42 protein-coding genes (1 of these 42 running past the window's edge) are annotated in these 40,909 nt (G+C 68.0%); 23 read left to right on the top strand and 19 right to left on the bottom strand.

The window, feature by feature from the left end; translation table 11 throughout:
• The 3 genes from AC07U0_RS12230 to rodA form a co-directional block, all read left to right on the top strand.
• The coding region (locus AC07U0_RS12230; protein WP_494720271.1) for a rod shape-determining protein MreD at positions 1–599 on the top strand (599 nt) is incomplete at its 5' end.
• Entirely contained in the window at positions 596–2,653 is a 2,058-nt protein-coding gene (gene mrdA, locus AC07U0_RS12225) for a penicillin-binding protein 2 (protein ID WP_494720270.1), read from the top strand. The genes AC07U0_RS12230 and mrdA, both read left to right, overlap by 4 nt.
• Positions 2,650–3,807 carry a rod shape-determining protein RodA gene (gene rodA, locus AC07U0_RS12220; RefSeq protein WP_494720269.1) on the top strand — a complete coding sequence of 386 codons (1,158 nt, stop codon included), beginning with the start codon at positions 2,650–2,652 and terminating at the stop codon, positions 3,805–3,807. The genes mrdA and rodA overlap by 4 nt, the downstream gene beginning before the upstream one ends.
• Here the strand turns inward: rodA and AC07U0_RS12215 are convergent.
• From AC07U0_RS12215 to AC07U0_RS12205, 3 genes are read right to left on the bottom strand one after another with little or no spacing between them, the layout of a single operon-like run.
• Positions 3,804–4,253 (bottom strand): hypothetical protein, encoded by a 450-nt coding sequence (locus AC07U0_RS12215; RefSeq protein ID WP_494720268.1) that lies wholly within the window; start codon positions 4,251–4,253, stop codon positions 3,804–3,806. The genes rodA and AC07U0_RS12215 overlap by 4 nt on opposite strands.
• Positions 4,254–4,262: 9 nt before the next feature.
• Entirely contained in the window at positions 4,263–5,237 is a 975-nt protein-coding gene (gene pip / locus AC07U0_RS12210) for a prolyl aminopeptidase (protein WP_494720267.1), read from the bottom strand.
• 30 nt (positions 5,238–5,267) lie between these two features.
• On the bottom strand, positions 5,268–5,645 hold the full coding sequence (locus tag AC07U0_RS12205; protein ID WP_494720266.1) for a DUF423 domain-containing protein: 378 nt from the start codon (positions 5,643–5,645) through the stop codon (positions 5,268–5,270).
• A gap of 47 nt (positions 5,646–5,692) precedes the next feature.
• Here AC07U0_RS12205 and AC07U0_RS12200 point away from each other — a divergent pair, with 47 nt between their 5' ends.
• Complete coding sequence (locus AC07U0_RS12200; RefSeq protein WP_494720265.1) at positions 5,693–6,901, top strand: MFS transporter; 1,209 nt, start codon at positions 5,693–5,695, stop codon at positions 6,899–6,901.
• Positions 6,902–6,911: 10 nt separating this feature from the next.
• Here the strand turns inward: AC07U0_RS12200 and AC07U0_RS12195 are convergent, their stop codons facing one another.
• From AC07U0_RS12195 to AC07U0_RS12185, 3 genes are all read right to left on the bottom strand, one after another.
• Positions 6,912–7,511: a hypothetical protein gene (locus tag AC07U0_RS12195; RefSeq protein ID WP_494720264.1), complete on the bottom strand. Its 600-nt coding sequence runs from the start codon at positions 7,509–7,511 to the stop codon at positions 6,912–6,914.
• Positions 7,512–7,652: 141 nt separating this feature from the next.
• The gene (locus AC07U0_RS12190; protein ID WP_494720263.1) at positions 7,653–10,334 is read right to left on the bottom strand and encodes a tipN; all 2,682 of its coding nucleotides are present in this window, start codon (positions 10,332–10,334) and stop codon (positions 7,653–7,655) included.
• Between the two features lie 113 nt (positions 10,335–10,447).
• Positions 10,448–10,630 carry a hypothetical protein gene (locus AC07U0_RS12185; RefSeq protein WP_494720262.1) on the bottom strand — a complete coding sequence of 61 codons (183 nt, stop codon included), beginning with the start codon at positions 10,628–10,630 and terminating at the stop codon, positions 10,448–10,450.
• Positions 10,631–10,820: 190 nt separating this feature from the next.
• Between AC07U0_RS12185 and AC07U0_RS12180 the strand changes: the two genes are divergently transcribed.
• On the top strand, positions 10,821–12,311 hold the full coding sequence (locus tag AC07U0_RS12180; protein ID WP_494720261.1) for a phospholipase D-like domain-containing protein: 1,491 nt from the start codon (positions 10,821–10,823) through the stop codon (positions 12,309–12,311).
• On the opposite strand, the gene AC07U0_RS12175 is transcribed toward AC07U0_RS12180, so the two are convergent.
• From AC07U0_RS12175 to folD, 5 genes are all read right to left on the bottom strand, one after another.
• The gene (locus AC07U0_RS12175; RefSeq protein WP_494720260.1) at positions 12,308–13,045 is read right to left on the bottom strand and encodes an endonuclease/exonuclease/phosphatase family protein; all 738 of its coding nucleotides are present in this window, start codon (positions 13,043–13,045) and stop codon (positions 12,308–12,310) included. The two genes, AC07U0_RS12180 and AC07U0_RS12175, sit on opposite strands and share 4 nt — an antisense overlap.
• 80 nt (positions 13,046–13,125) lie before the next feature.
• The gene (locus AC07U0_RS12170) at positions 13,126–13,818 is read right to left on the bottom strand and encodes a TPM domain-containing protein (RefSeq protein WP_494720259.1); all 693 of its coding nucleotides are present in this window, start codon (positions 13,816–13,818) and stop codon (positions 13,126–13,128) included.
• Positions 13,812–14,612, bottom strand: coding sequence for a TPM domain-containing protein (locus tag AC07U0_RS12165; RefSeq protein WP_494720258.1), 801 nt, complete (start codon positions 14,610–14,612; stop codon positions 13,812–13,814). Before AC07U0_RS12165 ends, AC07U0_RS12170 begins: the two co-directional genes overlap by 7 nt.
• A 20-nt stretch (positions 14,613–14,632) precedes the next feature.
• On the bottom strand, positions 14,633–15,304 hold the full coding sequence (locus AC07U0_RS12160) for a LemA family protein (RefSeq protein ID WP_494720257.1): 672 nt from the start codon (positions 15,302–15,304) through the stop codon (positions 14,633–14,635).
• Between the two features lie 69 nt (positions 15,305–15,373).
• Positions 15,374–16,297: a bifunctional methylenetetrahydrofolate dehydrogenase/methenyltetrahydrofolate cyclohydrolase FolD gene (gene folD, locus AC07U0_RS12155; protein ID WP_494720256.1), complete on the bottom strand. Its 924-nt coding sequence runs from the start codon at positions 16,295–16,297 to the stop codon at positions 15,374–15,376.
• 95 nt (positions 16,298–16,392) lie between these two features.
• Here folD and AC07U0_RS12150 point away from each other — a divergent pair, with 95 nt between their 5' ends.
• Positions 16,393–18,252 carry a PPC domain-containing protein gene (locus AC07U0_RS12150; protein ID WP_494720255.1) on the top strand — a complete coding sequence of 620 codons (1,860 nt, stop codon included), beginning with the start codon at positions 16,393–16,395 and terminating at the stop codon, positions 18,250–18,252.
• A 3-nt stretch (positions 18,253–18,255) separates the two neighbouring features.
• On the opposite strand, the gene AC07U0_RS12145 is transcribed toward AC07U0_RS12150, so the two are convergent.
• Together AC07U0_RS12145 and AC07U0_RS12140 are read right to left on the bottom strand one after the other, a co-directional pair.
• Entirely contained in the window at positions 18,256–20,160 is a 1,905-nt protein-coding gene (locus AC07U0_RS12145; RefSeq protein WP_494720254.1) for a hypothetical protein, read from the bottom strand.
• A gap of 122 nt (positions 20,161–20,282) precedes the next feature.
• Positions 20,283–21,467 carry a glycoside hydrolase family 88/105 protein gene (locus AC07U0_RS12140; protein WP_494720253.1) on the bottom strand — a complete coding sequence of 395 codons (1,185 nt, stop codon included), beginning with the start codon at positions 21,465–21,467 and terminating at the stop codon, positions 20,283–20,285.
• Between the two features lie 151 nt (positions 21,468–21,618).
• Here AC07U0_RS12140 and AC07U0_RS12135 point away from each other — a divergent pair, with 151 nt between their 5' ends.
• Both AC07U0_RS12135 and AC07U0_RS12130 read left to right on the top strand, forming a co-directional pair.
• Positions 21,619–24,531 carry a TonB-dependent receptor gene (locus AC07U0_RS12135; protein WP_494720252.1) on the top strand — a complete coding sequence of 971 codons (2,913 nt, stop codon included), beginning with the start codon at positions 21,619–21,621 and terminating at the stop codon, positions 24,529–24,531.
• A gap of 60 nt (positions 24,532–24,591) precedes the next feature.
• Positions 24,592–25,857, top strand: coding sequence for an alginate lyase family protein (locus tag AC07U0_RS12130; protein ID WP_494720251.1), 1,266 nt, complete (start codon positions 24,592–24,594; stop codon positions 25,855–25,857).
• 7 nt (positions 25,858–25,864) lie between these two features.
• Here AC07U0_RS12130 and AC07U0_RS12125 read toward each other — a convergent pair whose 3' ends face one another.
• On the bottom strand, positions 25,865–26,632 hold the full coding sequence (locus tag AC07U0_RS12125) for a FadR/GntR family transcriptional regulator (RefSeq protein ID WP_494720250.1): 768 nt from the start codon (positions 26,630–26,632) through the stop codon (positions 25,865–25,867).
• Positions 26,633–26,784: 152 nt separating this feature from the next.
• On the opposite strand from AC07U0_RS12125, the gene manD reads away from it, so the two are divergent.
• The 4 genes from manD (at position 26,785) to AC07U0_RS12105 (ending at position 30,054) form a co-directional block, all read left to right on the top strand.
• Complete coding sequence (gene manD, locus AC07U0_RS12120; RefSeq protein WP_494720289.1) at positions 26,785–27,999, top strand: D-mannonate dehydratase ManD; 1,215 nt, start codon at positions 26,785–26,787, stop codon at positions 27,997–27,999.
• Entirely contained in the window at positions 27,993–28,901 is a 909-nt protein-coding gene (locus AC07U0_RS12115) for a DUF4861 family protein (protein ID WP_494720249.1), read from the top strand. Before manD ends, AC07U0_RS12115 begins: the two co-directional genes overlap by 7 nt.
• An 84-nt stretch (positions 28,902–28,985) precedes the next feature.
• The gene (locus tag AC07U0_RS12110) at positions 28,986–29,462 is read left to right on the top strand and encodes a MarR family winged helix-turn-helix transcriptional regulator (protein WP_494720248.1); all 477 of its coding nucleotides are present in this window, start codon (positions 28,986–28,988) and stop codon (positions 29,460–29,462) included.
• A gap of 13 nt (positions 29,463–29,475) precedes the next feature.
• Positions 29,476–30,054 (top strand): 2'-5' RNA ligase family protein, encoded by a 579-nt coding sequence (locus tag AC07U0_RS12105; RefSeq protein WP_494720247.1) that lies wholly within the window; start codon positions 29,476–29,478, stop codon positions 30,052–30,054.
• Here the strand turns inward: AC07U0_RS12105 and AC07U0_RS12100 are convergent.
• Positions 30,051–30,698, bottom strand: coding sequence for a glutathione S-transferase family protein (locus tag AC07U0_RS12100; RefSeq protein WP_494720246.1), 648 nt, complete (start codon positions 30,696–30,698; stop codon positions 30,051–30,053). The two genes, AC07U0_RS12105 and AC07U0_RS12100, sit on opposite strands and share 4 nt — an antisense overlap.
• A gap of 12 nt (positions 30,699–30,710) precedes the next feature.
• A complete protein-coding gene (locus AC07U0_RS12095; RefSeq protein WP_494720245.1) occupies positions 30,711–31,169 on the bottom strand; it encodes a VOC family protein in 459 nt (152 codons plus the stop codon).
• A 708-nt stretch (positions 31,170–31,877) separates the two neighbouring features.
• Here AC07U0_RS12095 and AC07U0_RS12090 point away from each other — a divergent pair.
• Complete coding sequence (locus tag AC07U0_RS12090) at positions 31,878–32,225, top strand: arsenate reductase (protein WP_494720244.1); 348 nt, start codon at positions 31,878–31,880, stop codon at positions 32,223–32,225.
• A gap of 3 nt (positions 32,226–32,228) precedes the next feature.
• Here AC07U0_RS12090 and AC07U0_RS12085 read toward each other — a convergent pair whose 3' ends face one another.
• Complete coding sequence (locus tag AC07U0_RS12085; RefSeq protein ID WP_494720243.1) at positions 32,229–32,468, bottom strand: hypothetical protein; 240 nt, start codon at positions 32,466–32,468, stop codon at positions 32,229–32,231.
• Between the two features lie 21 nt (positions 32,469–32,489).
• A complete protein-coding gene (locus tag AC07U0_RS12080; protein WP_494720242.1) occupies positions 32,490–32,987 on the bottom strand; it encodes a DUF2306 domain-containing protein in 498 nt (165 codons plus the stop codon).
• Between the two features lie 213 nt (positions 32,988–33,200).
• Here AC07U0_RS12080 and AC07U0_RS12075 point away from each other — a divergent pair, with 213 nt between their 5' ends.
• The 3 genes from AC07U0_RS12075 to AC07U0_RS12065 are packed head-to-tail and all read left to right on the top strand — an operon-like array spanning position 33,201 to position 34,488.
• Positions 33,201–33,608: a hypothetical protein gene (locus AC07U0_RS12075; protein WP_494720241.1), complete on the top strand. Its 408-nt coding sequence runs from the start codon at positions 33,201–33,203 to the stop codon at positions 33,606–33,608.
• Between the two features lie 36 nt (positions 33,609–33,644).
• Complete coding sequence (locus AC07U0_RS12070; protein WP_494720240.1) at positions 33,645–34,181, top strand: RNA polymerase sigma factor; 537 nt, start codon at positions 33,645–33,647, stop codon at positions 34,179–34,181.
• On the top strand, positions 34,171–34,488 hold the full coding sequence (locus tag AC07U0_RS12065) for a hypothetical protein (protein WP_494720239.1): 318 nt from the start codon (positions 34,171–34,173) through the stop codon (positions 34,486–34,488). The genes AC07U0_RS12070 and AC07U0_RS12065 overlap by 11 nt, the downstream gene beginning before the upstream one ends.
• A 3-nt stretch (positions 34,489–34,491) precedes the next feature.
• Here the strand turns inward: AC07U0_RS12065 and AC07U0_RS12060 are convergent, their stop codons facing one another.
• Entirely contained in the window at positions 34,492–35,307 is an 816-nt protein-coding gene (locus AC07U0_RS12060) for an endonuclease/exonuclease/phosphatase family protein (protein ID WP_494720238.1), read from the bottom strand.
• Positions 35,308–35,465: 158 nt separating this feature from the next.
• Here AC07U0_RS12060 and AC07U0_RS12055 point away from each other — a divergent pair, with 158 nt between their 5' ends.
• The 7 genes from AC07U0_RS12055 to der all read left to right on the top strand — a co-directional run.
• Positions 35,466–35,876 carry a DUF6249 domain-containing protein gene (locus AC07U0_RS12055; protein WP_494720237.1) on the top strand — a complete coding sequence of 137 codons (411 nt, stop codon included), beginning with the start codon at positions 35,466–35,468 and terminating at the stop codon, positions 35,874–35,876.
• A gap of 28 nt (positions 35,877–35,904) precedes the next feature.
• On the top strand, positions 35,905–36,462 hold the full coding sequence (locus AC07U0_RS12050) for an RNA polymerase sigma factor (RefSeq protein ID WP_494720236.1): 558 nt from the start codon (positions 35,905–35,907) through the stop codon (positions 36,460–36,462).
• Positions 36,452–36,871: a hypothetical protein gene (locus AC07U0_RS12045; protein WP_494720235.1), complete on the top strand. Its 420-nt coding sequence runs from the start codon at positions 36,452–36,454 to the stop codon at positions 36,869–36,871. The genes AC07U0_RS12050 and AC07U0_RS12045 overlap by 11 nt, the downstream gene beginning before the upstream one ends.
• Positions 36,872–36,876: 5 nt before the next feature.
• Positions 36,877–37,713, top strand: a complete 837-nt coding sequence (panB, locus tag AC07U0_RS12040) for a 3-methyl-2-oxobutanoate hydroxymethyltransferase (RefSeq protein WP_494720234.1) — start codon at positions 36,877–36,879, stop codon at positions 37,711–37,713.
• Between the two features lie 90 nt (positions 37,714–37,803).
• Entirely contained in the window at positions 37,804–38,568 is a 765-nt protein-coding gene (locus AC07U0_RS12035) for a tetratricopeptide repeat protein (RefSeq protein ID WP_494720233.1), read from the top strand.
• Positions 38,569–38,594: 26 nt separating this feature from the next.
• On the top strand, positions 38,595–40,022 hold the full coding sequence (locus tag AC07U0_RS12030) for a PQQ-binding-like beta-propeller repeat protein (protein ID WP_494720232.1): 1,428 nt from the start codon (positions 38,595–38,597) through the stop codon (positions 40,020–40,022).
• 81 nt (positions 40,023–40,103) lie between these two features.
• Positions 40,104–40,909, top strand: the 5' portion of a protein-coding gene (gene der / locus AC07U0_RS12025; RefSeq protein WP_494720231.1) for a ribosome biogenesis GTPase Der. The gene runs 808 nt beyond the window's last position; the window shows 806 of its 1,614 coding nt (coding positions 1–806); its start codon is at positions 40,104–40,106; its stop codon lies off the right edge, out of view.

Genomic DNA, 40,909 nt, shown 5'->3' with positions numbered 1-40,909 from the left:
CCCGCGCCCCGTCCGACCGCGCCGGCCGCCGCGCCACCGCCTGCCACCACCCCGCCGCCGACCACGCCGGGAGGCGCGCTGTGAAACGGCCCGCCGCGGTCCGTGTCGTCGGCCCTGTGGAGTGGATCCTCTACCCCTCGTTGGCCGTCATCGCCGCCACCCTCCTGTTCGCCGTTCCGGTCGAGCTGTTCGGGTTCAAACTGCCCGAGCCTGTCCTGCCGATGATGCTGGCCTTCGCCTGGCCTCTGGTGCGGCCGTCGATGATCGCGCCGGTGGCCCTGTTCTTCGTCGGCCTGTTCGTCGATCTGCTGTGGGGCGGGATGCTGGGCGTCTGGCCGCTGGCCCTGCTGGCCGTCTATGGGGTGGTGCTGCTGTCGCGCAACCTGCTGGCCGGACAGGAGACCCAGGTGCTGTTCGTCTGGTACGGCTGCTGCACCCTGCTGGCCTTCTTCCTGACCTATCTGATCGTCAGTCTGGACGCCATGAACGCGCCGAGCATCCTGGCGCTGCTGGGCCAGATGATCCCGACCTTGCTCCTGTTTCCCGTCGCCAACTGGATGATCCAGCGCTTCGATGACGGCGACACCCGTTTCCGATGAGCAGCGAACCCTCGATCTTCTTTTCGGACGTCAATGAGCGGCAGGGCTCGTTCCTGCGGCGGACGTTCGTCGTCGGCGGGCTGACGGCGTTGGGCATCGGCGCCCTGGGTGCGCGGCTGGGTCAGCTGCAGGTCGTGCAGGCCAAGGAATACGCGACCCTCGCGACCAACAACCAGTTCAACTTCCGCCTGGTGCCGCCGCCGCGCGGACGCATCCTGGATCGCAACGGCGTGGTCATCGCCGGAAACCGGCCGAGCTTCCGCGTCCTGGTCGTGCGCGATGAGACCAAGGACCTGGACCAGACGCTGGATCTGCTGGGCCGGCTACTGCCCGACACGGTGGACCGCCGCCGGACCATCATCCGCGAGGTCAACGCCGCGCGCCCGTCCTCGCCAGTGCCGGTCAAGAGCGACCTGAGCTGGGAAGAGTTCGCCAAGGTCAATCTGTACGCCCCTGAACTGCCCGGGGTGATGGCCGACATGAACGAGGCGCGCTTCTATCCGTACGGCGGCGCCTTCGCCCACGTCATCGGCTATGTGGCCAAGGTCACGGATCGCGACATCGAGGCGATCAAGAAGCGTGGCGAGAGCCCGCCCGAGATCCTCTACAACCCCGGCTTCCGCATCGGTCGTTCGGGCGTGGAAAAGGCGCTGGACGCCGATCTGCGCGGCGAGGCCGGCGGCACCCGGGTCGAGGTGGACGCCCATGGCCGCGTCGTGGCCACCGACGTCGGCGGCTCCAAGCCTGCGGTCAACGGCAAGGACGTGGTCCTGACCCTGGATTTCGACGTCCAGAACCGGGCGCTGGAAGTGTTCGGCGAGGAAAGCGGCGGCTGCGTCGCCATGGACGTGCGCAACGGCGACATCCTGTGCATGGTCTCGGCGCCTTCGTTCGACCCGAACCTGTTCGTCGGGGGCGTGCCGGGGCCGATCTATCGCGCCCTGTCCGACTATGAGCGCAAGCCGTTGCTGGACAAGGCGATCGGCGGCGTCTTCCACCCGGGCTCGACCTTCAAGCTGACGACGTCGCTGGCGCTGCTGGAGGCCGGGGTTGATCCGACCGAGCGGGTGACCTGCACCGGCGGTTATCGGTACGGCAACCGGGTGTTCCGCTGCTGGGAGCATCGCGGCCACGGCCCGCAGAACATGCACGACGCCATCAAGAACTCGTGCGACGTCTATTTCTATCACATGTGCAACCGCGCCGGGGTCGACAAGATCCAGGACACGGCCAAGAAGATCGGCTTCATGCAGACCTACGACATCGGGGTCGGCAACCAGAAGACGGGCTCCATCCCCAGCCAGGCGTGGAAGGCCAACTACAACAAGAACAATCCGAATCCGGAATCGCGGGTGTGGTTCCCGGGCGAGACCCTGTCGGTGGCGATCGGGCAGGGGGACGTCAACGTCACCGCCCTGCAGCTGGCGGTCATGACCTCGCGCTTCGCCAATGCGCGCAAGGCCCTGGTGCCGCGGCTGATCAAGTCGGTCGGCGGCGTGGACCGACCCTCGGGCGCGGAAGTGCCCGACCTGCCGTTCTCGCGCGAGCACCTCGAGATCGTGCGTCAGGGGATGGTTGCGGTGGCCAATGACGTGTCCGGCGGCGCCTATCGCCAGTCGCAGCTCGGCCTCGGCGACATCCAGATGGCCGGCAAGACCGGGACGGCCCAGGTGCGCAGCTATGGCACCGGGTCGCGCAAGTCCAACGTCTGGGCGCTGAAGGACCACAACCTGTTCGTGGCCTTCGCTCCGGTCGATGAGCCGCGCTACGCCGTCGCCCTGATCGTCGAGCACGGGGGCAAGGGCGGGGCCACGGCCGCCGCGCCGCGTGCGCGCGAGATCATGCGCACCATCCTGCTCAAGGATCCCGAGATGCGGGCCCGGATCACGCGGCCGCCGCCGCCCGAAGCGGTCGGTCCCGAACCCGCCGCCGAGGCGGACTTCGGCGCGGCGCCCGAGCCCGAGATCATCGACAACGCCCCTGCGCAGGCTCCCGCGCCGGCGCCCGCGGCCCTCGCGCCGTCCGGGCCGCGACCCTATCAGGCTCCGCAATGACCGCTTCCGCCCTGACCCGTCCCGGCGAGCGCGACCGGATATCGACCAAGATCGGCGAGATCGACTGGCGTTTCGTCGCCCTGCTGTGCGTCGTCGCCAGCGCCGGCGGGGCCATGCTGTTCTCGGTCGCCGGCGGCTCGTGGGAGCCCTGGGCCGCGAAACACATGATCCGCTTCGCCGGTCTGGTCGTCGTGATGCTGGCCCTGTCGATGGTCAATCTGAGGATCTGGTTCGGCGCCTCCTACATCGTCTATGGCTTGGCGCTGCTGCTGCTGATGGCCGTCGAGGTGCCGGGGCTGGGCGTGACGGTCATGGGCGCGACGCGCTGGCTGAACCTGGGCTTCACCCGGCTGCAACCGTCCGAAATCATGAAGATCGGCGTCGTTCTGGCCCTGGCGCGCTGGTATCACGGCGCCTCGGCCCAGGATGCGAAGTTCAGCTGGAAGCTGATCTTCCCCGTCGGCATCATCGGCCTGCCGTTCCTTCTGGTCGCGCACCAGCCTGACCTGGGCACCGCCATGCTGATCGGCCTGACGGGCGCGGCGATGATGTTCATGGCCGGTCTGGACTGGCGGGTCATCGCCGCCGCCGCCGCTGCGGCCGTGGCAGGCGTCGTGCCCTACATCATGTTCGGAATGCACGACTATCAGCGCAACCGGATCCTGACCTTCCTCAATCCCGAGGGCGATCCCAGCGGCAACGGCTATCACATCGTCCAGTCCAAGATCGCGCTCGGCTCCGGCGGCCTGCTGGGCAAGGGCTTTGGCCTGGGCAGCCAGAGCCAGCTTGAGTTCCTGCCCGAGAAGCAGACCGACTTCATCTTCGCGGCGGTGTCCGAGGAGTTCGGCTTCGTCGGCTCGATCACCCTGCTGCTCTGCTACGCCGGCATCATCCTGATCGCCCTGCGCATCGCCTCGCTGTCGCACAGCCATTTCGGGCGGATGGCGTCGGCGGGAGTGACCTCGACCTTCGCCCTGTACGTCCTGATCAACGGGGCGATGGTGATGGGTCTGGCGCCTGTCGTGGGCGTGCCGATGCCGCTGCTGTCGTACGGCGGCACCGTGATGCTGACGGTGATGATCGGCTTCGGCCTGGTCATGGCGACCCGGGTCCACCGCTACGCCGAACTGCCCAAGGGACATGGGCTGATCTAGAGCTTCGCGCGGGCGGCCTTGAGCTTCGCCACGAGCGCTCCGCGCGCCTTGCCCTGCGCGGCGGTCAGGGCCTTCGCCTCGGCCTCAAGAGCGGCGCGGCGGTTGTCGAGGGTCGCGGTCTCGGCGGCCTGATCCCGGTCGAGGGCTTCGAGATCGGCTTCCAGCGTCTTCACGGCCTCTCGCGTCTTGCTGGAGACGGGCCTGACCTTCGGCTTGGCGGCTTTCGAGATCTTGCCGACATCGATGGACAGACCGCGCTGGATGACCTCGCCGGGCGCCGCGAGCGCGGCATCGTAGTCCGGTCCGGAGGTGAGCTCCGACGCCAGGCCGTCTTTGAAGATGTCGCGCTCTATGCCCCAGGCGGCGAGGGCCTTGGGGCGGGATGGAGCGGCGACGGTGAAGGCATGGAAGCCGTCGGCCCAGGTGAAGACCTTCAGCTTCGCCATCCACGGCTCCTAGAGGGTCGACGCCCAGTCGGTTGCGCGGATCAGGCTGTCGACGATGCCGGGCTCGGAAGAGGCGTGACCGGCGTCGGGGACGATGTCGAGCTTCGCCTCGGGCCAGGCGCGGTGCAGCGACCAGGCGCCCGAGATTGGCGTGACCACGTCGAAGCGGCCTTGGGCGATCCAGCAGGGGATGTGGCGGATGCGGCCGATGTTCTCGATCAGCCAGTTCTCCGACGGGAAGAAGCCGCCGTTGACGAAGTACCAGCATTCGATGCGGGCGAAGGCCAGGGCGAAGTCGGGCTCGGCGAACTTGTCCGGGCGGGCCGAGGGGCCCTCGACGCTGACGGTCTCGCCTTCCCAGCTGGACCAGGCGACGGCGCAGGCCTCGCGCTCGACCTTGTCGTCGCCGGTGAGGCGTTTGTAGTAGGCGCTCATCAGGTCGCCGCGCTCGGCTTCCGGGATTGGAGCCACGAACCGCTCCCAGGCGTCCGGGAAGATCATCGAGGCGCCGTCCTGGTAGAACCAGTGCAGCTCCTTCTTCGTCAGCAGGAAGATGCCGCGCAAGATCAGGCTTTCGACCCGTTCCGGGTGGGTGATGGCGTAGGCCATCGACAGGGTGGAGCCCCAAGAGCCGCCGAACACCGACCACTTCTCGATGCCACAGCGCTCGCGCAGGCGCTCGATGTCCTCGATCAGGGTCCAGGTCGTGTTGTCTTCAAGCGAGGCATTGGGGCGCGACCGGCCGCAGCCACGCTGGTCGAACAGGACGATGCGGTATTTGGCCGGGTCGAAGTAGCGGCGCATACCCGGATTGACCGCCCCGCCGGGGCCGCCGTGCAGGACTACGACCGGCTTGCCCTGCGGATTGCCGCATTCCTCGTAGTAGATTTCGTGCTCGGTTCCCGTGCTCATCCAGCCTGAGGCGAAGGGCTCGATCTCCGGGTAGAGGTCGCGTCGGGGAGCGTCGGGGATCGTGAAGGCCATCGGTGGAAAAACGCTTTCGGTTCTACGATTTCAGGCGTTGGAAGACGTATTCCGCAATGCGGCAAAGGCGAGCAAAAGCCAACCCGCAATCATCAGCACACCGCCGATCGGGGCGACGGCGCCCATGGCCGACATACTGAGCAGGGCGATGAAGGCAAGCGCCAGGCAGAAGACCAGACCGCCGGTTGCGGCCAGCCAGCCGCCGATCACCGCCAGCTTCTCTCCCCAGATCGCGCAGGCGACGGCGAGGACGGCGTGGACCAGCTGGTAGTGGGCGCCGGTGGTGAGCAGGGTCTTGACCGCCGGGCCGGCGCCGTGGGCGGCGAAGGCGCCGACCAGCACAGCCATGGCCCCGTTGAAGGCGGCGAAGACGACGAGGTTGCGATCGCGCTCAAGATTCTGGGTCATGACCCCACGCTAGACCACAGGCGGCCCGACGTCTGCTATCGGAGCGCATGAATTCCGCCGCTGAGTCTCTGCCGCCACCGCTGCCCGGATCCGCCTGGCGGATGGGGCTTCAGTATGTGCTGCTGTTCGGGGCCAACGGGGTCAGCCTGCCGTTCGCCGGGCTGTGGTTCCACGCTCACGGGCTGGACGGGGCCGAGATCGGCGCCCTGTTTGCCGCGCCGATGCTGGGGCGGCTGGTGACGGGTCCGGCGATCGCCCTGTGGGCCGACGGCTTCCGATACCGCAGGACGGCCATCGCCTTCCTGGCCCTGATCTCGGCGGCGGCTTATGCGGCGACGGGTCTGGTCGAGGGCTTCTGGCTGTGGGCGCCCTTGTGGTTCGTGGCGGCGACGGCATTCGGCTCGATAATCCCCTTGAGCGACGTCATGACCCTGAGGCTGGCGCGGCGGGCGGGCTTCACCTTCTCCGTGCCGCGCGGCTTCGGCTCGGCCTCCTTCGTCGGGGCCAATGTGTTGATGGGGGCGCTGCTGGTGAGGGCGCCGGTCGATGTGGTGCTGGTCTGGTGTGTCGTCGCCGGGATCGCCATGGCCGTCTGCGCCCGCTGGATCCTGCCCGCCGAGCCGGTTCAGGACACGCCGGTCGGAGAGGCAGAACCCGTCAAAGGCTGGTCCCGGTTCGCGGGGATGGGGCGGTTGCTCGGGAACGGGACCTTCATGACCGCCATCTTCGCGGTCGGCTGCGTTCAGGCGGCCCACGCCTTCTATTATGGCTTCTCGGCCATCGCCTGGAAGGCGCAGGGCATTCCCGAGAACATGACCGGCCTCCTCTGGGCCGCCTCGGTCGTGGTCGAGATCGGCTTCATGTGGTGGGGCGAGCCCTGGCGGCGCAAGCGGGGGATCGGACCGCTGACTGTGCTGGCGGTGGGGGCTGGGGCGGCGATGCTGCGCTGGACGGCCCTGGCCTTCGCGCCGCCCCTGTGGCTGTTGTGGCCGCTTCAGACCCTGCACGCCCTGAGCTTCGCCGCCACCTATCTGGCCGGGGTACAGCTGGTCGAACGGCTGAGCCCGCCGGGAAGTCAGACGGTGGCCCAGACCCTGAGTTCGGTGCTGTCGGCGGGGGTGTTGATCGGACTGGCGACCCTGGCGGCGGGTCCGCTGTACGACGCCTTCGGGGTGAAGGGCTATCTGGCCATGACGGCGATGGCCGCGGTCGGGGCCGTGGCGGCGTTCAGTCTGGCGCGGCGGCTGAAGGCCTGATCAGGCGGAGCTAGTGCGGACGGGCGCGGGGCAGGGGGGCGAGGCTGCGGGCCATGGCGGCGGCGGCGGCCTTGACGCCCTTCTGGACCGCCTCGGCGGGGACATCGACGGGCGCGCGCAGCAGGCCGATGGCCGGGACGTCCGCATCGTCCGGCAGGGCCGTCAGGATGCTGTAGAGCAGGAAGCTGCCGACATCGTCCTCGCCTTCGGAGCTGGCGTCGGCGCTCAGACCTGCGGCGTTCAGGGCGCGGACCATATCGGCGACCGGGGCCGTGGCGCGGGCCATGGCGGGGCCGGTGTGGGTCAGTTTGGCGCCCCCTGACAGGGCGCGGTTCTCGGCACGCATCTGCACGCGGAAGCCGCCGGCCTTGTGCGTGCGCCCCACCAGCAGGATGGCGCGGCACGAGGGATCGCGCAGGCTGTGGCTCAGCGTCGCGACCAGCTGTTCAGGATCTTCGGCGGGAATGGCGACGGTGCGGGCGCCGCTGGGATTCCAGGGCTGGCCCGACAGGTCCTCGACCGGATCCCAGGCCGTGTCGTCAGCGTCCCATGCGCAGATGACGATGGCGGGCCGGCGGTCGGGCGTTTTCTCGGCGACGGTGTCGAGCATGGACCCTACTGGAGCGTGTGACGAAGTCGTGACAGGCAGGCCGCAGGTGTCGGCATGCGGACGATTTCGTCAAGTCTTAATGCGCCGGTTTCCGGACACACTTCGTGCAAGATCGTCGTCGTTCGCCTGCCGGGCGAAACCTTAGCCGAGGTCGCCGACGGCGGCGTCCAGCAGCATGAAGGCGCGGCCCGCATCGGTCGCCAGCGAGGACAGGACGCCCGGCGCGTCGCCGGAACGGGCGGCCCCGGCCAGCTTCTGGGCATAGGCGCGAACGTAGCGTTCGGCGTCGGATTTGAGCTCGGGGTCGCTCATCACGCGGCGCGAGACGCTCCGGACGGCGGCTGGGGCGACGCGGCGGACGATCTGGCGCGCCCGGTCCGGATCGCGGCCGGCAAAGGCCTCGGCGGCCTCTTCCACGCGAGAACGCGGCAGAAGGGCGTTGGGATCGACGCCCATGCGGCGGATGGCGGCGGTGATCCGGTCCGACATGGCGTCGGCGTCCGACGGCATGATCGGCTGGTCGAGATCCATCGGCTCGGCCGGCGGCTGGCTGGAGCCGTCATTGACCAGATCGGCCCAGTCGAGGGCCGGGGCCTGGGAGGACGGCGGCGGAGCAGAGCGGCGCGTGGCCTCTTCGGTCGGCTCCAGGCGCAGGCGGCCGCGCAGGCCGAAGCCACGTTCCTCGGCCTGGGCCGCACGGGCCTCCGGCGCAGGCGCCGGCTCGCGACGGCGGGTGGAGTTCGGCTCGCCGGAGACCACGCCCATCAGGCGCACGGCCTCGGTCAGCATGTCGTAGTTGCGGCGGACGCGCTCCTGGAAGCCGACGTCGAGCGCCTCGGTGTCCTCGGCGGCCTTGCGCGAGGCGGCGGCCAGGGCGGCCAGACCTTCCTCGACGGTGGCGCGGACGTCCTCGGCGCGGGCGCGGGCCTCGTCAGGCAGGCGGGCGGCGCGCTCGTCGAGGTCGGTGATCGAGGCGTCGACCTCGCCCAGAGCCTTGATCATGCGGTCCATGGTGCGTTCGAGCTTCTCGATCGCATTGACGCCGGCCTGATCGACCATGGCGGCGGTTTCATTGACGATGCGGCGGGCGCCCTCGATGCGGCTGTCGGCGGCATGGTCGGCCTTCTGGGCGGCGTCGAACAGGGCCTCGCCGAGGCGGTCGGCGCGAATCTGGGCCTGGGAGGCGGCGTCGGCGGCGGCGATGCGGCTGTCCTCGGCGGTGGCGGTCAGGGCTGCCAGTGCGCGGCGGGTTTCCTCGACCAAGGTGTCGCGGGCCTCGGCGGCCAGGGCCTCGAACCGGTCCAGCGAGACCTTGGTGGCGGCGTCGAAGCCGTCGGCCTCGCGCTGGGACATGTCGACGAGAGCGCGGAACTGGTCGGTGGCGGCCTCGACCAGATCCTTGATCGACTCGGCCGATTTGACCGAAGTCTCGCCGAGGTCGCCGTGGGCGGTGCGGGCGGCGTCGAGCTGTTCGGTCAGCTGGGCGCGCTGGCTCTCGACCTGGGCGGAGAAGTCCTCCTGGTCGGTGCGCAGGGCGTAGGCGGCGGTGACCAGGGCGGCGCGCTGCTGGCCAAGGCCTTCCTCGACCGACTGGATCTGTTCGGCGACGCCGGCGCCGGTGTTCTCGAGACGCAGGGTCTGGCGGGCCAGGTCGTCGGCGGCCAGACGGGCGGCGTCCTGGGCCTCGCCGGCGGCGGCGGCCAGATCGGCGGCGCGGGCGGCCAGGGCGGCCTCGGCCTCACGCAGCTGGGTCTGGGCCAGGTCGGAGGCGTCGACGATCATGCGCGACTGGCGCTCGACGGCGTCCAGCACCCCGGCGGACTGGGTGTCGAGCTGCAGGCCGAGGGTCTGCATGCCCTCGCGCTCGCGGCCCAGCTGTTCGGACAGGCGGCGCGCGGTGCGGCCGGCGTTTTCGGCGGCTTCGTTGAGGCGGTTGGTCTCCTGCACGAGGACCTCGCGCAGCAGGGCCATGTCGTTGCGGGCGCGCTCGGCGGCCAGCGCGGCCTGGTCGATGTCGTTGCGCAGGGTCAGCAGGACCTGACCCGTCTGCTGGGCCGCAAGTGCGGTTGGGGCGACCAGGGCCTCGGCCAGACCGCGCGCGCGACGGGTCTCGGCGGCCAGGTTCGCGCCCTGACGGACGGCGTGGGCCAGCATGACGGCGAGACCGGCAGGGGCCAGGGCGATCAGGGCGTAGAGGGCCAGACGCAGGGGATCGAGCGCAGCGGCGCCCGAACCGACCTCGAAGGCGGCCCAGGAGGCGACGCCGCCGACCCACAGCGCTGAGGCGACCCCGGCCAGAAGATAGGCGTAACGGCCCGAAGGCGCGGCCTCGAACAGGCGCGTCATGGTCGCGGCGGTCGTCGGGGTTTCCGTGTCCGTTTCGGTGCGCGGCGCGGGCGGAGCGGCGACGGTGGCCGGCGGGGCCTCGGCGCTCTCGGCGAAGGGGGCGGGCGCAAAATCGGGGGTGACGACGGCTTCGGGAGCCGCGGCGGGCTCGGGCGCGAAATCGGGCAGGGGCGGCAGGGGCTCCTCGGTGACGCGAGCACGGGCGGCCAGGGTCTCGGCGCGGGCGGCGGCGCGCAGCTCGGCCTGACGCTGCTCTTCCAGCAGGCGACGGCGGCGGCGTTCGGAGATGGGGCGGTCGATCACCAGCGGGGCTTCGGCCTCGACGGGAACTTCCTCGGCAAAGAGGGCCTCATCCTGCATCTGCGTCTGATCGTCGGCGGCCGCTTCGGGCTCAACCGGGGCTTCGCCGGGCGTCGTCGCGGGGTCCTCGATCGCGGGTTCGGGGAGATTGAGCGGCGGCCGTTGGCGGGATTTCATCAGGCGTAGGTCTCGGTCTGGCGGCCTGGGGGCCGGGCGCGGCGCAGCAGGCCACGCAACCCTAACGGCTCAGGACGCGTCCGCAAAGACGAGTCGTCTCATAGACCCGTGATTCAGCAGTGTTCGGACGGAGACGCGATCATGCTGTTGCGAGGCTGGGCCTGCGGGCAATCGACGACGCGGTGGACTTCACGTTCCGGGGCGCTGGGGCGGTGCAGATCGACGCCGAACTGCGACAGGGCGGCGGCGGCCAACAGGGCGATGAAACCGGCGATCAGATCGATCAAAGCCTGCATCTCACCCTCCCGTCTCTCGCGTCCAAAACCAGCGACGCTTCTATGCTCCCAAAACCGTGTTCAGACAAGCTGGCCGCGGGACGCCATTGACCAATCATCGGCGAGCGTGGAACGGAAGACACAGGCGTAGCCTTACAGCGGGACGCCTGCGCGCAACGACGCTGTCACGCGAATCCTTCAGACAGGACGAATGGTCGCATCGGACGACACATATCCCGACAGTCTGCTGGCCCCGGGCCGGACCGTGTGGCGCGTGGAGCAGGCCGACCGGTTCTCGGTCCTGATGGAAAACGAGACCTATTTCGACGCCCTGGCCTCGGCGATCTCCAAGGCCCAGCGGTCGATCGTGCTGCTGGGCTGGCAGTTCGACCCACGCACCCGGCTGGACCCACAAAGTCGCGCCGGCGACCGCCAGGCCGAGATCGGACACCAGCTGCGCATGCTGGTCCGGTCAAAGCCCGAGCTGGACGTGCGGCTGCTGATCTGGAAATCGCCGCTGCTGATCGCGGCGTCGCAGGGCTTCTATCCGCACAAGGCCCAGCGCTGGTTCAGGAAGCGAATGGTGGAGTTCCGGCTCGATTCGCCCGGGCCGATCGGCGCCTGCCATCACCAGAAGGTGGTGATCATCGACGACAAAATCGCCTTCTGCGGCGGGGGCGATGTCTCGGTGGACCGCTGGGATTCGCCCGAGCATCTGGACCATGATCCGCGCCGCTGTATGCCGTCGGGCCTGATCAGCGCGCCGCGTCACGAAACCATGGCGGTAATGGACGGGGCCGCGGCCCGGGCCCTGGGCGATCTGGCGCGCGAGCGCTGGTTCCGCGCCACCTGGGAGCGGACCGTTCCTGACGAGGTCGACGGCGATCCCTGGCCCGACAATGTGCCCGTCACCATGACCCAGGTCCCGGTCGGCATCGCGCGCAGCGAGCCGAAATGGGGCGGGCGGGGCGAGGTGCGTGAGAACGAGGCCCTGCACCTGGAATCGATCCAGAAAGCCAGGAAGCTGATCTATCTGGAGAACCAGTATTTCACCTCACCGGCCATCGCCGCCTGTCTGGCCCAGCGGCTGGCGGAAGAGGACGGGCCCGAAGTGGTGCTGGTCTCGACCGGCAACAGCCCGAGCTGGTTCGACAAGATGACTATGGACACGGCCCGGTCGGAGGTCCTGTTCCGGCTGGAGGCCGCCGACAGATACGACCGCTTCCATGCCTTCGCCCCGCATACGCCCGACGGTGACCGGATCATTGTCCACGCCAAGGTCTCGATCATCGACGACCGGCTGCTGCGGATCGGTTCGACCAATCTGAACAACCGGTCGATGGGGCTGGACACCGAGTGCGACATCGCCGCCGAGCCGGTCGATCAGGCGGGACGCGACGCCATCCGGCGCTATCGTCACCACAGCATCGGCCATTTCATCGGGGTCTCGCCCAAGGATTTCGCGGCCGCCGAGGCGGTGCTGGGTTCGACCGGCAAGGCGATCCGGACCTTCGACACCGGACGGATGGAGCTGCTGGGCGCGACGCCGCCGTCGCGGCTCGAGCGGTTCATCGCCGAATGGCAGCTGGGCGACCCCTCGTCGTCCGACAACGCCTGGCGGCCGTGGAAGCGGCGCAATCCCTCGCAGCGGATCGCGGGCGGCAACTTCAGCCAACTGCGCGAGCGTCCCGACGAGGACTAGGCGTCGATCTCGAAGTCGATGACCAGCGGCAGGTGGTCCGAAGCCACGCGCGCCAGCGGCGAGAAGGGCGCCTTCACCCCCGTGATGCGGATGTGCGGGCTGACGAAGGCGTGGTCGATGCGGATCGCCGGGAAGGCGGAGGGGAAGGTCTTCACCGTCTGCTTGAGGCCCAGCTTGCGCTGGCAGTCGCTGAAACCGTTGCGGCACAGGGTCTGGTAGGGGCGGGTGATCGAGGTGGCGTTGAAGTCGCCGGTCAGGATGGTCGGCCCGGTGCAGTCGGGATGGCCCAGCCAGTCCTTGCCCATCAGGGCCGCCGCCTGAAGCCTCTGCTCGCGCGGCACGAGGCCCAGATGGGTGTTGATGACGTTGACCTCGACGCCGTCGAAGTCGATGGCCGCCCAGACGGCGCCGCGCGGCTCCAGCCCCGGAATGCCGCGTATGGTCGGCAGGCCGCCCTTCCGGATCAGCCGCTCGGGCCGGTGGGTCAGCAGGGCGTCGCCATATTCTTCGGCCTCGATCAGCATGGCGGCGTTGAAGTGGAAGCTCATGTCGAGGCCGGCGGCGATGGCCTCGGCCTGATCGACGTTTCCGGTGCGGGCGCGGCCGACGTCGAGCTCCTGCAGGCAGACGATGTCGGGCTCGTGCTCGGCGATGACACCCACGATGCGGGCGATATCGAGCCGCTTGTCGGTGCCGACGCAGCGGTGGACGTTATAGGTCAGAAGACGGGGCATACGGTCCAGCGACGATGACGCGGGCGAAGAGCTAGGCCAATTCGAACGCGATTGCGACCCTCGCGAGGCGGCTCCCGGATCTAGATTTCGACAAGCCGGTTCGGCAGTTCGTCGGGATTGTTCGCCCTCGGAGGAAAGTGGGCGGCGAGGACGTCGCCGGTCAGGCCGATGGCCGTCTCGAAGCCGTCGGCGGCGCGGCCGACCCGCAGCGAACGGGTCAGGGCGTCCACGGCCTTGGCCCAGACCTCGGCATCGACTTTCGAGTGGATGGCCTCATCGGCGACGATCTCGACCTGACGGTCCGAGAGCGCGGCGAAGATCAGGACGCCGGTGCGGTTCTGGGTCGTGTGCAGGCCATGGGCGAGGAACTGCTGCAGGGCGGCGCGGCGCACCCGGGCCCGGCGCACGCGGCGCGGGGTGACCGCCCGCAGAACGGCGGGAATGCAGGTGATCAGGAAGACGACCACGAAGACCGCCGCCTGGATGACGGCGTAGGCGGCGAGGGTCTTGCCGATGGTGACATTGCGGGCGGCCAGATGGGCGGCCTCCCAGCTGTCGCCGAGGCCCGGGAACCAGGCCGGATCGAAATTGAAGGGGATCAGCAGCATGGGCAGGATCAGGGCCGCGACCGCCGCCCAGCCCAGACTCACATCGCGATAGGAGGAGACCTGCCGCGCGAAGACGCAGAAAATCTCGCCGGATGTGCGGCGCTCGGCCATGGCGATGGCCGCAGCGATCCGGGCCTGATCGTCGGGGGTAAAGACCTTCACCATCCGCCTGAGGCTCCCCCGCCGCCGAAACTGCCGCCGCCGCCGGAGAAGCCGCCGCCGCCGCCACCGAACCCACCGCCGAAGCCGCCGCCGGAACTGCGTCCGCTGTTGGCCCTGCTCATGGCGTCCAGGGCGCTCCACAGGATGATCGGCCCGACGCCGCCGCCACGACGCCGTCGGCCGCCGCCCCGCGAGGCGCGCATCATGCCGACCAGAATGAACAGGAAGACGAGGGCGACGAGGATGATCGGCCCGATCGGGACATCGGCCTTCTGGGGCCTGGCCGCCGCCGCGCGGGCCTGGGCGTCGGCCGGATCGAGCATCAGCTGGGCGATGACGGCGTCCGTCCCCTGGACGATGCCGCGCTGGAAGCCGCCGGTCCGGAAGGCCGGCAGGATCTCGTTCTGGATGATCTGGGCCGACATGGCGTCGGTCAGGACCGGCTCGAGCCCATAGCCGACCTCGATCCGTACACGGCGCTCGTTGGGCGCGATGATCAGCAGCGCGCCGGTGTCGTGTTCCTTGCTCCCGATCCCCCAGGCCCGGCCGAGCCGGTAGCCATAGTCCTCAATCTCATAGCCCTGCAGGCTTTCGAGGGTGACCACGACCAGCTGGTCGCCGGTGTCGGCCTCCAGCTTCTCCAGCTTGGCGACCAGGGCGGCCTCGGTGTCGGGCTCCAGCAGATGGGCCTGATCGACCACGCGGCCGGACAGGCTGGGGAAGGTGGGCTGCGATTGGGCGGCGCAGGGAAGCGCGGCCGCCAGCCAGAAGGCCAGCAGCAGCCACACCGTCTTCACGGGGGAGGGGATCAGCGCTCTCACCGCGCGGGCGCGGAACCCGGGGTGACGGCCGGGGCGTTCCCGCCGGGCGTGGCGGCAGGAACGTTCGGACCGACGTTGAAGGTCACGGTTGGGGCGTTCTGGGCCTCTGCCGAGGCGGTGAACAGCTGCATCGGCTTGGAGCCAGACTGGAAGGTCTTGGCCCAGATCACCGTCGGGAAGGTGCGCAGCGAGGTGTTATAGTCGCGCACCGCCTCGTTGTAGTCGCGCCGCGAGATGGTGATGCGGTTCTCGGTGCCCTCCAGCTGGGACTGCAGCTGGACGAAATTCTGGTTCGACTGGATGTTCGGATAGGCCTCGACCGTGGCCAGAAGCCGCGACAGGGCGCCGGTCAGCTGGCCCTGGGCCGCCTGATAGGTCTGGAAGGCCGCTGGGTCGCTGAGGGTCTCGGGCGAGATCTGGACCGAGGTGGCCTTGGCCCGGGCGTTGATGACCTCGGTGAGGGTGGTGCGTTCGGCGATGGCCGCGCCCTGCACCGTGGCGACGAGGTTCGGGATCAGATCGGCGCGGCGCTGGTACTGGCTCTGGACGTCGGCCCAGGCGGCTTCGGCCCGCTCCTGCTTGGTCGGAATGGTGTTGTACCCGCAGCCCGCGACGGCAGGCGCAAGGACCGCCACGACGGCGATGCTGCGAACGGGGAAGCGAACCATAGCGTGTATCCTCGACCGGTCCGCTCTTCTGGCGGGCGAGTCGGACTATCAGCGGTCAGGCGTTACGCTTCAAGCGTCAAGAGATACCGGCGTAACGCTATTTGCTCGGCAGGCCGCGACATAGGTGTTGGCCAGCAGACACGCGATGGTCATGGGACCGACGCCGCCGGGAACAGGCGTGATGGCGCCCGCCACGGCGGCCGCCTCGGCGAAGGCGACGTCGCCGACGACACGGGTCTTGCCCTCGGCCGTCTTGACCGGATCGGCGGAGGGGACGCGATTGATGCCCACGTCGATGATCGTCGCGCCGGGCTTGATCCAGTCGCCCTTGATCATCTCGGGCCGGCCGACGGCGGCGACCAGGATGTCGGCCTCGCGACAGATGGCGGGCAGGTCGCGGCTGCGCGAATGGGCGATGGTGACGGTGCAGTTCTGGGCCAGCAGCAGCTGGGCCATCGGCTTGCCGACGATGTTGGAGCGGCCGACGATGACGGCGTTCAGCCCCGACAGGTCGCCCAGCGTATCCTTCAGCAGCATGACTGAGCCGAGCGGGGTGCACGGCACCATGCCCGGCAGGCCGACGGCGAGGCGTCCGGCGTTGACGACGTGGAAGCCGTCGACGTCCTTGTCCGGGTCAATGGCGTCCAGCACCACGGTGCTGTCGATCCCGGAGGGCAGGGGCAGCTGGACCAGGATGCCGTGAATGCCCTCGTCGGCGTTCAGGTCGGAGATCAGGGCCAGCAGTTCGGCCTGGGTGGTGGTTTCGGGCAGGCGATGGGTGTCCGAGCGCATCCCGGCCTCGCGGGTGCGTTCACCCTTGTTGCGCACATAGATCTGGCTGGCCGGGTCCTCGCCGACGATGACGACGGCCAGACCCGGGGTGACGCCATGGTCCGCCTTCAGCGCGGCGGAGGCGGCGGTCACGCGCTCCACCAGACCGGCGGCGAAGGCCTTGCCATCGATGATCCGGGCGCGCGCGTCGTTTTCCGCCATGAAAGCAGCTTCCGTCAGGTTTCGTTCAGATGCGGGCGATTTACAGTGGAGGCGGTTCGGCGTCTATGTATCGCCGACACAACTTGGGGGAATCCATGCGTCGTTCCGTGATCACTGCCACCGTCAGCGCCCTGGCCCTGGCGGCCGGCGCCAGCCTTCTCGGCGGTCAGGCCATGGCCCAGACGCCTCTGCAGATCGGCGGCAGCGTCACCGGCGCCCTCGACGACCACGACGCGGTGCTCGGCGCGGATGACAGCCAGTACCGGTTCGAGGACTACCGGTTCTCCGCTCGCGCGGGGCAGCGGCTGGAAGCGATCATGCGCTCCGACGCCTTCGACACCTATCTGGAGGTCTTCAAGACCGGCGAGGAAGAGGCGGATACCGGGCCGCTGGGCGAGGATGACGACGGCCTGGGCGACGGCACCAATTCCCGTCTGCGGTTCGTCGCGCCGGACAACGGAACCTACACCCTGCGCGCCCGCACCCTGTCCGGACTGGAAGGCGGCGACTACAGCCTGTCGCTGAGCCAGCGGCCGCCCGCGCCGCGTGCGCCGCGTCCTGCGGGCATCCGTGTGGGCCAGACGGTTTCGGGCAGCATCGCCGCGACCGATCCCGAGGACGACGACGGCCTGCACTATGACGCCTACGCCTTCCGCGCCCGGATGGGCCAGCGTTTCGCCATCGCGCTGAAGTCGGCCGATACCGAGGCTCTGGATCCGGTGGTTCACGTCGGGCGGATGGAGCGCGGGAATTTCATCGACATCGCCCAGAACGACGACGCCGCGACCGGTGGTCTGGACTCCTATCTGATCTTCACCGCCCCGAGCACGGGCGAGTTCATCATCCGCGCCATGCCGCTGGGGGCGGACAGCACCGGCGACTATACGCTGTCGCTCGAGGCCGGCCCGCCGCCGCTCGAGGCCCCGCCCATCGCGATCGGCGACACGAAAGAGGGCGAGCTGACTGAGAGCGACGGCCTCAATGACTCCGGCGTCCGCGCCGACGCCTACACCTTCACCGCCACGGCCGGTCAGCGGATCCAGGCGGATCTGAGCTCCAAGACCTTCGACACTGTTCTGGAGCTGTTCAACGCCAGCGGCGAGAGCATCGATCAGGACGATGACAGCGGCGAGGACACCGACTCGCGCCTGACCACCACCCTGAAGGACGGCGGGACCTATACGCTGCAGGTCCGGGCGATCGGCGATACGCTGCTGGGCGCCTATACGCTGAAGCTGGCCGAGGCGCCGCCGCCGCCCGCGGCCATCGCGCTGCCGTTCGGCGAGACCGTTCAGGGCGAGATCACCGATGACACCGCCCGCGACGACGACGAGCGCGGTTATGCGGACTACAGCTTCCAGGGCACGGCGGGGAACCGGGTCCAGATCGTGATGCGGTCGGGCGACTTCGACACCTTCCTGCAGATCGGCAAGCCCGGCGACGACTTCACCGCCCTGAGCAGCGACGACGACGGTCTGGGCGAGGGGACGGACTCGCGGCTGAACTACATCCTGCCCGAGACCGGAGAATATGTGATCCGCGCCTCGCCGCTGGGTTCGGACGCCAAGGGGCTGTTCTCGGTCGAACTGACCGACAAGGGGCCGCAGCCCGAGCCGGGCAGCATCCTGGTCAGCCACACCGCGCGCGGCGCGCTGAACGACAATGCCGGCATCGCCGACGACGGCGCCTTCTTCGACGCCTATGCGATCACGGTGGCCGAGGGTGACAAGCTGGACGTGACCCTCGTCTCCAACGACTTCGACGCCTACCTCGACATCGGCAAGATGAACGACGGAACCTGGGAGAGCGTCGCCAGCGACGACGACAGTCTGTCCGACACCCACGCCAAGGTCGAATGGACCGTCGACGAAGCCGGGACCTATATCATCCGCGCCCGCAGCTTCGCCCAGGGCGAGACCGGCGCCTACACCCTGGAAGTCCAGACCCGGAAGTAGCGATCAGCGACCGGTTGGCGGGTCCCGGAATCTGAGGCTCCAGGACAGGTCGACCGGTCCCGTCGCTTCGGCGGTTCCACACTCGACGACGGACCGCAGGGCGCCGACAGGCGTCCTGTAGACCGCCGGGTTGAGGGGGCCCGCCTTGCAGGTCAGGCCCCGGACGTTGAAGGCCGCGATTTCGCCGTCGCCGTAACGCGCGCCGTCGGCGGCGACGGTCGCCTCGCCGAAGCTTGCGAAGGTCAGGTCGATCTTCGTGATCGTCACGCCCGCGCGTGGCTCGATATGGTCGGTGCGGGTGATCCGGCCGGGCTGCAGAACATAGCGGGTGGAGACGCTGACGCGGTCGTCGGCGACCGGCCTGGGCTGGCCCATCCGGTCCAGCTTCGACTGGCGATAAGTGACGATGGTGCGGTCGCCCTCGGTCGTGACCTCGGCATGGGTGAAATACGCCAGCGGCTGCAGCACCGATCCGTCCGACAGGGTCAGGCGCGGCAGAAGTTGCGGATACGTCTCGTCCGCCGCTCCGGCCAAGACGCCCGGCGAGAAGGGGATGGGGAAGTAGGGCGTATTCATATGCTGACCGTCGCCGCCGTTGATCAGCGGCAGGCCGATGACGCGGGAGCCGTCCCTGTAGGTGACCAGCAGCCGGTCGTAGTCGCCTTTTGCGAACCAGTTGGTCTGGCTGCGGGGCAGGGTGGTCAGCCAGGCCTCGAAACCCGGATCGGGCGCGGCGTCGTGATAGCCGAGCCGGTTCCAGAGGGCGTTGGTGTAGAGCAACTGGTGCGCGAGGCTGAGGTTCTCGCCGAGGATGCGGTGTTTGCCGCGATAGGCGTCGGTCTTGCGGCCGTGGTCCCACAGATTAACCGAGCCGGTGGCCGGATCGAGCCAGAAGTCGGCGTAGCGGGCGGCGACGCGCGAGGAGAAGGCATAGGCCATGGCCTTTTCCTGATCGGTCAGGACGTCGAGCGAGGCCGCGGCGGTCAGGACCTCGAGGAAGGCTGTCTCGCCATAGGTCCCGATGCTGCGGCCGTATTCGAAGCCTTCGCCGCGCAGGTTCAGGCGCGGCAGCATCAGATCGACCGAGGACCGCAGCCAGGTCTTGACCTCGGGCGGCGGGGCGACGCCGGTCTCGATGAAGCGCTGGGCGATCTCGCCGATCAAAAGGACGCTGTAGCGGTCGAAACGGCCGTCGCCGTTGGTCTCGTCGGCGAAGCCGTACTGACCTGAATATTCGCGGAAATGATCCAGCGTCTTGGCGAGCAGGGCCTCGCTGGCGCTCGCATCCTCCCAGCCCAGCAGATAGCGCAGCCGGGCGATCGAGAAGGCCACGCCGAAGTAGTTGTTGGGCAGGTCGATCAGGGTGAGATCGCCGGGACGTACGAACCGACGCCAGTCGAGCTGGGTCCTCAGCTTCGCGAGGGTCTCGGGACTGACGGCCTGATCCAGCAAGCCGGCGACCTGCAGCTCATGCAGGGCGGAGACATAGTAGTAGATGCCCCAGCTGTCGTTGGGATCATCGACCGTCAGATCGGCCAGGCGGCGGAAACTGGAGAGGTATTCGGGGAAGTTCGGATCGGTGCGCGGCGTCTGGCTCAGCACATGGGCCATGGCGATGGCGATCTTGCCGGGCAGGAATTTGTCGTGGGCCTCGAAGACGGCGACGCCGTCCAGCCGGTAGTCGCGGCCGTCGGCGCGCAGCTGTTCCAGCAGGGCCTCGACCTGCGGGGTGATACGGGTCTCGACCGTACGGTTCATCGGGGCGACGTCGCGATAGATCGGGCCGCGCGAGGCCTCGGCCAGGGAGGGGGCGGGGGAGGGCGGGACCGGCGTTTCGGGCGTGGTGGCGCAGGCGGCGCTGCTCAGCAGGCAGGCGGCGGCCGTGGCGAGAAGGAGGCTGCGCGGCATCGACCGGTCTCTGAATCTGAAGGGAAAAGGACGGGAGCGACCACGGCCGCCCCCGCCAGAGAACTGTCCCTGGGAAGGAACCGGATCAGGCTGGATTGGTCAGGCCAATTTGTCAATCGGGCTTACCAACCGCGCCGCTGCGACACTTCCGACGCCGCCATCAGGAAGGCCCCGGAGCCGTAAAGCTGGGTGTCGGAGGGCGCGACATGGTCGGGCGCATAGCCGACCTGTTGCACCCAGCCGAGGCGGCCGTCGGGCTGGACGGCGCGCGACAGGGCGGCCCAGCCCCTGGCCACGGCGGGGCTGTAGGCCGCCTGATCGAGCACTCCGGCGTTCACGCCCCAGGCCAGGCCGTAGACGAAGAAGGCCGTGCCGCTGGTCTCCGGCGGGCCGCCGGCGTCCAGCAGGGAGACCGGCCAATAGCCCTCGGCGCCCTGCAATCCGATCAGCCGTTCCGACATCTGGCGGAAGATCGTCTCATAGCTGGCGCGGGCCGGATCGTCGGCGGGCAGAGACTGCAGCACCTTGGCGAGACCCGCATAGGACCAGCCGTTGCCCCGGCTCCAGAACACCTTGTGGCCCGCCGCATTGGGCTTTCCGATGAAGCGGCTGTCCCGATAGAAGAGGTGATCGTCGCGGTCGTAGAGGGCCTCGATGGTCGCGTTCAACTCACGCTCGGAATGGCGGCGGTACGTCGGATCGCCGGTGATTTCCGACAGTTCGGTCCAGACCGGCGGGGCCATGAAGATGGCGTCGCTCCAGCACCAGCGGACCTGACAAGGCCGTTCGCCCCGTCCCTCGTCGAAGGTCATGGCGGCGTCGCTGGGGGCCGCGAGGACGGCGTCGAAGCGGGCGCGGATCGGGGCCAGGCGAGCGTTTCTGGTCGCGCCGTCCACCCGACCGGCGGCCCAGATCCAGCTGTGTCCGATGGCGTCGGCGTCGGCGTGGCGGGGGCGCGTGCCGAAGCCCCAGTGCGCCGCCTCGCCGTGGTCCTCGATGGCCTTCGCATAGGACGCGTCGCCGGTGGCGTCGGTGAAATCGGCCAGGCCCGCCCAGAAGGTCGCCTGGATCCAGTCGATCGGATCGGCCGTCTGGTCGTGGAAGGTGCCGACGTAGTCGAAGGCGTCCATATGCGCCAGTTGCCAGTCGGCGACGCGCCGGGCCTGGGCCAGAACAGCCGCGTCCCGCGCCGTTACGGCCGGCTGCGCGACCGGCGCCGAATTTGGGGCCACGCCTGCGCAAGCGCCCGTCGCCAGCAGCACGCCCGAGATCGCCAGCGCCGCTGCGCTCAAAGCCCTGTTCCGCATCGTCCACTCCCTTGCCGGACTATTTGGCTAGCCCGGTTTATATTTTTGGTCTGACCAATCTTGTCACCGGTGTCACTTCCGGTCTAGCCTGTTCGCATAACGTCGCCCGGTTTACGGGCGCGAGGGAAACATCAGGCAGGGGAAATACACCATGACCGCCAAGTCCAGGATCATTACGCGGGCGATGCTGCTCGCCTCGGCCGCGACGCTGTTCGCGGTTCCAGTTCTCGCGCAAACGGCGCCGGCTCCGGCAGCCGACGAAACGCCGCAGCAGACCGCGCCTGAGTCCAGCGCCCAGGTCGGGGACGTCGTCGTCACCGGCATCCGCGCCACCCAGCGCAGCTCCATCGCGGTGAAGCGCGATTCGGCGACGATCGTGGACGCCATCGTCAATGACGAGATCGGCTCCCAGCCGGACAACTCGGTCGGCGATACGCTGGAGCGGATCACGGGCGTCACCGCCGACCGGTTCAAGGGCAACGCCAACGAACTGTCGGTGCGCGGTCTGGGCCCGACCCTCAGCTTCTCGACCTTCAACGGCCGCGAGGTCTCCACCGCCGGGCCGGACCGCTCGGTGGCCTTCCAGCAGTTCCCGTCCGAGCTCGTGAATGGCGTCCTGGTCTACAAGACCCAGCAGGCCGATTTCCCCGAGGGCGGCATCGCCGGCGTCATCGACCTGCGCTCGATCCGTCCGCTGGACGCCCGGCCGCGCATCCAGGCCGAATACCGTGGCGTCTACCAGGAGAAGGACGCCGCCGTGCCAGGCCGCGACGGTCTCGGCTACCGCGCCAACATCTCGGTGACCAACCGCTGGCGCGATACCAGCATCGGCGACATCGGGGTGAGCCTCGGCTACCAGCACCAGGACCAGGCCTCGCCCGAGGACTATTACACCACCAACTCCGCCTTCATTCCCTGCAACACGGCGGCGGTGAATCCGAACCTGATCACGGGGACGGCAGCGCAGCAGACGGCCGCGGGCTCCAGCTTCAACTGCGCCATGCGCTCGACGCTCAGCACCGCAAACCAGGCGGGCACGACCGAGGTTCCGCTCTATTTCGCCACCACCTCGCGCGCCTTCCAGCAGAAGACGACCAGCGAGATCCGCGACGGCCTGATCGGCGCCCTGCAATGGCGGCCGAACGACCGGCTCGACTTCGCCCTGGACGCCCAGTACTCGAACCGCAGCAGCCTCGAGAACCGCAATATCCTGGCCATCACGGAAGCCGCGCGCGGCATCCAGCCGATCGCCATCGGCGGCCAGACGGGCGGGCTTGGCTACAGCCCCGGCGCCCTGATGGCTTACCGCGGCAACTCCAATATCGAGATCCAGCTGGAGGACCGGCTGCGTGAGGAAGAGTACATCGGCGGCGGCTTCGCGGCGAAGTACAGCGGCGACCGGCTGACGGTCACGACCGACCTGTCCTATTCGCAGTCGGTGCGGACTGAGCTGCAGAAGGCCACCAACATGCGCTCGTCGCGCCGGGTGGTTTATGAGCTGAGTGGCCTCGACGACGTCGTGCCGACGGTCAACTTCATCGGCTTCGATATCAACGACCCGGCCAACTTCATCACCGCGGTTCCGGCGTCCAACACCAACTATGCCCGCTATCGCCTGGTCACCGACCGGCATGACGAGATCGGGGCGGCGCGGATCGACGGGACCTACCAGCTGGGCGAAGGCTTCTTCCGCAGCGTCGCAGCCGGCGCCCGCTATTCGGAGCACCAGCGCAAGACCGACGCCAACAACAACGTCGACGTCGCCATCCCGATCGCCCGCGACGGCCTGACGGCGGCGCAGATCGTGGCCCAGGCCAACGCCAACTGCCGCGTGCCCTTCGGCTCGACCGACTTCATGAGCCAGTCGAACACCAACATCCATTCGTGGGCCCAGTTCAACAACGACTGCCTGTTCAACGCCTATACCGGCCGCGACTCCAATCCGCTTCTGACCGACTCGCGCGGTCCGGAGGACACCGACGTCACCGAGGCGATCAGCGCCGTCTATCTGATGACCACCTTCGGCTCGGAGCTGAACGGCATCCCGTTCAGCGGTAACGCCGGCCTGCGCTACGTCCACACCACGGTCGACTCGCGTGGCTATCGCTCGGCGGTGACGGTGACGCCGTCGACCGGCGGCTCGGCGGCGACCATCGTGACGGTCCCCGGCACCCTGTCGGAGATTTCGGGCTCGGGCGAATATGACTATCTGCTGCCCAGCCTGAACCTGAACTTCGACCTGAACGACCACACCAAGCTGCGCTTCGGCGCGTCCAAGGCCATTGCCCGGGTCGGCATCGAGGAGTTCAACGTCGGCATCATCCCGGTGGTCGACGCCAATGCGACCACGGTCCAGGGCGTGCTGGCCAACTCCACGACCGGTAATCCGAACCTGAAGCCGCTGGAAAGCTGGAACTTGGACACCTCGTTCGAATGGTATCCCAGCCGCGACGCCGTCTTCTCGTTCGCCACCTACTACAAGTGGATCAAGAACGCGGCCTTCGACGCGGTCCAGCCCTATACCACCTCGATCATCGCCAACGGGTCGGAAGTCACCTTCAACGCCGTGGCGCCGGCCAACGACCCCGAGACGCGCCACCTCTACGGCTTCGAGGTCACCGGCAACTACGTCTTCAGCTTCCTGCCGGGACTGTGGTCGGGTCTGGGCGCGACGGCGGGCTATAACTACGCCGAGGCGGACTTCGAATTCCCCGATCCCTCGACCGTGGCCCCCTATGTCGATCCGGCCAATCTGCGCGGCCTGTCCAAGCATAATTTCACGGGCTCGGTCTTCTGGGAAGGCGCAGGCCTGTCGCTTCGGGCCTCGTATCGCTACCGGTCCGACTATTCCAAGCCGAACTCCTCGACCAACCGCAGCGTTCGCGGCTCGGGCTATCTGAACCTGTCGGCCCAGTATGACCTGACCTCGAACATCCAGCTGAAGGCCCAGGCGCTGAACGTCACCAACGAACGGGACATCATGTACAAGCCCGGCGAGGACGCGATCACCGAGGTCAGCGAGAGCAACCCGCAGTACTATTTCGGCGTCCGCTTCCGCTATTGATCCCCACGACCCGCGACGGCTTCGCGGCCGTCGCGGGTTCGATTTTCCGGACCTGTCCTGATGCGTTTCCTCGTTTCCACCTTGGCTGTCGGGACTTTGCTGGCGTCCCAGCCGGTCGCCGCCCAAACTCCGGCAGCCGCGCCGGTCTGCGAAGGCTCCAGCGGCTATGCGGAGGCCTTCGCCGGTCGCCGTACCTTCCTGTGGCGGCCTGACTGGCTGATGTCGGTCAAGGCGCGCTACGCGACCGATGCGACCCTGCAGCCGGCCCGTGCGGCCATGCTGGCCCGCGCCGACGCCGCCCTGACGCGCGGCCCCTACACGGTGGTCGACAAGACCCAGACGCCCGCCAGCGGCGACAAGCACGACTACATGAGCATGGGGCCCTACTGGTGGCCGGATCCCTCCAAGCCGGGCGGCCGACCCTATATCCGCCGCGACGGCCATATGAACCCGGAGCGGGACACCAACGCCTTCGACCTGACCGATCTGGAGGCGATGAGCGGCGACGTTCAGGCTCTGTCGCTGGCGTACTACTTCACAGACGATGAGCGATATGCGGCCAAGGCCGCTGAATTGCTTCGGGTCTGGTTCCTGGCGCCCGAGACGAAGATGAACCCCAACCTCAACCACGGCCAGGCCGTGCCGGGTCTGGTGTCGGGGCGGGCCGAGGGTGTCATCGACACCTACCGGCTGGTGCGGGTCGTCGAGGGACTGGGGCTGCTGGATACCTCGCCCAGCCTGACCGACGCCGAGCGGGCGGGTCTGCGCGACTGGTTCGCCGACCTGGTCCACTGGATGGCGACCAGCCCGATCGGCCGCGCCGAGAAGGCGGCGACCAACAATCACGGCGTCTATTACGACATGCTGATCTCGGAGTTCGCCCTCTATGCCGGGATGGACGATGTGGCCAAGACGGTCATCGGTCGTGTCGGCGCCCAGCGTCTGACACCCCAGATCGCGGCGAACGGCAGCCTGCCGCAGGAGCTGGCCCGGACCCGGTCGCTGCACTATTCGACCTGGACCCTGACGGCGGCCTTCGACATCGCCCAGCTGGGCCAGTGCGTCGGCGTCGACCTGTGGAACTTCCAGACGGAAGACGGGCGGTCGCTGCACGCGGCCACCAACTTCGTCGCCGGCTGGGCCGGGCGGGAAGGGGAGTGGCCTTACCCCGAACTGGACAAGACCGAGACCTCGGGCCTGTACGAAGTGCTGCAGCGCGGCGCCTGGGCGTGGAGCGATCCTGTGCTGGCGGCCAAGGCGGCCCTCTATCAGGCGCGCAACGCGGATCTCGACCTGAACCTGCGCGTGCCGCCCTATGCGCCGTGAGGCGACCTCAGATGGCGGTGCGGCGCGCGATGTCCTGACGTCGGGCCTCGACGTCGGAGCGGGTGCGTTCCAGGGCGTCCATCTCGGTGGCGGTCAGCAGGCCGTCGATGACCCGGCCGAGGTGGGCGCGCATGGCGCTGCGGGCCGCGGCCGGATCGCGGGCGATCAGGGCATCCAGGATTTCGCGGTGGTCCTCGATCAGCGGGCGGACACCGACCTGGCGGGCGCGGGCCAGCATGGCGGCGCAAAGGGGCGAGCGGTAGCGCAGGTCCCACAGGTTCTCGACCACCATGACGATGGCCGCATTGCGCGTGGCCCGGGCGATGGTGGCGTGGAAGCGGCGGTCGGCGTGCTCGCCGATGGGCGTGCTGAGAGTGTTTTCGCCGACCATGTCCTTGAGGATGACCTCAAGCTCGGCCAGTTCGGCGTCAGTGATGACGCCGGCGGCCAGGGCGCAGGCCTCGCCCTCGAACAGGCGGCGCGCCTCGGTCAGTTCGAAAGCGCCGATGTCCAGCTCCGGCGCCGCGCCGCCGTCGTTCGGCGCCGCCTCGGTGACATAGATGCCCGAGCCCGGACGCGCCTCGACCAGACCCCGGATTTCCAGCGCGATCATCGCCTCGCGCACCGTCGGGCGACTGACGCCGAACTCCTCGGCCAGGTCCCGTTCGGACGGCAGGCGCGTGCCCACCAGATACTGGCCGGCGGCGATGCCTGCGGCGACCGAGGTGGCGACCTGCTGGTACAGTTTTCGGGTGTCGGCGGTGGATGTGGTCATGCCGCTTCCTTCTACGACGCCGCGAAGGGTCAGGCCAGTCTGCCGACTGAGCTGACATGTTTCCTCCCAAACTCGCGTATGATGTGACTGACATGACCGAACGCTCCCTCGCCGCAGCACCCCAGAAGGCTTCGTCGGTCTCGCCCGCCCGCATGGCCTCGCCGATCATCGATGCGAAGGTGGTGATCACCTCGCCGGGCCGGAATTTCGTCACCCTGAAGATCACCACAGCCGAGGGGACCTACGGCCTGGGCGATGCGACCCTGAACGGGCGCGAGCTGGCGGTCGCCGCCTATCTGACCGAGCACGTCTGCCCCCTGCTGATCGGCAAGGACGCGCACAGGATCGAGGACATGTGGCAGTACCTGTACCGCGGCGCCTACTGGCGTGGCGGGCCGGTCGGGATGACCGCCATCGCCGCCGTCGACGTCGCCCTGTGGGACATCAAGGCCAAGATCGCGGGTCTGCCGCTGTACCAGCTGCTGGGCGGGGCATGCCGCGACGGGGTCACGGTCTATGGTCACGCCAACGGGGCGACGATCGAGGAGACGGTGCAGGAGGCGATGCGCTATCGCGATCTTGGCTACCGCGCCATCCGGCTGCAGTCTGGGGTGCCGGGGCTGAAGAGTACCTACGGCGTGTCGCGCGACAAGATGTTCTATGAGCCCGCCGACGCCGCCCTGCCGACCGAGAACGAGTGGTCGACGCCGCGCTATCTCAGGATGGTGCCTCAGCTGTTCAAGGCGGCGCGGGCCGAGTTGGGCTGGGACATCGAGCTGTTGCACGACGTCCACCACCGGCTGACCCCGATCGAGGCCGGGCGACTGGGCAAGGATCTGGAGCCGTATCGGCCCTTCTGGCTGGAAGACGCGGTGACCGCCGAGCATCAGGCGGGTTTCCGCACCATCCGCCAGCACACAACCACGCCGCTGGCCGTGGGCGAGATCTTCTCCTCCATCTGGGACTGCAAGACCCTGATCGAGGAGGGGCTGATCGACTTCATCCGCGCCACGGTCGTGCACGCCGGCGGCCTGACCCATCTGCGCCGGATCGCGGCCCTGGCTGACCTCTATCATGTGAAGACCGGCTGCCACGGAGCGACGGACCTGTCGCCGGTGTCGATGGCGGCGGCCCTGCATTTCGGCCTGTCGACACCGAACTTCGGCATCCAGGAGTATATGCGCCATACGCCGGAGACGGACGCCGTCTTCCCGCACAACTACGGCTTCGAGGACGGGATGCTGCACCCCGGCGACGCGCCCGGCCTCGGCGTCGATCTGGACGAGGCGCTGGCCGCGCGTCATCCCTACAGCCGGGCCTATCTGCCGGTGAACCGGCTTCAGGACGGGACGATGTTCAATTGGTAGACCTGAACCGACGCGCCCTTCTGGCCGGAACCCTGGCGGGCGCCGCCGCGACTCCGGCGTTGGCGCAAACAGCCCATGAGGCCGCCGCGGCCCTGCCTCCGCCGGAGGACCCGACACCGCGCGCGGTGGTTCATTTCGCGCCCGAGCGGTTTGACGATCTCTGGTGGGAGAACGACCGGATCGCCCACCGCATCTATGGTCCGGCCCTGCAGGCGCAGGAGCCGCCGTCGGGATCGGGCGTCGACGTCTGGGGCAAGAAGACGCGCTGGCCCTTCATGCAGCGCCAGATGGCCAGTGGCAGCTATCATGTCGATCACGGCGAAGGTCTGGACTTCTATGAAGTCGGGGGCAGCCGCGGCTGCGGCGGTCTGGGCGTCTGGCATGACAACAAGCTGTGGACCTCGCGCAATTTCGCGACCTACCGGATTCTGGACACCGGCGGCGACGCGGCGCGGTTCGAGGTCGACTATGCCGCCTGGCCCGTCGATGTGATCCGCAAGGTGTCGGAGACGCGGCGGGTCGAACTGCCAATGGGGTCGAACTTCAACCGCATCACCTCGACCCTGACTTCGGACACGCCCGGGCCTCTGACCGTCGGGATCGGCATCGCGCGGCGCCGGCCCGCGACCCGGGCGAACAATATCCGCCGCGACAAGGCGAACGGTCGGCTGGACGTCTGGGGGCCCGAGGCCGCGCCGGGCTCGATCGGGATTTCGGTGCTGGTCGATCCGAAGGCGGTGGTCGGCTTCGTCGACGACTTCGACAACTATCTGATCCTGGTCGAGATCCAGCCGGCTGCGCCCTTCACCTACTACGTCGGGGCCTGCTGGGACGGGGGCGGGGACTTCGCCGGCCGCGACGACTGGTGGGCGCATGTCGAGACGCGACCGTTCGAGTTTTGACTGTCCTGAAAAAAGATAGTCAATAAAGTTGACAGTCAATCCGCTGTGGCGCATAGGGCCTCATCCCAACGCCGGAGCGTGCTGATGACCGAAGCTGCTGAAACCCCCTGGTACGACCGGATCGCCATCCCGGCCCTGCTGCGCCACGCCCGCAACACCTATGGCGAGGCCATGCGCCGGGGACTCAATGAGGCGGGCTATGACGACATCCCCGGCAACGGCCTCTACGTCATCGGCGGGCTGGCGCTGGGAGCGGGGGATGTGCCCTTGGGGCAGTTGATCCGTGAACTGAAGATCTCGAAACAGGCGGCCGGACAACTGGTCGATGCGCTGGTGCTGCGCGGCTATCTCGAGCGGACGATGGACCCGAATGACCGGCGCAAGCTGACCGTCGGCCTGACCGAGCGCGGCCGCGCGGCGGCGGCGGTCCAGACCGAGGCGCGCGAGGCCATCGACGCCCAACTGCTGGCCGCCGTGGGGCCCGACGCCGTCGCCCTGACGCGCCGCAGCCTCGCGGTCCTGATCGACATCGGTCGGGAGGACGGGCAGGATCGGGGTTGATCCCGGAGAATCCATGTCTGACACCGCCGACCTGTTCGGAGAGGCCTCAAAAGCGCCTACGGACCGCCTGTTCCTGGGTCTGTTTCCCGATGCGGCGACGGCTGCCGTCATTGCCGATCTGGGTGAGGATCTGAAGCGCAAGCATGGCCTCAAGCGGCCGGTTCATGAACCGGACCGTTTGCACATCACCCTTTTCCACCTCGGCGACTTCGCAGGCCTGCCTCAGGATCTGGTGCGCCGGACGGTCGCCGCGGCGGAAGCGATGAAGGCCGCGCCGTTCGAGGTGACTTTTGACCATGCGGCGAGCTTCTCGGGACGGCCCGGCAACCGCCCGTTCATCCTCAAGGGAAGCGAAGAGGCGCTGGCCGACCTGCAGGCCTATCGAGAAGCGCTTGGTCTGGCGCTGGCCGGGCAGGGGGTGAAGACCACGGGCGCTTTCACGCCGCATGTGACCCTGCTCTACGATGATCCCATAATCGCGCCCGACCCGATCTCGCCGGTCTCATGGACGGTGCGCGAACTGGTGCTGATCCGCAGTCATATGGGAAAGAGTATCCACGAGCCGCTCGGGCGGTGGGCGCTTAACGGCTAGTCCCGGTCCGGGGCGCCGAGCGGGAAATAGGGGCGGTATTTCCTCGCCTCCTCGACGCAGCGCGACACTGAGGGGCGGGCCAGAAGCCGGGCGCGATAGGCGGTCAGTTCGGTCAGGTCCGCCGGGATGCGCCGCGTCCAGTCGGCGTAGAACAGGGCCGGCGCCGCCGCGCAGTCGGCCATCGAGAAACTGTCGCCGACCGCCCATTCGCGCCCGGCCAGATAGCCGTTCAACCATTGATAGCTCGTGTCGAGCATCGTCTCGCAGTCCCGCACGCCATACGGATCGCGGTCGGCCTCGGGCCGGATGGCGTTGAAGACGATCCGCTGCTGCGGCGTCGAGACATAGTTGTCGAACACCCGATCCATCATCCGCACCTTGACCGCCAGCGCCGGGTCCGACGGGATCAGGGCGACGGGACCGGGATGATGGACGGCCAGATGCTCGATGATCGACGTCGCTTCGAACACCGTCCGGTCGCCGTCGACCAGCAAGGGGAAGCGCTTCAACGGCCAGAGCGCCGCCAGCTCTTCATTGGCGCCCGGCTCCTCCAGCGAGCGGTAGTCAAAGGCGATGTCGTTCTCATGGAAGGCGATCAGGGCCTTCCAGCAATAGGACGAGAAGGGGTGAGCATAGAGCTTCATGCGGCGTTTCCCTCAGGCGGCGGCCGCGGCGTCCAGGTCGGCGACCACGATCTTCCGCATCTTTAGCATGGCCTGCATGACGCGGTTGGCTTTCGCGCGGTCGGCGTCCTGCATGTAGCGAGGCAGGGCCTCCGGGATGATCTGCCAGGACAGGCCGTATTTGTCCTTGAGCCAGCCGCACTGGCTCTCGGCGCCGCCGTCGGCGGTCAGGGCGTCCCACAGCCGGTCGACCTCGGCCTGATCCTCGCACGAGACATAGAGGGACACCGCCTCGGTGAAGGGAAAGCGCGGGCCGCCGTTCAGGGCGAGGAAGCTCTGACCCGCCAGCTGGAACTCGCACATCATCGGACTGGCGCTGATGATCTTCGAATCCTCGAACAGGCCGGCGTAGAAGCGTGCGGCCTCTTCCGCCTGGCTGTCGAACCAGAGGAAGGGAGTGATCTTGTTCCGGGAAAAGCTGACGGCGGGCATGGGGCGTCCTCCTTGTCGTTGGAGGGACTGTAGATAACCGAGTGGTTAAATGCAAGGCTGGGGTGAGCCAGTGTTGCGCTCACTACACAACCTGCGATACCGCTCAGGCACGGGGCGCGAGTTGAGATTCTGGGGGGCTGATGAAGACCGTGCGGGTATTGGGCGCCTTGGCTGCTCTCCTCACTATGGGCTGTGCGGCTCCGCATCAGGCCGAGATCTCGACAGGCTATATTCTTCCAGCCTTGGGAGGATGCGGTGTGATCGGCGCGTGGAACATCGAGACGGTGTCCGCTACCAAGATCCGGTTCGAGATGCCTGTTAGTCGGAATTGGAGCGCGAGCCGGCTCGAAGTCGATTGCTCCGATCTGGCCTATGCCCAAGTTGGGATGGTTGAGTACGGTCCGGATGGGGATTGGTCTCGAACTATCCCGGTCAATAACCCGCTCAGCGACCCATCGGTCCTCCCGGTCCTGAGGCAGGTTTGCGCGATCAGTCGGAGCGAGAGCACGAAGACGTGGGGCGAATTCCACTCGATCCCCGAGTTTCGAACACAGGTCGCGCGCATGGACCCGGCCTATTTCGACGGGCAGCCGCCGTGCCAGCGTCTTCGCTTGGTCGGACCGGGGACGACCTCTCCGAACCATTGATCCGCGCTGGCATCAGTGCGCGACCTCGCCTAAGGCCTTGCGGCCTTCAGGAGAGCCTTCGATGACCGCCACGATGTACGGAATCCCCAACTGCGACACCGTCAAGAAGGCGCGCGACTGGCTGGGAGCCAATGGGACGGCATTTGAATTCCACGACTACAAGAAGGCCGGAATCGACCGGGCCTCGCTGGAGCGGTGGGTCGCCGAGCATGGCTGGGAGACGGTGCTGAACCGCGCCGGGACGACGTTCAAAAAGCTGCCGGACGCGGATCGCGTCGACCTGAACGCCGACAAGGCTATTGATCTGATGCTGGCCCAGCCGTCGATGATCAAACGGCCGGTGCTGGACCTGGGCGACCGGCGGATCGTCGGCTTCAAGCCGGACGTCTACGCGGCCGCCCTCGGTTAGGGTCTAGCCTTCGACGCTGGTCTCGGGGCGGTCGTGGCCGTCGGCGCGTTCGGTGATCCACTGGCCGGCCTTGGTCTCATATTCGATGAAGGCGGTCTCGTCGGGCGACCGCTGCTCACGCGAGGCGCGCACGGCGCCGGCGCGGGCGCTGTCGTGGTCGGGGTAGGTCTCGGAGAAGGTGTCCCCAAGCTTGTAGGCCCAGCCGCCGTCGTGTTCGACGATGCGATAGGTGACCTGGGACATGGGAAGCTCCTCGAAAAGACGTCAGGCGGCGACCGTAGCCGGTGTCGGCCGCTTGAGGAACATCAACTGTAGTGTCACCCCCACGATCAGTGTCACCAGAAGGCCGAGCTGGAAGGTGACGACCAGCGCCGCCTGCGGATTGGCCGCGATCGGATGGCCGGCGGGCAGGCGGGTCAGGGTCTCGGTCACGCTGGGCAGGAACAGGGTGAAGACGGCGGTGCTGAGCGCCACGGTCTGGATCCAGTCGCGATGCCGGCCGAGGAAGGTCGCCTTGTGCACGGTCGAGCCGACGGTCAGGGAGCCGAGGCTGAGGATGGAGATGGCTACCCCCGGTGCGTCCTTGATCACCAGAACCCCCGAGATCGCCCCGATGAACATGAAGACCAGCCAGGCCTTGCCGATCACGGCCTCGGGCGTCACCCGCCCATGCCGGATCAGCATATAGAGGGCCAGCGGCACGGCGGGCAGGCTGCCCAGGGTGTGGAACCAGCCCAGGGCCGAAAGCTGGGGCAGAAGCATCGCATTCCTCCCTTGAGGCCGCACGCCTCGAGGCCGCACGGGCGGCGTTTCAGGCGATCAGCCTTGACCGTAAGCGGACGGTTGTCGAGGTTCAGACCGGCGTTCGATGATAAATTCGACGCGACTGTCGCCGGGGTGCATCCAATGCCGCATCCGGCGCCGACTACCCTTTGAAAGCGCGGGCGATGGGCCCGGCGCGATGGGAATGAGACGATGCAACAGTTCTTCTTTTCGTTCTGGTGGCTGATCTTCCCGGTCGGCGGGATGATCTATGCGGCCTTCCAGAGCTGGCTGAAGTTCCGCCAGCAGAAGGCGATGATGGACCTGATCCGCAGCTATGCGGACAAGGGGATGGAACCGCCCGAGACCCTGCTCCGGCAACTGGACGCGCCGCTGGAGCTGGACGGCGACGAGCGGTCGGACCGGCGGCGCGAACAGTCGCCGGCCCATTACTGGTCGCTCGTCGGGCTGTTCGTGATCCTGTCCGCGGGCTTCGGCATCGGCGCCTGGATGAATATCGACCGCGACAGCGGCGCCTTCGTCATCGTCTCCATGGTCATGGCGGCTGTGGCGGTGTGGTCCCTGATCAACGCCCTGCTGTTCCGGCGGCCGCGATCCTGATCCCGGACCTGCGGGGGCAGGGGGATGAGCGGTCCTATGACGGGGGTCACCGACGGCGATCTGGCGCGGGCCGCCCGCGCCGGATCGGACGCGGCCTTCGGGCGGCTGGTCCAGCGGCATCAGTCGGTGGTGCGCGCCTTTCTGCGCCGCACGCTGGGTGGAGGCTGGGGCGAGGCGGACGATGTTGCGCAGGAGACCTTTCTGGCCGCCTGGCGCTCGATGCGGTCGTTGAAGGACCCGGAGGGCGTGCGGTCCTGGCTGCTGGGCATCGCCTGGCGTCGGGCGCAGGACCGGATCAGGAGCGCGCAACGCGGCGCGCGGCGCGACCGCGACTGGATGGATGCTCTGGAAACACCCGCCGGCGTCTCGCACACCGACCGGATGGCCATGGCGACCGCCATGGGCGAACTGGCCCCCGATGTGCGGGCCTGTGTGGCCCTGTGTCTGGCCGACGGCTTTTCCAACGCCGAGGCGGCCGAGGCTTTGGGCTTGCCGTTGGGCACGGTGAAGTCGCATGTTCTGCGCGGACGGGCGAAACTGCTGAAAGCGCTCGGAGGATCCGATGACGCCTGAACAGAAAATGGCCGCCCTGTTCGCGGCTGACGCGCCCCCGGCGCGGGACTTCGCCTTCGAGGTCCGGACGGCCCAGCGGATCGCCGCACGCCGCCTGTGGGCCCGGATCGCGGCCATGCTGCCGCTGACTGTCGCGGCGGCGGCGGGGTTGTGGGGACTACAACCCCTGTGGCCCGAGGCGGCGCGGATGCTGGATCAGGCGGAGGCGGCGACGCCGGACCTGCTGCCGGCCCTGGTGGTCGCGGGCGTGACGGGCGCGACGGCGATCTGGCTGATCCAGCTCTCGCGGCGGCTGGGACGCGCCTGACCGCTATCTGAGGCGGATCACGGCCGAGACGCCGAAATGATCCGAGGCGTATTCGCCGCCGATCGGTTCGGTGGCGAAAATCCGGGCGCTGACCGGGGCGAAGGCGCTGGCGCGGGCGAAGATGTGATCGATGACCCGGTCGGGATGACCCTTGGCCGGATTGAGCGTGGTCGCGACCGAGCCGCGCGGCAGGGCGCTGAAATAGTCCGGGCCGGTCAGGACGGCGAGGCCGCTGTCTTCCTGCGCCGCATTGAAATCGCCCATCACCACCAGAGGCGTTCCGTCGTGAGGCAGCCAGTCCAGCAGGTCGGCGATCTGGCGCGCGCGTACGGGGCCTGCGTCGTTCTGCCAGGCCAGATGGGTGACGACCACGTCGATCGGGGCCCGGCCCTTGATCACCCGCAGCCGGACGGCGGTGCGATAATCGTCCAGCGGCTCCAGCTTCTTCCAGTCGCCGGCGACGATCGGCAGACGGGTCAGGACGGCGTTGCCGTAGCGGCGCGGTTTGGATTCGTCGTCGACCGAATGGAAGATCCACTGATAGCCGAGCGCCTCGGCGATGGTCTTCGCCTGGTTGGGCAGGCCGACGGCGGCGTCCTGGAGCACCTCTTCAAGCGCGATCACATCGGCGTCCTGCGCGCGCAGAGATTCGACGATCAGCGGCAGTCGGGCGGCCCAGTCGCCCTGGTTGTGCCAGATGTTGAAGGTCGCCAGCGTCAGGACCGTCTCCGCGCCGCCGGCCGGGGCCGTGACACAGGCGGCGGTCAGCGAGGCGAGGGGCAGGGCGGTCATCCCGGCCAGCAGGCTGCGACGGTGCATCAGGCGATCCTCCTTCGAGGCGGCCGGTTTAGGCCTGTCGGCCGCCTTACGAAAGTTTCACGTCGAAAGGCGCATCCGTACGACGTCCCTGGCGCCTCTTGTTATCAGAAGGCCGGGACATCAGGCTCCGGTCGCCAGTTTGAAACAGGGGTAACACCATGGACATGACACCCATTCTGATCGTCTTCACGATCTTCGCCGCCATCACCGCCATCGTTCTCGGCCCGGGCTACTTCAAGAGCCGCGAACGCCGCGAGCTGCAGGCCACGGTCCGCGCCGCCATCGACAAGGGTCAGCCCCTGCCGCCGGAAGTCATCGAGGCCATGGGCCGTGAGGCCACCAAGAATGTCCCGTCGCGCACCCGCGACATCCGCCGGGGAATCATCTGGCTGGCCGTCGGCATCGGCATCGCCGCCTTCGGTCTGGTCGGCGAACTGGGCTGGAGCCACGACGGCTGGGACGGCGGCCCCGTGCACTTCGGCAGCGGCCTGTTCGGTCTCGCCTGCATCCCGACCACCATCGGTCTGGCCTTCATCGTCCTGAGCTTCTTCAACAAGAACAAGGACTGAGAGCCGGTCACGACAGGGGGAAACTGTAATGACCAAGTCCCTGATGGACTTCCATGACGTGGAGCTCGCCGCCCTCGCGGCGGCGGGCGGGCGACGGGAGTTCGGCGAGCTGGTGCGTCGGCACAGCTCCGCCGTCCGGGCCCTGCTGCGTCGCATGGGAGCCCAGGCCGCAGAGGCCGACGACGTGGCCCAGGACGCCTTCCTGACCGCCTTCCAGCGGTGCTCCGAGTTTCGGGGTGAGGGCACCTTCGCCGCCTGGGTCAAGCGGATCGCCGCGCGGCTCTATCTGAAGCGGAAGTCGAAGGACGCCCGCTATGTCTCGGAAATCGAGACGGAAGAGGCCGCGCCCACGATCGATACGCCCGGACTGGTCGACCTCGACGAGGCGCTCAAGTCGCTGAACGAGACGGAACGGCTGTGCGTTTCCCTTTGTCACGGAGCGGGCATGTCCCACCCGGAAATCGCGGCCGCCATGAATCTGCCGCTTGGTACGGTGAAATCTCATGTCAAACGTGGTCTGGATAAACTCCGCGCCCGGCTTCGGCCGGAACCGCCACTCTCAGGGAGGGCTTCGCATGTCGGTTGATGAGTTCGATCCCGATATCGAGCGGCTGTTCGCGCGCACTCCGCAGATGGCCGATGCGCCGCTGTTCGTCGCCGATGTGGAGGCCAAACTGGCTTCGAGCTCGCGCGTCCGGACCCTGGCCCTGACGCTGGCGGGACTGGCCGGCGGCGCCGTGGCCCTCAATCAGGCCATGCACGTCAATATCAACTTCGCCTCGAACGAGGCTCCGATCGCTGGCCGGGCGTTGGGACAGGGCCTGCAGGCCGCCAGCGCCGGAACCCAGAACGCGGTCCAGTCGCTGCTTGACCAGATCGGCCTTGCGAATGTGTCGCTTGGGTCGATGAGCGGAATGCAGCTATTCTGGATCGCGACGGGAGCGTTGATCGCGCTGGCCGCCGCCGGTGTGATGAAACTGTCCCAGGAAGCGTAAGGTCCATGTCGAGCCAGAAGCAGGAAACGGTCCGCCGTCTCGCCGCCCCGGACATCATGAAGCGGAAAGGCGGCGAGCCTATCGTCTGTCTGACCGCCTATGACGCGCCGACCGCGGCGCTTCTGGACGAGCATTGCGACCTGCTGCTGGTGGGCGACAGTGTCGGCATGGTGGTGCACGGGCTGCCCAACACCGTCGGCGTGACGATGGAAATGATGATCCTGCACGGCCAGGCGGTCATGCGCGGTTCGAAGAAGGCGATGGTCGTCGTCGACATGCCCTTCGGCTCCTACGAAGGCGGCAAGGAAGTCGCCTACGAGAACTGCGCCCGGATGATGAAAGAGACCGGGGCGCAGGGCGTGAAGCTGGAAAGCGGCCCCACGGTGCCGGAAACCATCGCCTATCTGGTCCAGCGCGGCATTCCGGTCATGGGCCACGTCGGCCTGAGGCCCCAGGCCGTGCTGACCGAAGGCGCCTTCAAGGCCAAGGGCAAGACGGACGACGAGCGGCTGCGGGTCATCGCCGAGGCCGAGGCTACGGCAGACGCAGGCGCTTTCGCCATCGTCATCGAGGGCACGGCCGAGGGCGTCGCGCGCGAGATCACCGAACTCGTCGACAAGCCGACGGTGGGAATCGGCGCCTCCTCGGCCTGCGACGGTCAGATACTGGTGACCAACGACATGCTCGGCATGTTCGACTGGACGCCCAAATTCGTCCGGAAGTACGCCGATCTGCGCGCGGAAATCGACCGGGCGGCCGCAAGTTACGCTTCTGACGTCAAAGCCCGCCGTTTTCCTGCCGAAGTCGAGACCTACTTCTCCAAAAAGCCGGCTTCGCAATAACACGCTTCTGTTGAGACGCGTTGCGGGAGCGACGTTGACCCACTAGGGTCCGCGCGGTTTTGCCGATTAGCTTTCTGGGGCGACTTTTCCGTGGTTGATGTCTTCGAGCAGGTCGAGGAGGAGCTTCGCTCCGATCGATACAAGCGCCTTTTCCTGACCTGGGGTCCGATCGTCGGCGGCGTCCTGCTGCTGGCCCTGATCGGCGCGCTGGGTTGGTGGGGCTGGGATTCGTGGCAGAACTCCAAGGCGGACAAGGCCTCGGTGGCCTATGATCGCGGTCTCGAATCCCTGCAGGCGGGCAATGTCGCCGGCGCCGGCGCGGCCTTCCTGGAAGCCCAGAAGGAAGGCAACGGGGCCTACAAGGCTCTCGCCCTGCAGCAACGCGCGGGCCTGGCCGTCCAGGCCAACAACCTGACCCAGGCCGTCGAACTGTTCGACGAGGCCGCCAAGGCCTCGGGCGATCCGATCCTGAAGGACACCGCCGCCTACAAGGCCGCCCTGATCATCCTGGACACCGGCACGACTGAAGACGCGATCAAGCGCCTGACGCCGCTGGCCGCCGAAGGCCGTCCGATGCGCCCGTTCGCCCAGGAGGCCCTGGCCCTGGCCAATCTGCAGGCCGGCAAGCCCGCCGACGCCCGCGTGCTGTGTGTCCAGCTGACCCTCGGTCAGGACGTGCCCGACTCGGTCCGTCAGATGGCCCAACAGTGCATCGACGCCGTCGACACCGGCGCGGCCTCGAACATCAACGACATCATCAAGGCCCAGAAGGCCCTCCCGCCGGTCACCGTGCCGTCGGCCCAGGCCCTGGCTGGCGCTCAACCCCAGGCGGCCGCTCCGGCCGCCGCACAATGACGGATCGCGCCTTGAAGACGACGCACATGACCCGCGCCCTGAAGATCGCCCTTATCGGTGGTCTGGCCGTGACCGCCGCCTCCTGCGCCGCCCAGCGCGAGATGCTGCCTTTCGGCCTCGGCGGCAAGAAGGCGAACACCGCCGTCGCCACCGCCGGACAACGGGTCTCGGTGCTGGAGTTCGAACAGCAGCTGGCCCCGTCCGCCGCCCTGTCGGGCCGCGACTTCTTCCTTCCGGGCCCGCAGGCCGCCACCGCCTGGCCGCTGCCGGGCGGCACGCCCGAAAACTCGGTCGAACATGTCATCGCCGCGGCTGACTTCACCGTCGCCTGGAAGCGCGATATCGGCGCCGGTTCGGGCAAGACCCGCCAGATCATGGCCCCGGTCGTCGCCGACGGCGGCAAGGTCTTCGTCCTGGACGGCGAGTCCACGGTGACGGCCGTCGATGCGGCCTCGGGCGAGATCCTGTGGAAGCATAACGTCAGGCCGGAAGGCCGCGAACGCGGCGACGGCATCCTGGGCTTCAACATCCGGCCCGGCAGCTCGTCCCTGACCGGCGGCTTCGGCGGCGGCGTCGCCGTGGCCGGCGGCAAGGTCTTCGTGTCCTCGGGTTACCGCACCATGTCGGCGCTGGACGCCGCCACCGGCGCCGTGGCCTGGACCGTGCCCGTCGACAGCCCGATCCACGGGGCCCCGACGGTGTCGGGTTCGCGCGTCTTTGTCATCGACATCGACAACCAGATCATCGCCTTCAACACCGCCAACGGTCAGCAGGAATGGTCCTATCGGGGCATCACCGAGCCGGCCCGGATCATGCGCGCCTCCTCTCCGGCGGTGGTCGGTGACACGGTCATCGCTCCGTTCTCGTCCGGTGAAGTGGTCGCCCTGCGCGCCTCCAACGGCCAGGCCGTCTGGAATCAGGTCCTGTCGCGCACCAGCCGCATCAGCGCCCTGTCCGAGATCCGCGACATCGCGGGCCGTCCGGTGGTTTCGCGCGGCTTCGTCTATGCGGTCAGCCACTCGGGCGTGATGCAGTCGATGGATATCCGCTCGGGCCAGCCGAAGTGGACCCTGCCGGTCTCCGGCGTGAACGCGCCCCTGCCGACCGGCGACGTCGTCTATGTCGTGTCCAAGTCCGGTGAACTGACCGTGATCAATCGCGATACGGGCGCCGTCTACTGGACCAGGGACCTGAACGTCGGGCGCGTGCGCAAGGAAGGCGGCGTCTTCGGCTTCTGGGATCACACCGTGCGCCCTGACTGGTCGGGCCCGATCCTGGCCTCCAACCGCCTGGTTCTGGTCAATTCCGACGGCGACGCCGTGGCGTTCAATCCCAAGACCGGGGAGCAGACCGCCTCGATCAAGCTGGGCGCCGCGGCCTATGTCGCTCCCGCCGCCTACAACGGCGCACTCTATGTCCTGAACGACAAGGGCCAGCTGGTCTGCATTCGCTAGGAACCTTTCGAGGCTCCACTGTTTCACTTCTTCGGGCGGAGGCGCTGACGCTTCCGCCCGAAACACGTTAGAAGGCCAGTCATGGCATTAAAGGTCGCCATCGTTGGCCGCCCCAATGTGGGCAAATCGACCCTGTTCAACAGGCTCGTCGGAAAGCGCCTGGCGCTGGTCGACGATCGCCCGGGTGTGACCCGCGACCGTCGCTATGCGGACGGCAATATCGGCGACATGGACCTGACCCTGATCGACACCGCCGGTTATGAGGACGTCACCGACGACAGCCTCGAATCGCGGATGCGCGAACAGACCGAGGCGGCGCTGGAAGACGGCGACGTCATCCTGTTCATGATGGACGCCCGCGAGGGCGTAACCTCGCTGGACGAGATCTTCGCCGAGCGCCTTCGCAAGCAGGACAAGCCGGTCATCCTTCTGGCCAACAAGTCCGAAAGCCGGGAATCCGGCGGCGGCGTGGGCGAAGCCTATGGCCTCGGTTTCGGCGAGCCGGTCGCCATTTCGGCCGAGCACGGGGAGGGGATGGCCGACCTCTACGCCGCCCTCGTCACCGCCAGCGCCGACATCTTCATTGAAGAGATCGACGAGCCCGACAAGCCGATCCGCATCGCCATCATCGGCCGCCCTAACGCCGGCAAGTCGACTCTGATCAACCGCCTGATCGGCGAGGACCGCCTGCTGACCGGCCCCGAGGCCGGGATCACCCGCGATTCCATCTCGGTCGACTGGGAATACGAGGGCCAGAACATCCGTCTGGTCGACACCGCCGGGATGCGCCGCAAGGCCCGGGTGCAGGAGAAGCTGGAGAAGCTGTCGGTCGCCGACACCATCCGCGCCATCACCTTCGCCGAGGTGGTGGTCATGGTGATGGACAA

It is taken from the genome of Brevundimonas sp. GW821-FHT02A10 (assembly GCF_059422025.1).
Note: the sequence above shows the minus strand (reverse complement) of the source record. Positions and strands in the feature narration are given on the sequence as shown.

Excerpts from the sequence above, each read along its gene's own strand:
- mrdA (WP_494720270.1), top strand. The coding sequence starts at position 596 with ATGAGCAGCGAACCCTCGATCTTCTTTTCGGACGTCAATGAGCGGCAG.
- AC07U0_RS12080 (WP_494720242.1), bottom strand. The coding sequence starts at position 32,987 with ATGCTTCTGCCCCAGCTTTCGGCCCTGGGCTGGTTCCACACCCTGGGC.
- AC07U0_RS12190 (WP_494720263.1), bottom strand. The coding sequence starts at position 10,334 with ATGAAATCCCGCCAACGGCCGCCGCTCAATCTCCCCGAACCCGCGATC.
- AC07U0_RS12045 (WP_494720235.1), top strand. The coding sequence starts at position 36,452 with ATGTCGGTTGATGAGTTCGATCCCGATATCGAGCGGCTGTTCGCGCGC.
- AC07U0_RS12140 (WP_494720253.1), bottom strand. The coding sequence starts at position 21,467 with ATGCGGAACAGGGCTTTGAGCGCAGCGGCGCTGGCGATCTCGGGCGTG.
- AC07U0_RS12145 (WP_494720254.1), bottom strand. The coding sequence starts at position 20,160 with ATGCCGCGCAGCCTCCTTCTCGCCACGGCCGCCGCCTGCCTGCTGAGC.
- AC07U0_RS12090 (WP_494720244.1), top strand. The coding sequence starts at position 31,878 with ATGACCGCCACGATGTACGGAATCCCCAACTGCGACACCGTCAAGAAG.
- AC07U0_RS12170 (WP_494720259.1), bottom strand. The coding sequence starts at position 13,818 with ATGGTGAAGGTCTTTACCCCCGACGATCAGGCCCGGATCGCTGCGGCC.
- AC07U0_RS12100 (WP_494720246.1), bottom strand. The coding sequence starts at position 30,698 with ATGAAGCTCTATGCTCACCCCTTCTCGTCCTATTGCTGGAAGGCCCTG.
- AC07U0_RS12105 (WP_494720247.1), top strand. The coding sequence starts at position 29,476 with ATGTCTGACACCGCCGACCTGTTCGGAGAGGCCTCAAAAGCGCCTACG.
- AC07U0_RS12065 (WP_494720239.1), top strand. The coding sequence starts at position 34,171 with ATGACGCCTGAACAGAAAATGGCCGCCCTGTTCGCGGCTGACGCGCCC.
- AC07U0_RS12185 (WP_494720262.1), bottom strand. The coding sequence starts at position 10,630 with ATGCAGGCTTTGATCGATCTGATCGCCGGTTTCATCGCCCTGTTGGCC.
- AC07U0_RS12135 (WP_494720252.1), top strand. The coding sequence starts at position 21,619 with ATGACCGCCAAGTCCAGGATCATTACGCGGGCGATGCTGCTCGCCTCG.
- AC07U0_RS12195 (WP_494720264.1), bottom strand. The coding sequence starts at position 7,511 with ATGCTCGACACCGTCGCCGAGAAAACGCCCGACCGCCGGCCCGCCATC.
- AC07U0_RS12070 (WP_494720240.1), top strand. The coding sequence starts at position 33,645 with ATGACGGGGGTCACCGACGGCGATCTGGCGCGGGCCGCCCGCGCCGGA.
- AC07U0_RS12110 (WP_494720248.1), top strand. The coding sequence starts at position 28,986 with ATGACCGAAGCTGCTGAAACCCCCTGGTACGACCGGATCGCCATCCCG.
- AC07U0_RS12085 (WP_494720243.1), bottom strand. The coding sequence starts at position 32,468 with ATGTCCCAGGTCACCTATCGCATCGTCGAACACGACGGCGGCTGGGCC.
- AC07U0_RS12125 (WP_494720250.1), bottom strand. The coding sequence starts at position 26,632 with ATGACCACATCCACCGCCGACACCCGAAAACTGTACCAGCAGGTCGCC.
- rodA (WP_494720269.1), top strand. The coding sequence starts at position 2,650 with ATGACCGCTTCCGCCCTGACCCGTCCCGGCGAGCGCGACCGGATATCG.
- AC07U0_RS12050 (WP_494720236.1), top strand. The coding sequence starts at position 35,905 with ATGACCAAGTCCCTGATGGACTTCCATGACGTGGAGCTCGCCGCCCTC.
- AC07U0_RS12160 (WP_494720257.1), bottom strand. The coding sequence starts at position 15,304 with ATGGTTCGCTTCCCCGTTCGCAGCATCGCCGTCGTGGCGGTCCTTGCG.
- AC07U0_RS12205 (WP_494720266.1), bottom strand. The coding sequence starts at position 5,645 with ATGACCCAGAATCTTGAGCGCGATCGCAACCTCGTCGTCTTCGCCGCC.
- AC07U0_RS12095 (WP_494720245.1), bottom strand. The coding sequence starts at position 31,169 with ATGCCCGCCGTCAGCTTTTCCCGGAACAAGATCACTCCCTTCCTCTGG.
- AC07U0_RS12150 (WP_494720255.1), top strand. The coding sequence starts at position 16,393 with ATGCGTCGTTCCGTGATCACTGCCACCGTCAGCGCCCTGGCCCTGGCG.
- AC07U0_RS12075 (WP_494720241.1), top strand. The coding sequence starts at position 33,201 with ATGCAACAGTTCTTCTTTTCGTTCTGGTGGCTGATCTTCCCGGTCGGC.
- AC07U0_RS12175 (WP_494720260.1), bottom strand. The coding sequence starts at position 13,045 with ATGCCCCGTCTTCTGACCTATAACGTCCACCGCTGCGTCGGCACCGAC.
- pip (WP_494720267.1), bottom strand. The coding sequence starts at position 5,237 with ATGGCCTTCACGATCCCCGACGCTCCCCGACGCGACCTCTACCCGGAG.
- AC07U0_RS12055 (WP_494720237.1), top strand. The coding sequence starts at position 35,466 with ATGGACATGACACCCATTCTGATCGTCTTCACGATCTTCGCCGCCATC.
- AC07U0_RS12180 (WP_494720261.1), top strand. The coding sequence starts at position 10,821 with ATGGTCGCATCGGACGACACATATCCCGACAGTCTGCTGGCCCCGGGC.
- AC07U0_RS12200 (WP_494720265.1), top strand. The coding sequence starts at position 5,693 with ATGAATTCCGCCGCTGAGTCTCTGCCGCCACCGCTGCCCGGATCCGCC.
- AC07U0_RS12215 (WP_494720268.1), bottom strand. The coding sequence starts at position 4,253 with ATGGCGAAGCTGAAGGTCTTCACCTGGGCCGACGGCTTCCATGCCTTC.
- AC07U0_RS12060 (WP_494720238.1), bottom strand. The coding sequence starts at position 35,307 with ATGCACCGTCGCAGCCTGCTGGCCGGGATGACCGCCCTGCCCCTCGCC.
- AC07U0_RS12030 (WP_494720232.1), top strand. The coding sequence starts at position 38,595 with ATGACCCGCGCCCTGAAGATCGCCCTTATCGGTGGTCTGGCCGTGACC.
- AC07U0_RS12130 (WP_494720251.1), top strand. The coding sequence starts at position 24,592 with ATGCGTTTCCTCGTTTCCACCTTGGCTGTCGGGACTTTGCTGGCGTCC.
- manD (WP_494720289.1), top strand. The coding sequence starts at position 26,785 with ATGGCCTCGCCGATCATCGATGCGAAGGTGGTGATCACCTCGCCGGGC.
- folD (WP_494720256.1), bottom strand. The coding sequence starts at position 16,297 with ATGGCGGAAAACGACGCGCGCGCCCGGATCATCGATGGCAAGGCCTTC.
- panB (WP_494720234.1), top strand. The coding sequence starts at position 36,877 with ATGTCGAGCCAGAAGCAGGAAACGGTCCGCCGTCTCGCCGCCCCGGAC.